General features: G+C 54.4%; 58 protein-coding genes and 1 tRNA gene (2 of these 59 cut by a window edge). 38 read left to right on the top strand and 21 right to left on the bottom strand.

Annotation, left to right across the window (positions count from 1 at the left end):
• Positions 1-558, bottom strand: the beginning of a protein-coding gene (gene nupC / locus LZP96_RS14655; protein ID WP_064326903.1) for a nucleoside permease NupC. The gene continues 630 nt to the left of window position 1, outside the view; the window shows 558 of its 1,188 coding nt (coding positions 1-558); the start codon lies at positions 556-558; the stop codon falls past the left edge of the window.
• 347 nt (positions 559-905) lie between these two features.
• Between nupC and LZP96_RS14650 the strand changes: the two genes are divergently transcribed.
• Positions 906-2,144 carry an Nramp family divalent metal transporter gene (locus LZP96_RS14650; RefSeq protein WP_064326902.1) on the top strand — a complete coding sequence of 413 codons (1,239 nt, stop codon included), beginning with the start codon at positions 906-908 and terminating at the stop codon, positions 2,142-2,144.
• Between the two features lie 47 nt (positions 2,145-2,191).
• Here the strand turns inward: LZP96_RS14650 and LZP96_RS14645 are convergent, their stop codons facing one another.
• Positions 2,192-2,539, bottom strand: coding sequence for a DUF2502 domain-containing protein (locus tag LZP96_RS14645; protein WP_258926130.1), 348 nt, complete (start codon positions 2,537-2,539; stop codon positions 2,192-2,194).
• 126 nt (positions 2,540-2,665) lie between these two features.
• Positions 2,666-3,664, bottom strand: a complete 999-nt coding sequence (gene mgrA, locus LZP96_RS14640; protein WP_064326900.1) for an L-glyceraldehyde 3-phosphate reductase — start codon at positions 3,662-3,664, stop codon at positions 2,666-2,668.
• 184 nt (positions 3,665-3,848) lie between these two features.
• On the opposite strand from mgrA, the gene ipdC reads away from it, so the two are divergent.
• Positions 3,849-5,504 (top strand): indolepyruvate decarboxylase, encoded by a 1,656-nt coding sequence (ipdC, locus tag LZP96_RS14635; RefSeq protein ID WP_064326899.1) that lies wholly within the window; start codon positions 3,849-3,851, stop codon positions 5,502-5,504.
• On the opposite strand, the gene LZP96_RS14630 is transcribed toward ipdC, so the two are convergent.
• A complete protein-coding gene (locus tag LZP96_RS14630) occupies positions 5,505-6,740 on the bottom strand; it encodes an ion channel protein (RefSeq protein WP_064326898.1) in 1,236 nt (411 codons plus the stop codon).
• A 204-nt stretch (positions 6,741-6,944) separates the two neighbouring features.
• Here LZP96_RS14630 and glk point away from each other — a divergent pair, with 204 nt between their 5' ends.
• Positions 6,945-7,910 (top strand): glucokinase, encoded by a 966-nt coding sequence (glk, locus tag LZP96_RS14625; RefSeq protein WP_064326897.1) that lies wholly within the window; start codon positions 6,945-6,947, stop codon positions 7,908-7,910.
• A 26-nt stretch (positions 7,911-7,936) separates the two neighbouring features.
• Here the strand turns inward: glk and LZP96_RS14620 are convergent, their stop codons facing one another.
• Together LZP96_RS14620 and LZP96_RS14615 are read right to left on the bottom strand one after the other, a co-directional pair.
• A complete protein-coding gene (locus tag LZP96_RS14620) occupies positions 7,937-8,674 on the bottom strand; it encodes a LytR/AlgR family response regulator transcription factor (protein WP_064326896.1) in 738 nt (245 codons plus the stop codon).
• Positions 8,675-8,688: 14 nt separating this feature from the next.
• Entirely contained in the window at positions 8,689-10,386 is a 1,698-nt protein-coding gene (locus LZP96_RS14615; protein ID WP_258926129.1) for a sensor histidine kinase, read from the bottom strand.
• 373 nt (positions 10,387-10,759) lie between these two features.
• Here LZP96_RS14615 and alaC point away from each other — a divergent pair, with 373 nt between their 5' ends.
• A complete protein-coding gene (gene alaC, locus LZP96_RS14610; protein ID WP_064326894.1) occupies positions 10,760-11,995 on the top strand; it encodes an alanine transaminase in 1,236 nt (411 codons plus the stop codon).
• A gap of 47 nt (positions 11,996-12,042) precedes the next feature.
• Here the strand turns inward: alaC and ypdK are convergent, their stop codons facing one another.
• The 6 genes from ypdK to LZP96_RS14585 all read right to left on the bottom strand — a co-directional run bounded on the left by ypdK (position 12,043) and on the right by LZP96_RS14585 (position 16,034).
• Entirely contained in the window at positions 12,043-12,114 is a 72-nt protein-coding gene (ypdK, locus tag LZP96_RS24225; protein ID WP_157685374.1) for a membrane protein YpdK, read from the bottom strand.
• Between the two features lie 355 nt (positions 12,115-12,469).
• Complete coding sequence (gene lpxP / locus LZP96_RS14605; protein ID WP_064326893.1) at positions 12,470-13,387, bottom strand: kdo(2)-lipid IV(A) palmitoleoyltransferase; 918 nt, start codon at positions 13,385-13,387, stop codon at positions 12,470-12,472.
• 340 nt (positions 13,388-13,727) lie between these two features.
• Positions 13,728-14,105, bottom strand: a complete 378-nt coding sequence (locus LZP96_RS14600; protein WP_232462948.1) for a hypothetical protein — start codon at positions 14,103-14,105, stop codon at positions 13,728-13,730.
• A gap of 134 nt (positions 14,106-14,239) precedes the next feature.
• Positions 14,240-14,779, bottom strand: coding sequence for a DUF2058 domain-containing protein (locus LZP96_RS14595; RefSeq protein ID WP_064326891.1), 540 nt, complete (start codon positions 14,777-14,779; stop codon positions 14,240-14,242).
• A 163-nt stretch (positions 14,780-14,942) separates the two neighbouring features.
• Positions 14,943-15,017: transfer RNA gene (locus tag LZP96_RS14590), tRNA-Arg, on the bottom strand.
• A gap of 75 nt (positions 15,018-15,092) precedes the next feature.
• Positions 15,093-16,034: a formate/nitrite transporter family protein gene (locus LZP96_RS14585; protein ID WP_064326890.1), complete on the bottom strand. Its 942-nt coding sequence runs from the start codon at positions 16,032-16,034 to the stop codon at positions 15,093-15,095.
• 315 nt (positions 16,035-16,349) lie between these two features.
• On the opposite strand from LZP96_RS14585, the gene mlaA reads away from it, so the two are divergent.
• Positions 16,350-17,102, top strand: coding sequence for a phospholipid-binding lipoprotein MlaA (gene mlaA, locus LZP96_RS14580; RefSeq protein ID WP_258926128.1), 753 nt, complete (start codon positions 16,350-16,352; stop codon positions 17,100-17,102).
• A gap of 45 nt (positions 17,103-17,147) precedes the next feature.
• Here mlaA and fadL read toward each other — a convergent pair whose 3' ends face one another.
• Positions 17,148-18,476 carry a long-chain fatty acid transporter FadL gene (gene fadL / locus LZP96_RS14575; RefSeq protein WP_064326888.1) on the bottom strand — a complete coding sequence of 443 codons (1,329 nt, stop codon included), beginning with the start codon at positions 18,474-18,476 and terminating at the stop codon, positions 17,148-17,150.
• Positions 18,477-18,842: 366 nt separating this feature from the next.
• Here fadL and LZP96_RS14570 point away from each other — a divergent pair, with 366 nt between their 5' ends.
• From LZP96_RS14570 to sixA, 4 genes are all read left to right on the top strand, one after another.
• Positions 18,843-19,127, top strand: coding sequence for a YfcZ/YiiS family protein (locus LZP96_RS14570; protein ID WP_064326887.1), 285 nt, complete (start codon positions 18,843-18,845; stop codon positions 19,125-19,127).
• A gap of 161 nt (positions 19,128-19,288) precedes the next feature.
• The gene (gene fadI, locus LZP96_RS14565) at positions 19,289-20,599 is read left to right on the top strand and encodes an acetyl-CoA C-acyltransferase FadI (RefSeq protein ID WP_064326886.1); all 1,311 of its coding nucleotides are present in this window, start codon (positions 19,289-19,291) and stop codon (positions 20,597-20,599) included.
• Positions 20,599-22,746, top strand: coding sequence for a fatty acid oxidation complex subunit alpha FadJ (gene fadJ / locus LZP96_RS14560; RefSeq protein ID WP_064326885.1), 2,148 nt, complete (start codon positions 20,599-20,601; stop codon positions 22,744-22,746). Before fadI ends, fadJ begins: the two co-directional genes overlap by 1 nt.
• Positions 22,747-22,952: 206 nt before the next feature.
• Positions 22,953-23,438 (top strand): phosphohistidine phosphatase SixA, encoded by a 486-nt coding sequence (sixA, locus tag LZP96_RS14555; RefSeq protein WP_064326884.1) that lies wholly within the window; start codon positions 22,953-22,955, stop codon positions 23,436-23,438.
• Positions 23,439-23,481: 43 nt separating this feature from the next.
• Here sixA and smrB read toward each other — a convergent pair whose 3' ends face one another.
• Positions 23,482-24,033, bottom strand: coding sequence for an endonuclease SmrB (gene smrB / locus LZP96_RS14550; protein ID WP_064326883.1), 552 nt, complete (start codon positions 24,031-24,033; stop codon positions 23,482-23,484).
• Between the two features lie 145 nt (positions 24,034-24,178).
• Here smrB and prmB point away from each other — a divergent pair, with 145 nt between their 5' ends.
• The 6 genes from prmB to LZP96_RS14520 are packed head-to-tail and all read left to right on the top strand — an operon-like array spanning position 24,179 to position 28,730.
• Complete coding sequence (gene prmB / locus LZP96_RS14545; RefSeq protein ID WP_064326882.1) at positions 24,179-25,111, top strand: 50S ribosomal protein L3 N(5)-glutamine methyltransferase; 933 nt, start codon at positions 24,179-24,181, stop codon at positions 25,109-25,111.
• 60 nt (positions 25,112-25,171) lie between these two features.
• A complete protein-coding gene (gene aroC / locus LZP96_RS14540; protein WP_064326881.1) occupies positions 25,172-26,257 on the top strand; it encodes a chorismate synthase in 1,086 nt (361 codons plus the stop codon).
• 2 nt (positions 26,258-26,259) lie between these two features.
• Entirely contained in the window at positions 26,260-27,084 is an 825-nt protein-coding gene (gene mepA, locus LZP96_RS14535; RefSeq protein WP_064326880.1) for a penicillin-insensitive murein endopeptidase, read from the top strand.
• Entirely contained in the window at positions 27,084-27,893 is an 810-nt protein-coding gene (locus LZP96_RS14530) for a sulfite exporter TauE/SafE family protein (RefSeq protein ID WP_064326879.1), read from the top strand. The genes mepA and LZP96_RS14530 overlap by 1 nt, the downstream gene beginning before the upstream one ends.
• Entirely contained in the window at positions 27,893-28,438 is a 546-nt protein-coding gene (locus tag LZP96_RS14525; RefSeq protein WP_064326878.1) for an elongation factor P hydroxylase, read from the top strand. The genes LZP96_RS14530 and LZP96_RS14525 overlap by 1 nt, the downstream gene beginning before the upstream one ends.
• Before the next feature lie 13 nt (positions 28,439-28,451).
• Entirely contained in the window at positions 28,452-28,730 is a 279-nt protein-coding gene (locus LZP96_RS14520; protein WP_064326877.1) for a YfcL family protein, read from the top strand.
• A 43-nt stretch (positions 28,731-28,773) separates the two neighbouring features.
• On the opposite strand, the gene mnmC is transcribed toward LZP96_RS14520, so the two are convergent.
• Entirely contained in the window at positions 28,774-30,774 is a 2,001-nt protein-coding gene (gene mnmC / locus LZP96_RS14515) for a bifunctional tRNA (5-methylaminomethyl-2-thiouridine)(34)-methyltransferase MnmC2/FAD-dependent 5-carboxymethylaminomethyl-2-thiouridine(34) oxidoreductase MnmC1 (RefSeq protein ID WP_064326876.1), read from the bottom strand.
• A 158-nt stretch (positions 30,775-30,932) separates the two neighbouring features.
• Here mnmC and fabB point away from each other — a divergent pair, with 158 nt between their 5' ends.
• Positions 30,933-32,150, top strand: coding sequence for a beta-ketoacyl-ACP synthase I (fabB, locus tag LZP96_RS14510; protein WP_064326875.1), 1,218 nt, complete (start codon positions 30,933-30,935; stop codon positions 32,148-32,150).
• A gap of 204 nt (positions 32,151-32,354) precedes the next feature.
• Complete coding sequence (locus LZP96_RS14505) at positions 32,355-33,533, top strand: MFS transporter (protein ID WP_064326874.1); 1,179 nt, start codon at positions 32,355-32,357, stop codon at positions 33,531-33,533.
• A gap of 77 nt (positions 33,534-33,610) precedes the next feature.
• On the opposite strand, the gene flk is transcribed toward LZP96_RS14505, so the two are convergent.
• Positions 33,611-34,615 carry a flagella biosynthesis regulator Flk gene (flk, locus tag LZP96_RS14500; protein WP_064326873.1) on the bottom strand — a complete coding sequence of 335 codons (1,005 nt, stop codon included), beginning with the start codon at positions 34,613-34,615 and terminating at the stop codon, positions 33,611-33,613.
• Between the two features lie 113 nt (positions 34,616-34,728).
• Here flk and pdxB point away from each other — a divergent pair, with 113 nt between their 5' ends.
• From pdxB to hisP, 15 genes are all read left to right on the top strand, one after another.
• A complete protein-coding gene (gene pdxB, locus LZP96_RS14495) occupies positions 34,729-35,865 on the top strand; it encodes a 4-phosphoerythronate dehydrogenase PdxB (RefSeq protein ID WP_064326872.1) in 1,137 nt (378 codons plus the stop codon).
• Positions 35,866-35,933: 68 nt separating this feature from the next.
• Entirely contained in the window at positions 35,934-36,947 is a 1,014-nt protein-coding gene (locus LZP96_RS14490; protein WP_064326871.1) for an aspartate-semialdehyde dehydrogenase, read from the top strand.
• A complete protein-coding gene (gene truA / locus LZP96_RS14485) occupies positions 36,947-37,759 on the top strand; it encodes a tRNA pseudouridine(38-40) synthase TruA (RefSeq protein ID WP_064326870.1) in 813 nt (270 codons plus the stop codon). The genes LZP96_RS14490 and truA overlap by 1 nt, the downstream gene beginning before the upstream one ends.
• A gap of 27 nt (positions 37,760-37,786) precedes the next feature.
• The gene (locus LZP96_RS14480; RefSeq protein WP_064326869.1) at positions 37,787-38,446 is read left to right on the top strand and encodes a DedA family protein; all 660 of its coding nucleotides are present in this window, start codon (positions 37,787-37,789) and stop codon (positions 38,444-38,446) included.
• 154 nt (positions 38,447-38,600) lie between these two features.
• Positions 38,601-39,506: an acetyl-CoA carboxylase, carboxyltransferase subunit beta gene (accD, locus tag LZP96_RS14475; RefSeq protein WP_064326868.1), complete on the top strand. Its 906-nt coding sequence runs from the start codon at positions 38,601-38,603 to the stop codon at positions 39,504-39,506.
• A 69-nt stretch (positions 39,507-39,575) separates the two neighbouring features.
• Positions 39,576-40,844: a bifunctional tetrahydrofolate synthase/dihydrofolate synthase gene (folC, locus tag LZP96_RS14470; RefSeq protein ID WP_064326867.1), complete on the top strand. Its 1,269-nt coding sequence runs from the start codon at positions 39,576-39,578 to the stop codon at positions 40,842-40,844.
• Positions 40,834-41,532: a cell division protein DedD gene (gene dedD / locus LZP96_RS14465; RefSeq protein ID WP_064326866.1), complete on the top strand. Its 699-nt coding sequence runs from the start codon at positions 40,834-40,836 to the stop codon at positions 41,530-41,532. The genes folC and dedD overlap by 11 nt, the downstream gene beginning before the upstream one ends.
• A 252-nt stretch (positions 41,533-41,784) precedes the next feature.
• A complete protein-coding gene (gene cvpA, locus LZP96_RS14460; RefSeq protein WP_039030950.1) occupies positions 41,785-42,273 on the top strand; it encodes a colicin V production protein in 489 nt (162 codons plus the stop codon).
• 36 nt (positions 42,274-42,309) lie between these two features.
• On the top strand, positions 42,310-43,827 hold the full coding sequence (purF, locus tag LZP96_RS14455; protein WP_064326865.1) for an amidophosphoribosyltransferase: 1,518 nt from the start codon (positions 42,310-42,312) through the stop codon (positions 43,825-43,827).
• An 88-nt stretch (positions 43,828-43,915) separates the two neighbouring features.
• Complete coding sequence (locus tag LZP96_RS14450) at positions 43,916-44,485, top strand: UbiX family flavin prenyltransferase (protein ID WP_064326864.1); 570 nt, start codon at positions 43,916-43,918, stop codon at positions 44,483-44,485.
• Between the two features lie 290 nt (positions 44,486-44,775).
• Entirely contained in the window at positions 44,776-45,558 is a 783-nt protein-coding gene (gene argT / locus LZP96_RS14445; protein ID WP_064326863.1) for a lysine/arginine/ornithine ABC transporter substrate-binding protein ArgT, read from the top strand.
• A gap of 238 nt (positions 45,559-45,796) precedes the next feature.
• Positions 45,797-46,579 carry a histidine ABC transporter substrate-binding protein HisJ gene (gene hisJ, locus LZP96_RS14440; protein WP_258926127.1) on the top strand — a complete coding sequence of 261 codons (783 nt, stop codon included), beginning with the start codon at positions 45,797-45,799 and terminating at the stop codon, positions 46,577-46,579.
• Between the two features lie 88 nt (positions 46,580-46,667).
• On the top strand, positions 46,668-47,354 hold the full coding sequence (locus LZP96_RS14435; protein ID WP_064326861.1) for a histidine ABC transporter permease HisQ: 687 nt from the start codon (positions 46,668-46,670) through the stop codon (positions 47,352-47,354).
• On the top strand, positions 47,351-48,067 hold the full coding sequence (locus tag LZP96_RS14430; RefSeq protein WP_064326860.1) for an ABC transporter permease: 717 nt from the start codon (positions 47,351-47,353) through the stop codon (positions 48,065-48,067). Before LZP96_RS14435 ends, LZP96_RS14430 begins: the two co-directional genes overlap by 4 nt.
• Positions 48,068-48,075: 8 nt before the next feature.
• A complete protein-coding gene (hisP, locus tag LZP96_RS14425; protein ID WP_064326859.1) occupies positions 48,076-48,849 on the top strand; it encodes a histidine ABC transporter ATP-binding protein HisP in 774 nt (257 codons plus the stop codon).
• Between the two features lie 316 nt (positions 48,850-49,165).
• Here hisP and LZP96_RS14420 read toward each other — a convergent pair whose 3' ends face one another.
• The 4 genes from LZP96_RS14420 to yfcG all read right to left on the bottom strand — a co-directional run bounded on the left by LZP96_RS14420 (position 49,166) and on the right by yfcG (position 51,710).
• Positions 49,166-49,675 (bottom strand): GNAT family N-acetyltransferase, encoded by a 510-nt coding sequence (locus LZP96_RS14420; protein ID WP_064326858.1) that lies wholly within the window; start codon positions 49,673-49,675, stop codon positions 49,166-49,168.
• A gap of 57 nt (positions 49,676-49,732) precedes the next feature.
• Positions 49,733-50,626: a TIGR01777 family oxidoreductase gene (locus tag LZP96_RS14415; protein ID WP_258926126.1), complete on the bottom strand. Its 894-nt coding sequence runs from the start codon at positions 50,624-50,626 to the stop codon at positions 49,733-49,735.
• A gap of 13 nt (positions 50,627-50,639) precedes the next feature.
• Positions 50,640-51,008 carry a dihydroneopterin triphosphate 2'-epimerase gene (gene folX, locus LZP96_RS14410; RefSeq protein WP_064326856.1) on the bottom strand — a complete coding sequence of 123 codons (369 nt, stop codon included), beginning with the start codon at positions 51,006-51,008 and terminating at the stop codon, positions 50,640-50,642.
• Between the two features lie 72 nt (positions 51,009-51,080).
• Positions 51,081-51,710, bottom strand: a complete 630-nt coding sequence (yfcG, locus tag LZP96_RS14405) for a GSH-dependent disulfide bond oxidoreductase (protein ID WP_064326855.1) — start codon at positions 51,708-51,710, stop codon at positions 51,081-51,083.
• A gap of 137 nt (positions 51,711-51,847) precedes the next feature.
• On the opposite strand from yfcG, the gene yfcF reads away from it, so the two are divergent.
• The 3 genes from yfcF to yfcD are packed head-to-tail and all read left to right on the top strand — an operon-like array spanning position 51,848 to position 53,709.
• Positions 51,848-52,492: a glutathione transferase gene (gene yfcF, locus LZP96_RS14400; RefSeq protein WP_064328171.1), complete on the top strand. Its 645-nt coding sequence runs from the start codon at positions 51,848-51,850 to the stop codon at positions 52,490-52,492.
• Between the two features lie 54 nt (positions 52,493-52,546).
• Complete coding sequence (yfcE, locus tag LZP96_RS14395) at positions 52,547-53,098, top strand: phosphodiesterase (RefSeq protein ID WP_064326854.1); 552 nt, start codon at positions 52,547-52,549, stop codon at positions 53,096-53,098.
• Positions 53,099-53,154: 56 nt separating this feature from the next.
• Positions 53,155-53,709: an NUDIX hydrolase YfcD gene (gene yfcD, locus LZP96_RS14390; protein WP_064326853.1), complete on the top strand. Its 555-nt coding sequence runs from the start codon at positions 53,155-53,157 to the stop codon at positions 53,707-53,709.
• A gap of 3 nt (positions 53,710-53,712) precedes the next feature.
• Here yfcD and LZP96_RS14385 read toward each other — a convergent pair whose 3' ends face one another.
• Entirely contained in the window at positions 53,713-54,732 is a 1,020-nt protein-coding gene (locus LZP96_RS14385) for a LacI family DNA-binding transcriptional regulator (protein ID WP_064326852.1), read from the bottom strand.
• 229 nt (positions 54,733-54,961) lie between these two features.
• On the opposite strand from LZP96_RS14385, the gene LZP96_RS14380 reads away from it, so the two are divergent.
• The 3 genes from LZP96_RS14380 to LZP96_RS14370 form a co-directional block, all read left to right on the top strand.
• Positions 54,962-55,405: a PTS sugar transporter subunit IIA gene (locus LZP96_RS14380; protein ID WP_064326851.1), complete on the top strand. Its 444-nt coding sequence runs from the start codon at positions 54,962-54,964 to the stop codon at positions 55,403-55,405.
• An 81-nt stretch (positions 55,406-55,486) separates the two neighbouring features.
• Positions 55,487-55,759, top strand: a complete 273-nt coding sequence (locus tag LZP96_RS14375; RefSeq protein ID WP_064326850.1) for a PTS sugar transporter subunit IIB — start codon at positions 55,487-55,489, stop codon at positions 55,757-55,759.
• Between the two features lie 16 nt (positions 55,760-55,775).
• Positions 55,776-57,120, top strand: the 5' portion of a protein-coding gene (locus LZP96_RS14370) for a PTS ascorbate transporter subunit IIC (protein WP_064326849.1). 47 nt of this gene lie beyond the right edge of the window; 1,345 of the gene's 1,392 nt are visible here — the first part of the coding sequence; its start codon is at positions 55,776-55,778; its stop codon lies off the right edge, out of view.

The following is a 57,120-nucleotide window of genomic DNA, read 5'->3' as shown; positions in this document are numbered from 1 at the left end:
CATGTACGCACCCACGATAGACATGGAAACGGTAGACATCGCCGTAGCTGCCATGGTGTACATACGATTGCGGGACATTTTGCCAAGAATATCTTTATAGGCGATAAAGTTCTCAGACTGACCCAGAATCAGGGAGCTGACTGCGTTGAATGATTCCAGTTTACCCATGCCGTTGACCTTGGATAACAGGAAACCAATCGCACGAATCACTACCGGCAGAACGCGGATGTGTTGCAGAATACCGATCAGCGCAGAGATAAAGACGATAGGGCACAGCACTTTCAGGAAGAAGAATGCCAGACCTTGATCGTTCATGCTGCCAAAGACGAAGTTCGTCCCTTCGTTAGCAAATCCGAGCAGTTTTTCGAACATTTCGGAGAAGCCTTTCACGAAACCCAGGCCTACGTTGGAGTTCAGGAAGAACCACGCAAGTAATACTTCAATAACGAGCAGTTGAACAACATAACGAATACGAATATTTTTGCGGTCAGTGCTGACCAGCAATGCAAGTGCAGTAACGACTACAAGTGCCAGGACAAAATGAAGGACGCGGTCCATATTTGCTCCAAATATGAGGCAGGTTTAATTTCCGTGCACATTCTATGTAACGTCGACAAAGAAAACGAGATCAAGACCACACTATAGTTACATCCTGTGACGAGTCTCAAAAATAGTGATCAACAATACATTTTTGTTATGTTAGGTAAATGAGTGAAAAGTTAAGTTTGTGTGCTACGCTTCACAAATGTGTATGATTTCACCGCCGTGACGTCATTCAGCATTCCCGCCCGATCTATTGTTCCAGGCTATCAGAGAAATCAACAACAACCATTTAAATGATCTTGATAATCATTCTCATTTTGATAGCATGAAACATAGCAAAGGCTATATTTACAGAGGCAGAAATGACAAACAGTCGCGTAGAGGGTAGCAGTGGCAGAGCCGCGCGCAAGTTGCGCTTTGCATTAATGGGACCTGCATTCATTGCGGCTATTGGCTATATCGATCCAGGTAACTTTGCGACGAATATTCAGGCAGGAGCCAGCTTCGGCTATAAATTGCTGTGGGTGGTCGTCTGGGCAAACCTGATGGCGATGCTGATCCAGGTACTCTCTGCCAAGCTGGGTATTGCGACGGGCCGAAACCTGGCAGAGCAAATTCGGGAACATTATCCACGCCCCGTCGTCTGGTTTTATTGGGTGCAGGCCGAAATCATCGCCATGGCAACCGATCTGGCCGAATTTATTGGGGCGGCGATTGGTTTCAAGTTGATCCTGGGCGTTTCCCTGCTCCAGGGGGCTGTACTGACCGGTATCGCCACCTTCCTGATATTAATGCTCCAGCGTCGCGGGCAAAAACCCCTTGAGCTGGTTATTGGCGGCCTGCTGCTTTTTGTGGCGGCTGCGTATATCGTCGAGCTGGTCTTTTCGCAACCCAATCTGGTGCAGCTGGGTAAAGGAATGGTCATCCCAGCCTTGCCGACAACCGAAGCGGTATTTCTTGCCGCCGGGGTGTTAGGGGCGACAATCATGCCGCATGTGATCTATCTGCACTCTTCGCTGACGCAGAATCAGCATGACGGATCCCGACAGGAGCGCTATTCAGCGACGAAATGGGATGTGGCTATCGCGATGACCATCGCCGGTTTTGTTAACCTGGCGATGATGGCGACCGCTGCCGCTGCGTTCCATTTCAATGGGCATACGGGTGTTGCCGACCTGGATCAGGCTTATCTGACGCTTGAACCGCTGCTGAGCCATGCGGCGGCGACGATTTTTGGGCTTAGCCTGGTTGCTGCGGGCCTCTCTTCCACGGTGGTAGGGACGCTGGCGGGGCAGGTTGTGATGCAGGGTTTTGTGCGATTCCACATTCCGCTGTGGGTACGTCGTTCGGTCACCATGCTGCCGTCGTTCATCGTGATTCTGATGGGGCTGGATCCGACCCGGATTCTGGTGATGAGCCAGGTCTTACTGAGTTTTGGTATTGCGCTGGCGCTGGTGCCGCTGCTGATTTTTACCAGCAACCCAACGCTGATGGGGGATCTGGTTAACTCAACCCGCGTAAGACGCCTTGGTTGGTTAATTGTGGTCCTGGTGGTGGCACTCAACCTCTGGCTGCTGGTCGGCACTCTCCTGGGGTTATAAATGAAAAAGGAGCCCTGGGGCTCCTTTTTGAATAGCGTTTATTAAATTTAGCGATGATGCCCGCCGTGACCATGTCCGTGTCCGTGACCACGATGCCCACGGCGATCGTCCCGGTCGCTCCAGCCTTCACGATAACCGCGTTCATAGGCCTTGCGGTTGTCCCAGCCACGGTGGCGACCATTGTCATGTCTCCACCAGCGGTCATTACGCCATTCGTAATGACGACGCCAGTAATCGCGGTCGCGCCAGCCGCCGCCGTCCCAGTAGTTACCATAATTATCACGATCGCCAATCTGTAATTTGATGGATGGCAACAGGGTGATCTCGCCAGCATTAGTGACCAGCGGTGCTGCTGTAGCCAGTAATACCGCTGTCAGAATCAGTGACCTGAACATTTTTATTCTCCTTCACGATCGGGGCCGTAAAAGGCCTGTTAACGCAATATTACGGGGCGGTAAAGCCCCGTATAATCGCCTCAACTCCTAATTCATGGAGGGGAGCACTTTTTGCTAAAAACGCGCTTAATTTGAGCTATTGAGAATCGTGTCGATTCTCTTCAGTTCATCCGCCGTGAACTCACTGTTTTTCAACATGGCAACGGCATCGTCAATCTGCGCCGTTTTACTGGCCCCGATCAGAACGGACGCCACGGTGTTGTGACGCAGGACCCACGCCAGCGCCATTTGAGAGAGCTTTTGTCCCCGGTTTTCTGCCAGGGCATTCAGCTGTCGAACCTTCGCCAGTTTCGCATCCGTAATCTGGTCCGGATTAAGGAACTTGCTGCCGCTCGCCGCTCGGGAATCCGCCGGGATGCCATTCAGATAACGGTCGGTCAGCTGGCCGCCTGCTAGCGGGGAGAAGGGAATACAGCCCACGCCTTTTTCATCCAGAACAGACAGTAATCCCTCTTCCGGACCCCGTTCAAACATCGAGTACTTCGGCTGATGAATCAGGCAAGGCGTGCCCAGATCCTCCAGAATTGCCGTCGCCTCGCGTGTTTGCGTTGCGGAGTAGTTAGATAAGCCGACGTACAGGGCTTTCCCCTGACGCACTATCTGATCGAGGGCTTTCATGGTCTCTTTCAGCGGCGTGTCCGGATCGGGACGATGATGATAGAAGATGTCGACATACTCCAGACCCATGCGCTTAAGGCTTTGGTCGAGGCTGGCAATCAGGTATTTGCGCGATCCCCAGTCGCCATAGGGGCCATCCCACATTGTATAGCCCGCTTTGGTCGAGATAATTAACTCGTCTCGGTACGAGGCAAAGTCCTCTTTAAAAATGCGACCGAAGTTGGATTCTGCCGATCCCGGCGGTGGGCCATAGTTGTTCGCAAGGTCAAAATGGGTGATGCCCAGTTCAAAAGCACGTTGTAAAAGTTGACGACTGTTGTCAATGAGGGTGGTGTCACCAAAGTTATGCCACAGACCCAGAGAAACGGCAGGGAGCTTAAGCCCGCTCTGACCACAACGACGATATTGCATTGTCTCGTAACGATTTTTGTCCGCCTTGAAAACCATACTGGTGACCTCTGACGTAAAAGTTAATCTGCAGTGTATACGCTTACACGCACGCTTTGGACATCAGATTAATACACACTTTCTCGTAAAGCATTCGTTCCACTCTCTACTTTTCGCCTTTTCTGGACAGGTATCACGCTTCTTTAATACTCAAGATGAGTTTAACGTCAGAAGGACACCTGTTATGCGAACCCCATATTGCGTCGCCGATTACTTACTCGAGCGTCTGTCACACTGCGGTGCCGGGCATCTGTTCGGCGTTCCGGGTGATTATAATTTACAGTTTCTCGACCACGTCATTGAGAGTAAAACGATCGGATGGGTGGGCTGCGCCAATGAGCTGAATGCGGCCTATGCCGCAGACGGATATGCCCGTTGCAACGGGTTTGCCGCCTTGCTGACGACCTTTGGCGTGGGTGAACTGAGCGCTATGAACGGTATCGCCGGGAGCTTTGCTGAGTATGTTCCCGTCCTGCATATCGTGGGCGCGCCGGGTACCGCTGCGCAGCAAAAAGGGGAGTTGCTGCACCACACTCTGGGAGACGGCGAGTTTCGACACTTTTACCATATGAGCGAGCCCATCACCGCAGCGCAGGCCATTCTCACCGAACAAAATGCCTGCTATGAAATTGACCGGGTTCTCTCCGTTATGCTGCGCGAGCGGCGTCCCGGTTACCTTATGCTGCCCGCGGATGTGGCAAAAAAACCTGCCACTCCCCCTGTAAGCGCTCTCACGTATCATGCCGCGTCCGACGATACGGCCTGTCTGAACGCCTTCCGCGAGGCGGCGGAAAAACGTCTGACGCAAAGCGGACGTGTCGCTCTGCTCGCCGATTTTCTCGCGTTGCGCTATGGTCTTAAAGCGCAACTTCAGGAGTGGGTCACTGAGACGCCCATGGCGCACGCCACGATGCTGATGGGGAAAGGTCTCTTTGACGAGCGGCTGCCGGGCTTTAACGGAACCTACAGCGGTTCGGCCAGTAACGACGCCGTAAAAGAGGCCATCGAACAGGCTGATACCGTTGTCTGTGTCGGCACACGATTTACCGATACCCTGACCGCAGGCTTTACCCACAAGCTTACGGCCAGGCAGACCATTGAAGTCCAGCCCCATGCGGCCCGTGTCGGCGACAGATGGTTTACCGGCATCCCGATGACGCAGGCGGTGGCAATCTTGTCTGAGCTGTGCAAAGTGCACGTTAAGGATAAAAACGTAGCGCGGCCCGGTGAGGTGGCGTTTGATTATCACCAGGGGCGCCTGACGCAGGATAATTTCTGGAAAACGTTGCAAACCTTTATACGCCCCGGCGATATCATTCTGGCGGATCAAGGCACGTCGGCGTTTGGCGCGGCAGCGCTGCGTCTGCCTGCGGACGTCAACTTTATCGTTCAGCCGCTTTGGGGATCGATTGGTTATACGCTGGCGGCGGCCTATGGCGCCCAGACGGCCTGCCCACAGCGGCGGGTGATTGTCCTGACGGGGGACGGAGCTGCGCAGCTGACTATTCAGGAGATGGGGTCCATGCTGCGCGACGGCCAGCGCCCGGTTATTCTGGTCTTGAACAACGAAGGTTACACCGTCGAGCGTGCGATCCATGGGGCAACGCAGCGCTATAACGATATCGCGCTATGGAACTGGACGCAGGTACCGAACGCGTTGAGCCAGGACTGTCAGGCGCAATGCTGGCGGGTCAGCGAGACGGTACAGCTGGCAGAGGTGCTGGAGAAAGTCGCCCATCATGACCGACTTTCTCTGATTGAAGTCATGCTGCCGAAAGATGACATTCCGCCGCTTTTAAGCGCCATTACCACGGCGCTGGAAGCGCGTAACAGCGCCTGATTATTTATCGTTTCGCCAGGCCATTAACATCGGCTTGCCCGCCAGCAGGAGCCAGGCGGGCAGCATCACAATGCAGAGCAGGGGGAGCAGCGTGGTATCTGGCACCACGGCGGCTGCCATAAACAGGCTCAGCCACGCATCCCGGGTCACCACCAGCACCAGCCCCAGAATCGAACAGGAGACGGTAATCGCGGCGGGAACCGCATCAACGTGCTCATGCAACATCAGGCCTAACGCCACGCCGATAAATACTGCCGGGAATATTCGCCCGCCGCGAAAACCGCACGCTGCCGCTACCACGACGGCAGCCAGTTTGACGATGGCAAACAAGAGGTAATCGGACACGCTGAAGATCTGGCTAAAAGCCATCTGCTGCATCTCGTCCAGCCCTTTAAACAGGGTGATAGGCCCCCCGATGGCACCGAGAATACCCAGCAGGAACCCTCCCACGCCAAGGATCAGCACCGGATGTTTCAGCTTATGGACCAGACGATGCAGACGGGGCAAACACCATACCGCAACCATGCCCAGCGCAATCGCAATCGCCACCACGATGGCTCCGCTGAAAATATCGGCAATCTGCATCTGGCCGTAGTGCGGAATCGGCAGCGAAAAGTGAGGATGGAAAAACAGGCTCGTGGTCAGCGCGCCGGCCGCCGCCGCCATCAGCGGAGCAAAAAGGCGATCCCACAGGGGAACGTCCTGGTTACCGCTCAGGGTCTGAGAAAAAATCAGCGCAGCGGCGACAGGCGTACCAAACAGCGCGCCGATGGTGCCCGCCGACGCGAGAACCGTCCAGTCCAGCATGCCCACGCGAGGAAGCAGTCGCGAGCCGATATAGACCGCAAGGGCGATATTCACCGCCATGATCGGATGTTCAGGACCCAGACTGACGCCACCGGCCAGACCGACAATCAACGCAATGATAAGCCCGGGCAGTGCCGAGGGCGCGACGGGCGCACCAATCAACGGTTCCAGTGCCGGATCGGGGCCAGCATGTCCTGGACTGAAGCGAATCACCAGCCCCACCACCACGCCGGTGAGGGTTAGCATCAGGATAATCCAGGCAGGCGAGTCAAAACGGACGCCGAGCTGTAACGGAAGGGAGGTCCAGAGCAACGTCTGCAACGTTGACGCGACTTTCATTACCACAATCAAAATCAGGCTGGAGGCGATACCAATGATCAACGCAGGGAGCGCTAACAGCAACATGGTCCTGGCGCGCGGATGGAGCATGATGATTTCCTTGTACAAAAGCAATGATGTGACTTTGCACATTCAGTTTGACGGCAATAGTGCAAAAGGTGCTGAAACGGTAAAGTGATTCTGTGACCATGATCGATAATTCTGGGGCATTCACCTTCAGGTCGTTGTTGTTATCACGCCTTGAATTTACAGTGTCCCAAAGATTTATTCTGACTTTAGCGGAGCAGTAGAAGAATGACAAAGTATGCTTTAGTAGGTGATGTCGGTGGCACCAATGCCAGGCTGGCACTCTGTGATGTGGCGAGTGGGGAAATCTCCCAGGCGAAAACCTACTCCGGGCTTGATTATCCCAGCCTGGAAGCGGTCGTGCGCGTCTATCTGGATGAGCACAACGCGAGCGTAGAGGATGGATGCATTGCCATCGCCTGCCCGATTACCGGTGACTGGGTCGCGATGACGAACCACACCTGGGCATTTTCTATTGCTGAAATGAAAAAGAACCTGGGTTTTGCCCATCTCGAAATCATCAATGACTTTACCGCCGTTTCTATGGCTATTCCCATGCTGAAACCGGAGCATTTAATCCAGTTTGGCGGCGATAAACCGGTGGATGGCAAACCCATTGCGGTCTATGGTGCCGGTACGGGCCTCGGGGTGTCGCATCTGGTGCATGTAGACAAACGCTGGATCAGCCTGCCGGGAGAAGGGGGGCACGTCGATTTCGCACCTAACAGCGAAGAAGAGGGCATCATCCTGCAGGAACTGCGCGCCGAACTGGGCCATGTCTCTGCCGAACGCGTCCTGTCGGGGCCGGGTTTAGTCTATTTGTATCGCGCGATTGTGAAGTCGGACGGGCGTCTGCCGGAAAATCTGCAGCCAAAAGATGTCACCGAGCGTGCGCTTGCCGATAGCTGTATCGACTGCCGTCGCGCGCTGTCGCTCTTCTGCGTCATCATGGGCCGCTTTGGCGGTAACCTGGCGTTGAACCTGGGCACCTTTGGTGGGGTGTATATTGCCGGGGGCATCGTCCCTCGCTTCCTCGAATTCTTTAAAGCGTCGGGCTTCCGCGGGGGCTTCGAAGACAAAGGGCGCTTTAAGGCCTACGTACAGGATATTCCTGTCTACCTGATCGTGCATGATAATCCGGGCCTTCTGGGCTCTGGCGCGCACCTGCGCCAGACGCTGGGACAGGTGCTCTGATTTGCTGTAACCCTCGCCATCGGGGGTTACAGATGCATCAACTGCCTGAATTCCTTGACCCGACTGCGACTCACCGGCACCTGAAAATCCAGATCCTTCAGGCGTAAAATGTAGGTGTTGTTAAACCACGGCTCGATTTCGCGGATCTTGTTGAGATTGACGCAAAATGAACGGTGACAGCGGAAAAAGTGTGAGGCGGGCAGTTTGCTGCAAAATTCGGTGATATTCATCGGCATCACATAGGATTCACGACGCGTATAGACGAAGGTCATTTTCTCGTGCGCTTCGGCATAGTAAATATCGTCCATGGGCGTCACGATAATACGTTCGTCCTTCACCAGGTTCAGGGTGTCATTTTCCCGGGTGGTGGCATGAGTGGCGCTTTGCTGCGGACTATTTTGTTGCTGCCACGCCAGCTCCAGCTTTTGCAGCATGGTGACGATACGCGACTCCTGATATGGCTTCAGAATATAGTCGAAAGCCTCGAGTTCAAAGGCTTCAACGGCATGCTCCTTCCAGGCGGTAACAAACACGATAAAAGGCTTATGGGCAAACTGATTGATGTTTTGCGCCAGCAGTACCCCGTCAAGAGACGGGATATTGATGTCCAGAAAAATGGCGTCAACCCGGTTGTGCTGCAAAAACTTCAACACATCCAGCCCGTCTTCAAACGTGCCTACAATCTCCATCTGGCTGTGGGTTTTTATCAGCCAGCTCAGCTCCTGTTGGGCGAGGAATTCATCTTCCACAATGATGACTTTCATGCGTCACTCCGTACTTATGGCAACAACAGCGTCTGCGCAGGAACGGGAGACCGTTCATTTGGGACATAAAACGTGATTTCCGTTCCCGGCTCGAGACGGCGAATATGCAGCCCCTCGCCGTAGAGCAGCTTCACGCGATGATGGACATTGAGCAGGCCAATTTTATTCCCCGGCATTTCATTGGACTCCACGCGGGCAATGACCGCGGGATCGATACCGTGTCCGGTATCACGCACTGAAACACGCACGCGATTACCGCTCTCTGCAATACTGATGGTGACCACGCCTTTGCCCTTACAGGGCTGGATACCATGAACGATTGCGTTCTCGACCAGCGGCTGAATCAGCAGGCTTGGGATCACGCAGTTTACCTCTTCATCAATATCGTAGATCACCGTCAGCTTGTCGCCGAAGCGCGCCTGTTCAATGGCGATGTAATCTTTTATCTGATACAGCTCTTTTTTGATGTCGATCTGCTCGTCATCTTTCAGTTCAATGTTATAGCGCAGGTAACGCGACAAATTATAAATAAGCTGGCGGGCAGTATCCGGATTCATGCGAATGGATGACGAAATTGCATTGAGGGCGTTAAATAGAAAATGAGGATTAATTTTACTTTGCAGGGCGCGCAACTCAGCCTTATTTGCCATTTCCCGCAGTTGCTCGGCGCGGGAGACCTCAAGCTGCGTCGAGATAATCTGCGACAATCCTACCGCCATCTCCTGAAGAGAGGAGGTGATCTGGTGCGCGTGGCAGTAATAGATTTTTAGCGTGCCGGTAACGACCCCTTTCTCCCAAAGCGGGATCACCAGCATCGAGTGGATCTCCGGTGTGCGGTGCGCTTCATCATTGTTTTTAATGATTATTTTACCGTAGCGAAGCGCCTGGCGGGTGGTGGGGCTGACGGTGTCATCGTTGTCCCGATAGTTATGTTCGCCCACGCCGACATAGGCCAACACATGATCAATGTTAGTGATGGCCACTGCGTCCGCATGGATATCGCGGCGGATAATGTTGCAGACCTGGCGCAGGGATTCAGCATTCACGTGGCGAAACAGCGGCAATGTTTTGTTGGCAATATCGAGCGCCAGCTTTGCCTGACGCGCAGCGATGGCCTCTTTTTCCCCTTCCACGCTTTGCACCAGCAAGACGATAAAACCGATGCAGACGCTCCCCACGATCATCGGAATGCCAATTTTGGAGACGATATCCAGCCCCAGCGCGGTGGTGGGTGCCCAGGCCACGACGAGGATCATGGTGAGCGTCTCACACAGCATCCCCGCCGCAATGCCCACTTTCCAGTGCTGTTTTTTCGGTATTTTACGGTTAATCCAGCCGGAGAGAATGCCCGCGATGATGCTGGTGATAAAACACGGAACGGCAGTCACGCCCCCGATATCGATTAAATAGCGATGCGTACCCGCAATGAGGCCGGTGATGATCCCCACCCAGGGGCCAAACAAAATCCCGCCCGACATCACCGCGATAATGCGTACGTTAACCAGCGATCCTTCTACCGGTACGCCGGACCAGGTACTGAACAGCGCAAACAGTGAAAAGATGGCGGTTACGGCCAGCAGTTCGCGCGGAGAGTGCGCCGATTTATGCAGAAGCTCACGAAAGAGCCGGATACGGATCAGAAAGAACAGGCAAATGAGCATTAATGCTGCACGATCAAAAACAGCCAGCAGCATATCGAATATTTCGTGCACGGGGAGACCTGAAGCGACGGGAAAAACCTATGATAAAAAACCTGGCGCCAGATGACCAGACATCATAGTTTTTTATGAAACGGGGAAAAACCATAATTTGCAAAGGGGATTGACCAGTTTAACCGTCCTGTCGGGCCAGGGGAGGGAGAAAGGTTACCGCTGTAACTGCATTGATATCATGATGTTAAAATATTACCGCATTCCCTTTTTCGCTTCCGCTTTTTCACGCTGGCGGGTTCCGGTTTTATTCAGCCCACAATTTTTAATTTTTCCTCTCGACAGCACGATTTTGTTCAGGTTATTTTCTAAACACGCCACACACGTGGCAGCGTCGCTCGGACGGTCCGGGCGCTAACGTCTCACAGAGGAATGTATGGCTGAATCCAGTCCTGAACGCCGTTTTACGCGTATCGATCGTCTTCCCCCTTATGTTTTCAATATCACGGCTGAACTCAAAATGGCTGCGCGTCGGCGCGGCGAAGACATTATTGATTTCAGCATGGGTAATCCCGATGGTCCTACGCCACCGCATATTGTTGAAAAACTCTGCACGGTGGCCCAGCGACCGGATACGCACGGTTATTCGACGTCACGCGGAATACCGCGTCTGCGTCGCGCTATCTCCCGCTGGTATCAGGATCGTTATCAGGTGGATATCGACCCCGAAACGGAAGCCATTGTCACCATTGGTTCCAAAGAGGGGCTGGCGCACCTGATGCTGGCAACCTTGGACCACGGCGATACGGTGCTGGTGCCCAATCCAAGCTACCCCATTCATATCTACGGTGCCGTGATTGCGGGCGCCCAGGTCCGTTCTGTTCCGCTGGTGCAGGGCGTTGACTTCTTCAACGAGCTGGAACGCGCTATCCGCGAAAGCTATCCAAAACCGAAGATGATGATCCTGGGCTTCCCGTCGAACCCCACGGCGCAGTGCGTTGAGCTGGAGTTCTTCGAGAAGGTGGTCGCGCTGGCGAAGCGCTATGATGTGCTGGTGGTACACGATCTTGCCTATGCGGACATCGTATACGATGGCTGGAAAGCGCCGTCCATTATGCAGGTTCCCGGCGCACGTGATGTGGCCGTCGAGTTTTTTACGCTCTCTAAAAGCTACAACATGGCTGGCTGGCGTATCGGATTCATGGTGGGGAATAAAACGCTGGTGAACGCGCTGGCGCGCATCAAAAGCTATCATGACTACGGCACCTTTACGCCACTGCAGGTGGCGGCGATTGCCGCGCTGGAAGGCGATCAGCAGTGTGTTCACGATATCGCTGCACAGTATAAGCGTCGCCGTGACGTGCTGGTCAAAGGGTTACATGAAGCGGGATGGATGGTAGAGATCCCTAAGGCCTCGATGTACGTCTGGGCCAAAATTCCTGAACCCTATGCGGCGATGGGATCGCTGGAGTTTGCAAAAAAACTCCTGCAGGACGCCAAAGTCTGTGTCTCACCCGGGGTCGGTTTTGGCGAATATGGCGATACGCATGTCCGTTTTGCCTTAATCGAAAACAGCGACCGCATCCGCCAGGCGGTCAGAGGCATTAAGGGCATGTTCCGTGCCGACGGGCTGCTCCCTTCAGAAAAGAAAAATCCTGCCGAATCTGCATAAAAAAACAGGAGCCAATGGCTCCTGTTTTTAAACTGTCTTTTCTTCGCTCAGATCATCAGGGCAAAGGTACCGGCCCAAACTAAAACAATGACCGAAACGCCCATAAAGAAATATTTCACTTTTCATCGCTCCGCGCATCTCAGGACACGCATTTAAAAACAGAGTCCAACTGAGTATAGAGAGTTGAAGTCGGGCTCAAACGGAAATAAGAATTATCCCGTGATGCCGCCGACGCCCGCTCAGAATTCTGTGCATCCCATTGCCAGACGGCGCTAATGTACGCTTAATTTTATAGGGTGACAAGTGTCATTTTTTTAAATAATTTCTGATACTTACGAGTGTCGTGGAACGGCGACAGTTTTGTTTCGGTACGCAATAAATATCATTTGAGCGACGAGTCAGGAAGAGAGGCGTTGACGATATGCAGGTGTTTGATAAGGTTAGTTTCCTGGCGAAACTAACCTTAAATTAACATTACAGATAGAGGGAGGGTTCACCGGGCGGGCGCGTTTTGAAGCGACGATGCACCCACAAATACTGCTCCGGGGCACGCATGATTTCTTTCTCGATCACGTTGTTAATGTAGGCGGCTGCCGCCTGCTCTTCATCCGGATAGTTATGCATTTCCGGCGTGATATAGAGGCGATAACCCGATTTATCCGTTTTCCTCACCATGGTGACGGTGAGCATAGCCGCTTTTGACAGACGAGAAATGACAAAGGTGCCGTTGGTGGTCGCCACATTGTTGACGGCGAAGAAGGGGGCAAAGCTACTGCCTTTACGCCCGTAATCCTGATCGGGGGCGAACCAGACGGCTTCCCCTTTTTTCAAGGCGCCAACCAGTCCGCGCAGGTTATTGCGGCTGATCATCGCTTTATTCGACCGCATCCTGCCGCGTGTTTGTACCCACTCCATCAGGGCGTTGTTATGGGGGCGGTAGGTTGCCATCATGGGCTGGCATAGTCCCATCACGCGGCCACCCAGTTCCAGAGACATAAAATGGACCCCGACGACAATAACGCCGCGGTTTTTTGCCTGTGCCTGTTTCAGGTTGTCCAGCCCCTCAACATCAAACCATTTACGCACGCGTTCATCGGGCCAGAACCATGCCATGCCGGTCTCGAGTAAACCCATGCCAAGGGATTTAAAGTTTTCTGCGATCAGTTTTTCGTGTTCTTGCGGATTTTGATCGGGGAAGCAGAGTTCGAGATTTCGTCGGGCAATGGATTCACGACGTTTGAGGAACGGGCGTGATGCGGTGCCTAATTTAGAACCAAAGAAAAGCAGTGCTGGGTAGGGCATCTGGACAAGTAACCAGAGAAGGCCAACGCCAAACCATGTTAGCCAGTAACGTGGATGAAGAAAATCACGTTCAAATTTGGATTGAGACAAGTTATAGGACCTATGTAAAACCTGAACAGGTAACGCAAACGAAGCGCTACAGTATGAAGATGAAGACCGCAGTTCGGGGTCGTGGTTTCAGGCTTTACCGATCTTTACGGCGTTGCCAGACCACAGCCAACGCAGGGTGGGCTGCGTACTGTAACATCCTTACAGACTCTGTGCTACGACTACTTTTTGTAGCATATCAAGTGAGTATAGCGCTGCCAGATTGCTCTTACATCACAGGCAAATGACAATTTTTCTGCCGGGAAAACAGGCGCGGGGGCTTTATAAGTGGGTAATGACTGTTTAGCCCCCAGGTGTTTGCAGAGAGAATTAATGACGTTACTTACGATGTGGTTATTTGCGGTTTGTGATAACGCGGCAAATCGATAATATCGTAAGTAAAGGTCTCTTTCAGATAACAGCGATCGGGCGTTTCGCTGTCAGCATAAACCATAAAATATTCCTGCGACTTTTCAAACTCAATGAGGTTATCGCCATTTTTAAAGCGGGTGACCAGAAAGGGAATATTATCCTGCGTTTTAGCATGCCGAACGCCAGAGGCAATTTGAAAATGATCGCCCCATTTCATGGTGCTGAGGTGGTATTTAAAACTGGAAATGATGACGTTTTTACGCAATGAACAGGAGAGTTTTATCGCCGTAGCAGCAAAAGAAGAGGTGCTGAATAAGGTCAACAGGCTGAGGATGAATAAGGTTTTCAAGAGGGACTCCATTCGTTGGCTGACAAAGGTCAGTGTGAGGACGCGTCAAGCGCGAAAGAGGACGGCAGTGGAAGAGCCCACTGCCAGAGCGTGGCCGGTCACGAAGCAGAGGTTCGTGTCCCGGTTAACAGTCATTACCACATCAGATCGTCAGGCACGACAAAATCGGCATAAGGATCTTCTTCATCCTGCGCTTGTTCACTGAGTTCAGCGCTAACGACAATATAGCTGGCATCACGTTGGGCAATTTTATTTGCCACAACGGAAGGAATAATCGCATATTCGCTTTCACTGGCGTTATGCGTAACCAGACGCGCAATGGCGAGGCGGCCATTGATTAATTGCGACTGCGTGACTTTATCGACATAGATTTTTTTTATCAGATTATTGTCTGTGAAGTTATAACCAATGTCGCCTTTTGACACGGTGATGCGATTCATTTCGATCAGCTGTTTGATCTGGGCTTTATACTCTTTGGTTAAGGCAGCCTGTTTTTGCTGTTCACTTAACTGCTTGTCACGCTCCAGCTGAGCCTGCTTGTTGATCTCCACCGCTTCTCTTGCCTCACGCGCCTGTACGCGGGATTTTTTGGTGGTTTTCTGCACTTTTGCCAGCTTTTTACTGCTGACTAGTCCCGCTTTGAGCATCTGCTCTTGTAATGTTAGCTTTGTCATCTTCGTTTCTGGCGTCAGTCAAATGTTGTGCAAGATTATACCTGTTAAGGGCCTCTTTGTGCCAGTTCAGGGATGAGTGGATGCCGGCAGGAAGAACCGTACGCGTCTGAATAACTCGTTGACAATAATGGAATTTAAGCAAGAGGAAGGGTGAAATGCGCGATGGTGTCCCCTGCAGGAATCGAACCTGCAACTAGCCCTTAGGAGGGGCTCGTTATATCCATTTAACTAAGGGGACGAAGCGGCAAGAGTATAACGTTTTTCATCGCTTACGTTAAGCGCCTTGCCGCCCGACTGGTTAAAGAGTCGTCATTCAGGAGGATTTATTTTCTTTTATCCCGTTGGTTTGCGGGTTGTTTTCTTTCGCTTTCAGCTCCGCTTTACGCTTATTGGACATGTCGTTGCGGATTTGCGCATGGCTTAAAAGCGCAAATATGAAGGTCCCGCCGCAGATGTTGCCGGCAAGCGTTGGCAGCGCAAACGGCCAGAAAAAGTCGGTCCAGTGCAATGTACCGTTAAAGACCAGATAGAGTATTTCTACCGTGCCCACGACGATATGGGTGGTATCGGCAAGTGCTATCAGCCATGTCATTAAAATAATGACCACGATTTTGGCGGAACCCGCAGACGGGAACATCCAGACCATGGTGGCAATAATCCAGCCCGAGATAATGGCATTAGAGAACATCTCGATGGGCGTGTTTTTCATCACCTCCATACCAATCGTCACGAACGCATCGCGGGTAGCTTCATCAAATATCGGCATATATTCAAAGGCCCAGGCGGCAATGCCTGTGCCGATCAGGTTACCGAGCAACACCACGCCCCACAGGCGCATTAGCAGACCAAAATTGCCCCACGTAGGGCTTTGCATCACCGGAAGCACGGCGGTGACCGTGTTCTCTGTAAACAGCTGCTGACGGGCCATAATGACGATGATAAAACCGAAGGTATAGCCCAGGCTCTCCAGAATAAATGCCCCCGGAATCCCCTCCAGATGCACGTGAAAAATACCCTTCGCCAGCAGCGACGCGCCCATGGACAGGCCTGCGGCAATGGCTGACCACAGAAGAGCCATGGCATCGCGTTCAAGCTCCTTTTCACCGTCCTGGCGGATATGCTCGTGGATAGCCATTGCCCGCGAAGGAAGGCGCTCTTCGTCTACCTCTATCTCTTTACCACTCTCTTTTTCTTCGCTCTCTACCTCGATCTCATCAGTGTGCTGGTCGAGTTTCTCGTCTTTTAAATCGTCCATTAAGCTTCTCCACGCAAGTGTTATCCTGTTAAGCGTAGCGGGTCTGTCGAAGTTTCCAGGCGGTAAACTCTTATTTTTCTGCGCAATGGCAATAAAGGCGATACAACCTTTTTATACAAACGTTAGACTTGGGCGCGAAACGAATGAATAAAGCCAGGCTATGCTGAGAGAAGATGAAGACGCATTCCGCGCTTCATTGCGTGCGTGGACATCCGGAAACGTGCTGTTACAATCACTTGCATGTTTTCGGCGAGGCGGCTGACGCCTCGCCCCGGATGGCAATCAACGATAGCCATACTTAACAGGGAGAATACTATGAAACTTCGGCTGTCGGCGCTTGCGCTGGGGTCAACGTTGCTTGTGGGCTGCGCCAGCTCCGGCGAGCAAACGGGGCGCTCCGATCCTCTGGAAGGATTCAACCGCAGCATGTATAGCTTCAACTACAACGTGCTGGATCCGTATTTGGTCCGTCCCGTTGCCGTGGCCTGGCGTGACTACGTTCCGCAACCTGCGCGCAATGGTCTGAGCAACTTCACCAGCAACCTGGAAGAGCCGGCAGTAATGGCGAACTTCTTCCTGCAGGGCGATCCGTATCAGGGTATGGTGCATTTCACCCGTTTCTTCCTGAACACTCTGCTGGGGATGGGCGGCTTTATCGATGTTGCCGGTATGGCAAACCCTAAACTGCAGCGTGAGCAGCCGCACCGTTTCGGCAGCACGCTGGGTCATTACGGCGTGGGCTATGGCCCGTATGTGCATTTACCGTTCTACGGCAGCTTTACCGTACGTGATGATGGCGGCGACATGGTCGATACCCTCTATCCGGTGCTCTCGTGGCTCACCTGGCCGTTGTCGGTTGGTAAATGGACGGTAGAAGGGATTGAGACTCGTGCTCAGCTGCTGGATTCAGACGGCCTGCTGCGCCAGTCTTCTGACCCGTATATCCTGGTGCGTGAAGCGTACTTCCAGAACCATGACTTTATTGCCAACGGCGGTAAGCTGAAACCGGAAGATAACCCGAACGCAAAAGCAATTAAAAACGAGCTATCAGAAATAGACGCAGAATAAAGAAAAAAGGTGAGCAAATGCTCACCTTTTTTAATGCGGAGAATATTAGAACGCGTAGTTGAAGTTCATGCCGTACAGCCAGGCTTTCCCTTCTGAAGAGAATTCATACGGGCCTTCCTGGAAGGTGACTTTTTGGCCGTGCATATAAGAGACACCGGCATCAATAGAAGCATCTTTATTGAAGGCGTAGGTGGCGCCTGCGCTCAGCCAGAAACGGTCCTGATCCGGAATGGAGATGGAACGTTTGTCAGCCGGGACCGGGCTATCATCGAAGGCAATACCGGTACGGAACGTCCAGTTGTCATCCATATAATAGGTTGTACCCAGCGCGATACGGTAAGCGTCGCGGAAATTCTCATCTTTCTGAAAGAGAGTATCGCCATTGCTGTTGGTGGCCTTCAGCTCCTGGAACTGGCTCCAGCTGGTGTAGGTCAGGCTATAGTGAACGGCCCATTGTGGTGCAACGCGGTTGTAACCGGACAGCTCCCACATTTCAGGCAGGTTCAGCGTCAGAGAACCGCCCGTTGTACGACCATTGGTGCCTGAAGGTAAGCCAAAATTACCCAAAATCTGATTATAGGCGGATGGCAGGCCGCTCTTATAGTCGCCGTCGAAGTCGATTTTAACTTCTGAACGGTAGGTAAAGCCGTAGCGGTTATTCTTATCAATTTCATACAGGATACCGGCGTTCCAGCCGAAGCCCCACTCGTCACCCTTCAGATAGGCAATTTGCGTGTCGCCTGGAATCTGGGCAACTTGTCCTGCCAGTGCAGGCGGCAGAGCACCAGAGCCCGCAACGATCTTGCCCAGGTCACCGGCATAGCGCTCAATTTTCGCTCTTGCGTAAACCGCATCGAAGCCCACACCGAAGCTCCAGTGGCTGTCAAGACGATACGCACCGCTCAGGTTAAGGTTCAGCGTTTCCAGGTCGGTCGTGCCGCCGTAAGCGCCCGCGGCATAGTTGTTATTGAATTCGGTCGCCAGACCATAGTTGGAGGTCACGGATGCGCCCCAACCAAACTGATCGTTAATTGGCGCGACAAAGTGCATGTTAGGGACCCACGCAGTCGGGGCAATATTTTTTGCGCCCAGGCTTGCGCCGGTAGGTGAACGTCCAGAGATATCTACATCGGGATCGACAAAAATAGCGCCGGCGGAGAATGTCGGACGATCAAACATGGTAATCAATGCCGGGTTACGGCTGACATTGCCTGCGTCGTCGGCAATAGCACCTTCACCGGAATAAGCACGGCCAAGGCCAGAAGAGGAGAACTCATTAAGCTGGAAGCCCGCTGACCAGGCGGACGTTGATACGAGTGCCACTGCGACTGCCAGCGCAGTCTTGTTAAACAGGGTTTTCTGGCTCATGACCATAACCTCATTGAGTTATTTTTATTCAATAATTGTTACACGTAGTAACAGGAGCGCGAAGTGTAGGGTCTGTGGTAACACTTAGAAATCAGACCAGTGGCGAGAGTATAGGTCGGACCAGATGTGATGTTGCAAGTTTGTTTCTTAAGTTTTTCAAACATGTTTTACGAAACGGGATCTGCGTGGCAAAAATGCGACCACTGCCGCTCATCAAAAAGGGTGATTTTTGTTCTGGATCATTTTTTAGTGTGATATTGGTCACTTATCTCCTTCTGCCTCATTAACGACTGGAGAGGCTCTGAGCAGGAGCGTAAAATAGCCCTATCGTGTCTATCTCGCGTTGAACGCGAATACAGAGGAAATTGAGCTATGAGTAAATGCAGTGCTGATGAAACCCCGGTTTGCTGCTGTATGGATGTTGGCACCATTATGGACAACACCGATTGCACCGCGTCTTACAGCCGCGTTTTTACCAATCGTGCAGAAGCCGAAGAGACCCTGGCCGCACTGACTAAACGTGCGCGTGATGTCGAATCTGAACCCTGTGACATCAAATCGACCTTTACTGACGTAGAGGGCGGCGTTCAGCTTGATATTGACTTCGTCTTTGCCTGTGAAGCCGAAACGCTGATTTTCCAGCTCGGTCTGCGTTAATCCTGCCTGCAACGCCTCCGTCCTCCGGAGGCGTTTTCTTTTTGTTCTCTGTGTTTTAGCTCGCAATTTTTCGCTTCCCTCATTGGCTGAATGTAAAAAAATGGTTAAGACTATTATCAGGTCAGACCACTTTGCATATTTGCTATACACAGGGGAGCGTTATGAGTCAGGCACTACCGCTTGTCACCCGTCAGGGCGACCGCATTGCCATTGTCAGTGGATTGCGTACGCCGTTTGCGCGTCAGGCAACGGCGTTCCACGGAATACCGGCCATTGATCTGGGGAAAATGGTCGTCGGGGAGATGCTGGCTCGCAGCGAAATACCTCCCGAAGTTATCGAACAATTAGTTTTTGGGCAGGTGGTGCAGATGCCTGCTGCGCCCAATATTGCCCGTGAAATTGTGCTGGGTACCGGTATGAATGTGCATACCGATGCCTACAGCGTCAGTCGCGCCTGTGCGACCAGTTTCCAGGCTGTGGCCAATGTCGCCGAAAGTCTGATGGCAGGGACCATCCGTGCAGGCATTGCCGGCGGCGCAGACTCCTCTTCCGTGCTGCCTATTGGCGTCAGTAAAAAGCTGGCGCGCGTGCTGGTGGACGTGAATAAGGCCCGGACCCTGGGACAAAAAATCAAACTCTTCTCCCGGCTTCGCCTGCAGGATCTTGCTCCCGTGCCACCCGCTGTGGCGGAATATTCCACCGGGCTGCGGATGGGCGACACCGCCGAGCAGATGGCGAAAACCTACGGCATTACGCGTGAACAACAGGATGCACTGGCACATCGCTCGCACCAGCGTGCCGCTCAGGCCTGGTCGGAAGGGAAACTCGCTGACGAAGTGATGACCGCCTATATCCCCCCGTATCGCGAGCCCTTCGCGGAAGATAACAACATTCGTGGCACTTCTACGCTGGCCGACTACGCCAGGCTGCGTCCCGCTTTTGATCGTCAACACGGTACCGTGACCGCCGCGAACAGTACGCCTCTGACAGATGGTGCGGCTGCGGTGATCCTGATGACCGAATCCCGCGCGCGCGAACTGGGGCTGAAACCGCTGGGTTATCTGCGCAGCTACGCCTTCACCGCCATTGATGTCTGGCAGGACATGCTGCTGGGGCCTGCCTGGTCTACGCCGCTGGCGCTTGAGCGCGCCGGGCTCACGCTTGCTGATTTAACCTTGATTGATATGCATGAAGCCTTTGCCGCACAAACGCTGGCAAACCTGCAGCTGCTGGCAAGTGAACGCTTTGCCCGCGACGTACTTGGTCGCCAACACGCCACCGGTGAAGTGGATGACAGCAAATTTAACGTGCTGGGCGGATCAATTGCCTACGGGCATCCTTTCGCCGCCACGGGCGCGCGTATGATCACCCAAACGCTGCATGAACTTCGCCGTCGCGGCGGCGGTTTTGGCCTGGTCACGGCGTGTGCTGCCGGCGGCCTGGGCGCGGCAATGGTCCTGGAGGCTGAATAATGGAACTGAATTCTGCATTTACTTTACATGTCCGCCTCGACAACGTGGCCGTTGTGACCGTCGATGTCCCTGACGAAAAAATGAACACGCTGAAGGCCGAATTTGGTTCTCAGGTCCGCGCGATTGTGAAACAAATTCGCGAGAATAAATCGATTCGGGGAGTGGTCTTTATTTCGGGAAAACCGGATAACTTTATCGCCGGGGCTGATATCAACATGATCGCCCGCGCGAAAAATGCGCAAGAGGCCGAAGATCTCGCCCGCCAGGGGCAGCAGATTATGGCGGAGATCCACAGCCTGCCGATCCCGGTGATCGCTGCGATCCATGGCGCCTGTCTGGGGGGCGGTCTGGAGCTGGCGCTGGCGTGCCATAGCCGAATCTGCACGGACGATGCAAAAACGGTCCTGGGCTTGCCGGAAGTGCAGTTAGGCCTGCTTCCCGGTTCGGGCGGCACGCAGCGACTGCCCCGTCTGGTAGGGGTGAGCACTGCGCTGGAGATGATCCTCTCGGGTAAACAGTTGCGGCCGCGTCAGGCTTTAAAAGCAGGCCTGGTGGATGAGGTTGTTCCTCACGCCATACTTCTTGAGGCCGCCGTTGAGCAGGCGTTGAAAGATCGCGTGACAAGCCGACACTTACCGGTTCGCGAGCGTATTCTGGCCGGTCCACTTGGGCGCTCGTTACTTTTCAACTGGGTGGGTAAGAAAACCGAGCAGAAGACCAAAGGAAATTATCCTGCGACGCGACGTATTCTTGACGTCATTGAAACGGGGCTGTCTCAGGGCATCAGCAGCGGATATGCCGCTGAAGCAAAAGCCTTCGGTGAGCTGGCGATGACGCCAGAGTCGCGTGCGTTGCGCAGCATTTTCTTTGCCAGCACCGAGGTCAAAAAAGATCCCGGAAGCGAGGCAGCACCAGCACCGCTTCACTCTGTCGGCGTGCTGGGGGGAGGATTAATGGGCGGTGGCATCGCCTGGGTAACCGCCAGTAAAGCCGCCTTGCCGGTTCGTATCAAAGACATTAACCCTAAAGGCATCAATCACGCGTTGCAATATAGCTGGCAACTGCTTGATCAAAAGGTCAAGCGCCGCCATATAAAGAGTGGCGAACGCGATCGCACGATGGCGCTCATCTCTGGCACGACAGATTACCGTGGTTTCCAGCACCGGGATGTGGTGATTGAAGCCGTATTTGAATCGCTGGAACTCAAACAGCAAATGGTGGCTGAGGTTGAGCAATTCTGTGCCCCGCACACGATTTTTGCGTCGAATACCTCCTCGTTGCCGATAGGGGATATCGCGGCCAACGCAGCACGCCCTGAGCAGGTGATAGGTCTGCACTTCTTCAGCCCGGTGGAAAAAATGCCGCTGGTAGAGGTTATCCCCCATGCCGGAACCAGTGCGCAAACCGTGGCGACGGTGGTCAAACTGGCTAAAAAGCAGGGGAAAACACCGGTGGTAGTGGCAGATAAAGCCGGTTTTTACGTTAACCGCGTTCTTGCCCCCTATATCAATGAAGCGATGCGGCTGTTGACCGAAGGCGAGAAGATTGAACACGTCGATAACGCCTTAGTTAAGTTTGGTTTCCCCGTTGGTCCAATCCAACTTTTGGATGAGGTGGGAATTGATACCGGCACTAAAATTATTCCTGTGCTCGAAGCAGCTTACGGAGAACGTTTTAGCCCGCCTGCAAACATTGTTTCGGCAATTTTGAATGACGATCGCAAAGGCAGAAAAAATGGTCGTGGTTTCTATCTTTACGCCGCCAAAGGGCGTAAAAGCAAGAAACAGGTTGACCCTTCGGTTTATGGGCTCATTCATGCCAGCGGACAGGGCAAATTGTCGGCGCAGCAGTGCGCTGAACGGTGCGTCATGATGATGCTCAATGAGGCGGCACGCTGCTTTGATGAGCAGGTCATTAAGAGTGCGCGAGACGGGGATATCGGTGCCGTGTTTGGTATTGGTTTCCCGCCGTTCCTGGGCGGTCCATTCCGGTATATGGACACGCTGGGCACGAGCGAAGTGGTGGCGATTTTACAGCGCCTGGCAACGCAATACGGTCCACGGTTTACCCCTTGTGACGCATTATTGCGAATGGCGGAGCGGAGCCAGACCTTTTGGCCCGCAAAGGAATCTGATCTTGTAAGTTAAGGTCAAAGAAGCGTAAATCCTGAGTTGAATGACCCTTTGATGGCGATTTTGTAAACAGTTATTGACTATACTTACGCCACTGAGGTAAAAAACAGCGTTTCATTCACCGAATGGATCAGGCACAATGCCCGGCCATCAGGTTTTCTACCTCGAACGGTTTGCGGGTAGTCAGCGCTGATGCTCCTGGTTAACAAAAGCGGTGCAATATGCAAGTTTTTATCATGCGTCACGGTGACGCGGCACTCGATGCCGCCAGTGACTCTGTTCGTCCTTTAACAACCTGCGGCTGTGACGAATCCCGTCAAATGGCCACCTGGTTAGAAGGTCAAAAAGTGGACATTGAACGTGTTCTGGTGAGTCCGTTCCTGCGTGCTGAACAGACACTGGATGTGGTGGGGGAATGTATGCACCTGCCAGAAGGCGTGGATGTCCTTCCTGAACTCACCCCCTGTGGTGACGTCGGCCTGGTCAGCGCCTATCTTCAGACGCTGTGCAATGAAGGGGTCGCTTCTGCACTGGTGATTTCCCACCTGCCGCTGGTCGGCTACCTGGTCGCAGAACTGTGCCCTGGCGAAACGCCGCCGATGTTCTCGACCTCTGCCATTGCCAATGTCTCTCTTGACGAGACAGGCAAAGGGATATTCAACTGGCAGATGAGTCCGTGTAATTTGAAGATGGCAAAAGCTATCTGACGTGACGCACGACAGGCGGGGATCTCTTTGCCCCGCCAGCCTGTCAGGGCAGCTCAGGTGGCTGCCACTCTTCTACCTCAATCAACACCAGCAGCGCGGCATCTCCGCCGTACTCTTTGGGTGCCTGATGGAAAGCCATCACGTGAGGATGCTGAGCCAGCCATAACGGCGTTTGCTGTTTAAGAATGTGTTTACCGTGCCCGTGCATCACGCAGGTGCAAAAAACATGCTCCCGACGGCAGGCGGCAATGAGCGCGCCCAGTTCCTGTTTCGCCTGCATTTGCGTCAGGCCGTGCAAATCGAGAAACAGCTCCGGGGAGTAATCACCACGGCGCAACTTCTTCAGTTCAAAATGACTCACATCTTCCCGAACATATTTCACTGCGCCCTGTGTGTTCAGCAGAGGCTGAAATTCGTCTGAAAAATAGTGGCTGTTATCGGCCTGTTCCTGAATCAAACGCTTTACCGGTACGTCGGTCACTTTTTTGCGGGCCGGGCGATGGACAATGGTGTCCTGCTTCATTTGCCGCGTCCCGCTCATGAGCTGGCGAAACAGCGTTTGATCCTCCTCGGTAAGCGGCATTTTCTTCTTCATGGGTCAGTCTCATCTCTTATTTCCGACAGTGTACCGCACTAAACGCATTTTTTAACCTCAAGCGGCACGCGTCATTGCTGATTTATCCCCGTCTTCATGGCAAACTAGCCGCCGAAAATTAAGCGAGCATGCCCTGGAGGGAAAAGTGGATAAAATATTTGTCGATGAAGCAGTAAACGAGCTGCATACCATACAGGACATGTTGCGTTGGTCGGTCAGCCGCTTTAGCGCCGCCAATATCTGGTACGGTCACGGAACCGATAATCCCTGGGACGAGGCCGTTCAACTGGTCCTGCCGTCGCTTTATCTGCCGCTCGATATACCGGAAGATATGCGCACGGCGCGCCTGACCTCCAGTGAAAAGCACCGCATCGTGGAGCGCGTCATCCGCCGTGTGAACGAGCGCATTCCGGTGGCCTATCTCACCAACAAAGCCTGGTTCTGTGGTCACGAATTCTATGTTGATGAACGCGTGCTGGTGCCGCGCTCGCCGATTGGCGAACTGATCAACAACCACTTTGAAGGGCTGATTCATCATCAGCCAGAGCATATTCTGGATATGTGTACCGGCAGCGGCTGTATTGCCATTGCCTGTGCGTATGCCTACCCGGAAGCGGAAGTGGACGCCGTGGACATCTCCACCGATGCGCTGGCCGTGACCGAGCACAATATCGAAGAGCACGGCCTGATTCATCATGTCACGCCAATCCGCTCCGATCTGTTCCGCGAACTGCCAAAAGTGCAGTACGACCTGATCGTCACGAATCCACCGTACGTTGACGCAGAGGATATGTCCGACCTGCCGAATGAGTACCGTCACGAGCCGGAACTGGGCCTGGCATCAGGTACCGATGGCCTGAAGCTGACGCGTCGTATTCTGGCCTGTGCGCCGGATTACCTGACGGATAACGGTATTCTGATTTGTGAAGTCGGTAACAGCATGGTACATCTGATGGAGCAGTACCCGGATGTGCCTTTCACCTGGCTTGAGTTTGATAACGGCGGGGAAGGCGTCTTTATGCTGACCAAAGCGCAGCTCATTGCGGCACGTGAATACTTCAGCATCTATAAAGATTAATCCAGCGGGCTTCGGCCCGTTTCACAACGCTCAAACACAAATAACGACATCGGAGCCGTGATGGCAGGAAACAGTATTGGACAATTATTCCGCGTGACCACCTTCGGGGAGTCGCACGGTCTGGCGCTCGGCTGTATCGTTGACGGCGTGCCGCCGGGAATCGAACTGACCGAAGCAGATTTACAGCACGACCTCGACCGTCGTCGTCCGGGGACCTCTCGCTACACCACGCAGCGTCGCGAGCCGGATCAGGTCAAAATTCTCTCCGGCGTCTTTGAAGGGCGCACAACCGGCACCAGCATCGGCCTGCTGATTGAAAATACCGACCAGCGATCTCAGGATTACGGCAGCATCAAAGATGTGTTCCGTCCGGGGCATGCCGACTATACCTACGAGCAAAAATACGGTTTCCGCGACTATCGCGGCGGCGGGCGTTCCTCCGCCCGTGAAACCGCGATGCGCGTTGCGGCAGGGGCGATTGCCAAAAAATATCTGGCGCAGAAATTTGGCATCGTTATTCGCGGTTGCCTGACGCAGATGGGCGACATCCCGCTGGCTATCAAAGACTGGGATCTGGTCGAACAGAACCCGTTCTTCTGCGCCGATGCAGACAAGCTCGACGCGCTGGACGAACTGATGCGCGGCCTGAAAAAAGAGGGCGATTCTATCGGTGCGAAAGTCACGGTTGTCGCCGATGGCGTTCCGCCGGGCTTAGGTGAGCCGGTATTTGACCGTCTCGACGCCGATATTGCCCACGCTATGATGAGCATTAACGCGGTCAAAGGCGTGGAAATTGGCGACGGTTTTGACGTGGTTCAGCTTCGCGGCAGCCAGAACCGCGACGAAATCACCCATGAGGGCTTCCAGAGTAACCATGCGGGCGGCATTCTTGGTGGGATCAGCAGTGGTCAACAGATTGTGGCCAATATCGCGCTGAAGCCCACCTCCAGTATTACGGTGCCAGGGCGTACGCTGAACCGCGCTGGTGAAGAAGTTGAGATGATCACCAAAGGTCGTCACGATCCCTGTGTGGGGATCCGTGCGGTGCCAATTGCCGAAGCGATGCTGGCGATTGTGCTGATGGATCACTTCCTGCGCCAGCGTGCGCAGAATGCCGATGTGACGACGACACTTCCACGCTGGTAAACATGAAAAAAACCGCAATCGCCCTGCTGGCTCTGCTGGCCAGCGCGGGCAGTCTGGCCGCCACGCCGTGGCAAAAAATCACCCATCCGGTGGCGGGCAGCGCGCAGTCCATTGGGGCATTCTCCAATGGCTGTATCGTCGGTGCTGAGGCGCTTCCGTTACAGTCGGAGACGTATCAGGTGATGCGTACTGACCAGCGACGCTACTTCGGCCACCCGGATCTGGTGCTGTTTATCCAGCGGCTGGGCAATCAGGTGCATAACCTGGGGCTGGGGACGATGCTGATTGGGGATATGGGCATGCCTGCGGGCGGACGGTTCAACGGCGGGCATGCCAGCCATCAGTCCGGTCTGGATGTGGATATTTTCCTGCAGTTACCGCAAACGCGCTGGAGTTCCGCGCAGTTGCTTAAGCCGCAGGCGCTGGACCTGGTCGCGCGTGACGGTAAAAATGTCGTGCCGTCTCTGTGGTCAAAAGAGGTTTCCAGCATGATTAAGCTGGCGGCGAACGATAACGACGTGACGCGTATCTTCGTGAACCCGGCCATTAAGCAACAGCTGTGTCTGGATGCCGGAACCGACCGGGACTGGCTGCGCAAAGTGCGCCCGTGGTTCCAGCACCGTGCGCATATGCATGTGCGTCTGCGCTGCCCGGCGAACAGCCTGGAATGTGAAGATCAGCCGTTACCGCCGCCAGGCGATGGTTGTGGCGCGGAACTGCAAAGCTGGTTTGAACCGGCTAAACCTGGAACCTCTAAGCCTGAGAAGAAGACACCGCCTCCGTTGCCGCCTTCCTGCCAGGCGCTACTGGATGAGCATGTACTTTAATGGATAATTTCGTCGATCTGTTTATGGTGTCACCGGCACTGCTGGTGGTGCTGTTTTTTGTTGCCATGCTCGCAGGATTTATTGATGCACTGGCCGGCGGCGGCGGATTGCTGACGGTCCCTGCGTTACTGGCTGCGGGAATGAGTCCCGCCCAGGCGCTGGCGACCAATAAATTGCAGGCGTGCGGCGGTTCGCTATCCGCGTCGCTCTATTTTATTCGTCGTAAAGTGGTCAATTTAGCCGATCAGAAGCTCAACATTCTGATGACGTTTATCGGTTCCACCACCGGCGCGCTGCTGGTGCAGCACGTTCAGTCAGATATTCTGCGCCAAATCCTGCCCATCCTGGTAATTTGCATCGGACTCTATTTTTTACTGATGCCAAAACTGGGAGAAGAGGACCGCCAGCGTCGCCTGCACGGCCTGCCTTTTGCCCTGATTGCGGGCGGGTGCGTCGGCTTCTACGACGGTTTCTTCGGCCCGGGTGCGGGTTCCTTTTATGCGCTGGCCTTTGTGACCCTGGCGGGATTTAATCTTGCGAAATCCACCGCCCACGCCAAAGTGCTGAATGCCACCTCCAACGTCGGCGGACTGCTGCTGTTTATCATTGGCGGCAAAGTTATCTGGGCGACGGGATTTGTCATGATGGTGGGGCAGTTTTTAGGCGCACGCGTCGGCTCGCGTCTGGTTTTAAGCAAAGGGCAAAAACTCATTCGACCCATGATTGTCATTGTATCGGCGGTGATGAGTGCCAAACTTCTTTATGACAGCCACGGACAGGAGATCCTCCACTGGTTGGGGATGAACTAATGAACAGTACGCATAATTACGCACAGCTGATTGAGATTTTTAACGGCTGCTTTGCGGATGATTTTAATACCCGTCTGATTAAAGGTGACGACGAACCGATCTATCTTCCTGCAGATGCCGAAGTGCCTTACAACCGCGTTGTGTTTGCCCATGGCTTTTACGCCAGCGCGCTGCACGAAATATCGCACTGGTGCATTGCCGGTAAAGCGCGCCGTGAACAGGTGGACTTTGGTTACTGGTACTGCCCGGACGGGCGCGATGCCGTGACGCAAGGGCAGTTTGAAGATGTTGAGGTCAAACCCCAGGCTTTAGAGTGGTTGTTCTGCGTGTCGGCAGGTTATCCGTTCAACGTCAGCTGCGATAATCTGGAAGGTGACGTTGAGCCCGATCGCATTGTTTTCCAGCGCCGCGTGCACGCGCAGGTGATGGCGTATCTTGAGAACGGCATTCCGGAACGTCCGGCGCGCTTTATCAGGGCATTACAGAATTATTATCACACGCCGGCATTCACGGCGGAACTCTTCCCGTGGCCGGAAGATCTTTAACTGAGGAAAGAAGATGATCGCAGAATTTGAATCACGCATTCTGGCGTTAATTGATGACATGGTAGAGCACGCCAGCGACGATGAACTGTTTGCCAGCGGTTATCTGCGTGGTCACCTGACGCTTGCGGTAGCGGAACTGGAAGCGGGCGAAGACCATTCGCCAGAAGCGGTTCACGCTGAGGTTGGGCGCGGTCTTGAAAAAGCCATTCAGGCGGGTGAGCTCTCCCCGCGCGATCAATCTTTAGTGCTGGGTATGTGGGACAACCTGTTCCAGCAGGCTCAGCAGAAGTAAGCCTGTGTCAGGTCCTCACCCGCGTGGTGAGGACCTTAATCCGTTACCCTACCTGTTTCCCTTTCAGTAATTTCCGCACCCACAGCCGGTTAGGATTCAGCGCGGCCAGCGTAACGCTATCTAACGGCAAGGGCTCATCGCTCATTTGCGACGCCAGAATTTCCGCGACCAGCGGCGCAGAACATAATCCGCGTGACCCCAGTCCGCCCAGGACATATAAATGGCGATATACAGGCGCCGTCACGGCAGCGTCGCGGTGCCCGGCGAGCGTTTCATAGGCGCTTAAGGTCGCCGCATAGTCCGGCACGTTTCCTGCCATCGGGAGATGATCGCGCGTCGCACATCGCACACCGCAACGGGCCTCTCCCGCACTGACGTCGACCTCTTGCGCCCACTTCGCCTGCGGGAAGCAATCCAGTAAACGTTGACGATTATGCCGCTGATCCTCCTCGCTGTACTGCGCGTCGGTCTGCCCGCGATGGTAGCTCGCGCCAATGCAATGCTGCCCGTTGCCCGGATTCTGCGGCGTCAGATAGCCGTCATAGCACAGAACCTGGCGTAACGTGCCAAGCGCCGGCGTGGTGGGAATATGGCTGACCTGGCCTGCTACCGGATAGACCGGCAGTTTTTCGGTCTGAACAAAATCGGCAATGCGATGACCGTTTGCCAGCACCAGGCTCGCATGCTCCGCACGCTCACCGTTTCGGAAATCTAACCGCCATCCGGCGGCGGTTTCGTCCAGCGAGGCCACTTCATAGCCATACTTTACTTTTAACCCGCGTGACCGGGCGAGATCGATAACGCCTGCCGTCAGCTGTGCCGGGCAGAGCCAGCCGCCCAGCGGATAATGGATGCCGCCGCACGCGGTTTCCAGGCCGGTTTCAGCGAGCACCTCTTCGGCACTGACCGCAGAGGCGATGGCCGCCGGAAGTTCCAGCGCAAGCATATGGTCAATCTTCTGCTGGCTTTTCTCATTCCAGCCGAGCTGCCTGACGCCACACCAGTCGTGATCGAAGGCGACCGGCAGGCTATCGTAAAAGCGCCGGGCAAACGTGAAGGCCGCCGGGAAGAACTGGCTGAGCGCCGGATCGTGGGCGCTCAGGAGAGGATACAAGGCGCCCTGGCGATTGCCGGAGGCTCCCTGCGCAGGGGCATCATCGGCGCTGTAGAGCGTCACTTGCCAGCCGCGCTGAATAAGCGCCAGGGCGAGCAGGGCGCTGGCTATGCCGCCGCCGACTATGGCCGCTTCGCGATTATCGCTGGCGCGGCGAATGTACCAGGGCGTTGATAAAGGCTGTGGGGTATCCGTCTCCATCGTTCCGGTCAGCATTTCACGCTTGCGGCCAAACCCTTTGCTCTTACGCACCGTAAAACCAGCCTCCTGCAGCCCGCGGCGAACAAAGCCTGCCGAGGTAAATGTGGCAAGCGTGGCTCCCGGGCGCGCCAGACGCGCCATTGCGCGAAACAGATGCGCGTTCCACATATCCGGGTTTTTAGAGGGGGCAAAACCATCTAAAAACCAGGCATCGACCTTTTGATTGTGGGTATCGTCGAGTTTATCGGTTAACGCGTTGATATCACCCAGCCAGAGATCCAGCGTTACGTTCGCGTCGCCCAGCAGCAGGCGATGGCACCCCCCAATGGGCAGAGGCCACTGCGCCTGAAGCTGGCTGGCCCAGGGGGCAAGCTCAGGCCAGTGCTGATGTGCGAGGGTTAAATCTTCGGCCGTCAGCGGAAATTTTTCAAAACTGATGAAATGTAATCTTTTCAGGGTAGCGTCAGGGTGTGCGGCGCGAAACTGGTCAAACGCCTGCCAGAGGGTCAGAAAATTCAGACCGGTCCCAAAACCGCTTTCGGCGACAACGAAACACGCGCGAGAGTGGGCAGGGAAGCGCTCGCTAAGGTGATTTCCCTCAAGGAAAACATAACGGGTTTCTTCCAGTCCGTTATCATTAGAGAAGTAGACATCGTCGAAATCTCGGGAAACAGGTGTACCCTCAGCGTTGAACTCAAGGTTGGCAGGTTGTATGGCGTTTTGTTTCACGTAAGTTACTCGTCTGACAGGCAGTGACAGGATCTTAACGATGTGGGTCCGCTGGTGCAAATTTCCGCAGAAATTGGCTGATCGGACTTGTTCGGCGTACAAGTGTACGCTATTGTGCGACTCGAAACTTAAAATAGTATGACTTACAGAGGTATTGAATGAAACGTGCAGTGATTACTGGCCTGGGCATCGTTTCCAGCATCGGTAACAACCAGCAGGAAGTCCTGGAATCTCTGCGTGAAGGACGCTCGGGGATCACTTTCTCTCAAGAATTCAAAGATTCTGGTATGCGCAGCCACGTATGGGGTAATGTCAAACTGGACACCACCGGTCTGATCGATCGCAAAGTGGTCCGTTTCATGAACGATGCCTCTATCTACGCATTCCTTTCTATGCAGCAAGCCGTTGAAGATGCGGGCCTGAAAGCAGAAGAGTATCAAAACAACCCTCGCGTGGGCCTGATCGCCGGTTCCGGTGGTTCTTCTAAAGCACAGGTATTTGGTGCTGACGCAATGCGTAGCCCACGTGGTCTGAAAGCTGTCGGTCCTTACGTTGTGACGAAAGCGATGGGCTCTGCGGTTTCCGCCTGCCTTGCGACACCTTTTAAAATTCACGGCGTGAACTATTCCATCAGCTCTGCCTGTGCGACGTCCGCTCACTGTATCGGTAACGCGGTTGAGCAGATCCAACTGGGCAAACAGGACATCGTGTTTGCTGGCGGCGGCGAAGAGCTGGGCTGGGAAATGGCCTGCGAGTTCGACGCAATGGGCGCACTTTCTACCAAATATAACGAAACGCCTGAAAAAGCGTCTCGTACGTATGACGCACAGCGTGATGGTTTCATCATCGCGGGCGGCGGCGGCATGGTTGTCGTTGAAGAGCTGGAGCATGCTCTGGCGCGTGGCGCACACATTTATGCCGAAATCGTCGGTTACGGCGCAACCTCCGATGGCGCAGACATGGTCGCCCCTTCTGGTGAAGGCGCTGTGCGCTGCATGAAGCTGGCTATGCAGGGCGTTGATACCCCTATCGATTACCTGAACTCCCACGGTACGTCTACGCCAGTGGGCGACGTGAAAGAGCTTGGCGCTATCCGTGAAGTGTTCGGTGACAACAGCCCGGCTATTTCCGCGACCAAAGCGATGACCGGTCACTCTCTGGGTGCGGCAGGCGTTCAGGAAGCAATCTACTCCTTGCTGATGCTGGAACACGGCTTTATCGCCCCAAGCATCAACGTAGAGGAGCTGGATGAGCAGGCTGCTGGTCTGAACATCGTGACCAAAACCACTGAGCAGACGCTGAACACCGTAATGTCTAACAGCTTCGGTTTTGGTGGCACTAACGCCACGCTGGTAATGCGTAAGCTGAAAGCGTAATTCGCGCAATGCGTGTGAAAAGGGAGCCTCAGGGCTCCCTTTTTTGCGTTGACAACCGGCTGAAAGGACAGGCAAAATCCAGCCTCAACATTATCCCTTTGATAATGCGTAAGCGTTTAACGTCAACCAACGCACCTTAATCCTGATCCTCAGGTAGAGGGGGCGTGGTAATTTCCCGCCTTACTCTTCATTTCGGAGTAATGCATGACAGCAGTCAGCCAAACAGAAAACACCTCCTCAGCGAATCTCTCGCTGTTTCGCATCGCTTTCGCGGTGTTCCTCACCTATATGACCGTCGGTCTCCCGTTGCCGGTTATTCCGCTCTTTGTGCATCAGGAGTTGGGCTATGGCAATACGCTGGTCGGCGTTGCCGTTGGTATTCAGTTTTTAGCGACCGTTTTAACCCGCGGTTATGCGGGCCGTCTGGCCGACCAGCACGGGGCTAAACGCTCTGCTCTGCAGGGAATGCTGGCCTGCGGTCTGGCGGGTGGGGCATGGCTCCTGGCCGCGCTGCTGCCCGTCGAGCCCGGTTATAAATTTGCGCTGTTAGTGGTAGGGCGCTTGATACTGGGCTTTGGTGAAAGCCAGCTATTGACCGGCACACTGACCTGGGGGATGGGGCTGGTCGGCCCGTCGCGTTCGGGAAAAGTGATGTCCTGGAACGGAATGGCGATTTACGGCGCACTCGCGGCGGGGGCACCGCTGGGGCTGCTCATCCACAGCCACTTCGGTTTTGCCGCATTGGCCGGAACAACCATGGTTTTGCCTCTGCTGGCGTGGGCCTTTAACGGCTCCGTGCGTAAAGTGCCCGCACACAAAGGCGAACGCCCTTCCTTGTGGAGCGTGGTGGGGCAGATCTGGAAACCGGGTCTCGGCCTGGCTTTGCAGGGCGTGGGTTTTGCCGTCATTGGCACCTTTGTCTCGCTGTACTTTATGGATCGCGGCTGGGCGATGGCGGGCTTTACGCTGACGGCGTTTGGCGGAGCGTTCGTGCTGATGCGTGTGCTGTTCGGCTGGATGCCGGATCGATTTGGCGGTGTGAAAGTGGCCGTCGTCTCGCTGGTGATAGAGACCATCGGGCTGGTACTGCTGTGGCAGGCTCCGGGCGCCTCCGTTGCGCTGCTTGGCGCGGCGCTGACCGGCTGCGGCTGCTCGTTGATCTTCCCGGCGCTGGGCGTTGAGGTGGTGAAGCGTGTTGCACCGCAGGTGCGCGGTACGGCGCTGGGCGGCTATGCAGCATTTCAGGATATCTCGTACGGCGTCACCGGGCCGCTGGCCGGGCTATTAGCGACTTCGTTTGGTTATCCATCGGTATTTCTCGCCGGTGCGGTGTCGGCCGTGGTGGGGATTGTAGTGACGCTGGTGGCGTTTCGCCGATCTTAACCCGGTGTTGCATATCCCACTCGGGCCGGTATTTGTGCGTTTATTGGCCCGATAGCGAAAAGCTATCGGGCACAATGTCAGGCCACCAGCCAGAAAATGGCCAGCGCGATAACCAGTGCAACGAACATCAGGCCGGGGCGGGCCGACATCGATTTAAACGTCTCGACGATCGGCGCAAACAGCGGGCTATAAATCGGCTGGATATTACGTGCTTCCGGCACGCCGACTTCACGGTCGGCACGGCGAATAAAGACCTGATTTAACAAATCCTGCACCTGGGCGGTGGTCAACACCGTTTGCGGCGTAACCTGCCAGAGTTGTTGGGCGTAATCGCGGATCGCTGAAAATTCCTGCGGTTCAAGCGGCTGCTTCAGCGCGGCCTGCAAGGTATTTAGCGTTGGCGCGTGCTGGGTACTCAGCGTTTGACGGGCCTGAAGCCATGTCGTCAGATGGGTGAAATGTTTTGCCGGGATCATTTCGCCCACTTTCACCCCGGACAGCTCCAGCATGGACTGCCAGATAAGCTTAGTCGGCTCGCCGGTGGCGGCCGCCAGTCGGGTGACCATCTGTTTAAGCGTATTATGCTCGGCAGGCAGTAATGGACGTTCCGTCGCAGGGCGCTGCTGTGGCTGCGGGATGGAAAGCTGGTTACTTTGCAGCAGCGTCAGCACCGTTTTTAACTGATCCGGCGTGAGCTGGCTTAATGCTGTCTGACCAAACTGCTGGCGAATAAAATCACTGACCGCCTGGCGATTGTTCCCCTGACCGAGTAGCTCGGTCAGCTGGGACACCATCTGGCGAGTCGTGTGGTTCTGCAGCGCAGTAGCGACGCGCTGATTCAGGTTCTGCTCGGCGGCAGGGAAGTGACGCGACAGCAGCGGGGTGTCGTTTTTCAATCCCAAATCATGTTTTACCCCCGCCCAGACTTCCGCATTCTGCTGGGACGTAAGCGAGATCAAACGCGTAATTAAACGCTCCAGCACGGTACGCTGTTGCGTGGAAAGCGGTTGTTCGCCAGCGGCGTTGGGCACTACGGGCCCTTCACCCGGAGGGCGGGGCGGCGTACCTGAAATGGGCTGCATCGTCAAAAATCCTTAAAGTCAAAACTCTGCGTTAACCCGGCATACATATATGCCTGGCGGCGAGATTATGGCACACTTGGCAGGTTTTCTTCCTCTCAAACAGGTACTCTGACGTGAAAATCCTCGTTGATGAAAATATGCCTTACGCCCGTGAGCTTTTTAGCCGCCTGGGCGAGGTTAAGGCTGTCCCTGGTCGCCCCATTCCCGTTAACGAACTGGATGATGCAGATGCGCTGATGGTTCGCTCGGTGACCAAAGTCAATGAAGCGTTGCTTTCCGGTAAAGGCATTAGGTTTGTGGGCACGGCAACGGCAGGGACCGATCATGTGGACGAGCACTGGCTGGCGCAGGCGGGTATTGGCTTTTCAGCCGCGCCGGGCTGCAATGCTATCGCCGTTGTTGAATACGTTTTCTCCTCCCTGTTAATGCTGGGTGAACGCGACGGGTTTGCGCTAAAAGACCGCACGGTCGGGATCGTCGGCGTAGGGAACGTGGGCGGACGTCTGCAAAAGCGCCTTGAAGCCTTAGGGATTCGCACGCTGTTATGCGATCCGCCGCGCAAAGATAAGGGCGATGCAGAGGATTTCCGCACGCTGGACGAGCTGGTCGAGCAGTGCGATGTGTTGACCTTTCACACGCCGCTGTTTAAAGACGGGCCGTACAAGACGCTGCATCTTGCCGACGAGGCGCTGATTCGCCGACTTAAGCCTGGCACTATTCTGATAAACGCCTGCCGTGGCCCGGTCGTCGACAATGCGGCCTTGCTGGCGTGTCTGGAAGAGGGGCAAAATCTCAGCGTGGTGCTGGATGTCTGGGAGCCTGAGCCGGATCTGAACGTGGCGCTGCTTAACAAGGTTGATGTCGCTACCGCGCACATTGCGGGCTACACCCTTGAAGGCAAAGCCCGCGGCACGACGCAGGTATTTGAAGCGTTCAGCCAGTTTATCGGTCAACCGCAACAGGTTGCGCTTGATACGCTGCTGCCCGCACCGGAGTTTGGCCGCATCACGCTGCACGGTCCGCTGGATCAGCCAACGCTGAAAAGACTGGCGCACTTAGTGTATGATGTGCGCCGCGATGACGCGCTGCTGCGTAAAGTCGCCAGCATTCCGGGTGAGTTTGACAGGCTGCGCAAACATTATGTTGAGCGTCGCGAGTGGTCTTCCCTGTATGTGATGTGTGACGATGCCGAAGCGGCAACGCTATTGAAACAGCTGGGTTTTAACGCTGTACATCACCCGGCGCGTTAATATCTTCTTCACGCTCCCCGGCCAGATACGCCGCCGGGGACGCTTATTTATTTCTGGAGTAAACCACCATGTCTGAAGGCTGGAATATTGCCGTACTGGGTGCCACTGGCGCTGTGGGCGAAGCCCTGCTCGAAACACTTGCTGAGCGTCAGTTCCCGGTGGGTGAAATCTTTGCGCTGGCGCGTGCTGACAGCGCAGGCGTAGCGTTACGTTACGAAGGAAAAACGGTTAGCACTCAGGATGTTGCTCAGTTTGACTGGACGCAGGCGCAGCTGGCCTTTTTCGCCGCGGGTGCGGAAGCCTCGGCCGCGTATGCGGATGAGGCGGCAAACGCGGGGTGCCTGGTCATCGATCTGAGCGGTCTGTTTGCGCTGGAGCCAGACGTGCCGCTGGTCGTTCCGGACGTTAACCCGTCAGTATTAGCAGACTACCGCAACCGTAATATCATCGCCGTTCCGGATAGCCTGACCAGCCAGCTGCTTACCGCACTGAAACCGTTAATCGACCAGGGCGGCTTGTCGCGTATCAACGTCACCAGTCTGCTCTCCGTCTCGGCTCGCGGCAAAAAGGCGGTGGATGCCCTGGCCGGACAGAGTGCGAAGTTACTGAACGGTATTCCGGTGGATGAAGACGACTTCTTTGGTCGTCAACTGGCCTTTAACATGATGCCGCTTCTGCCCGATCGCGATGGCAGCGTGCGTCAGGAGCGTCGTCTCGTCGATGAAGCCCGCAAAATTATGCAGGATGAAGGGCTGGTCATTTCAGCAAGCTGCGTGCAATCCCCGGTGTTCTACGGCCACGCGCAAGTTGTGGGCTATGAAGGATTACGTCCGCTGGCCGCTGAAGAGGCGCGTGAAGCCTTTGAACGCATGGAAGACATCTCGCTCAGCGAAGAAACCGATTTCCCGACGCAGGTGGGTGATGCCAGCGGCAGCGCACATTTGTCGATTGGCTGCGTGCGTAACGATTACGGTACGCCGGAGCTGGTACAGTTCTGGTCTGTGGCAGACAACGTCCGCTTTGGCGGCGCGCTGATGGCCGTAAAAATTGCTGAAAAGCTGGTGCAGGAGTATCTGTACTGATGTCAGAAGTGGAACAAAAGCCGGTCCATAAAATTGCCCTCGGCATTGAGTACGATGGCAGTAAATATTATGGCTGGCAGCGTCAGAATGAAGTGCGCAGTGTCCAGGAAAAACTGGAAAAAGCGCTCTCTCAGGTGGCGAATGAACCTGTCAGCGTGTATTGCGCGGGTCGCACGGATTCCGGCGTACACGGTACGGGGCAGGTGGTCCATTTTGAGACGACCGCCGTGCGCAAAGATGCCGCCTGGACGCTGGGCGTAAATGCGAATTTACCTGGTGACATTGCGGTGCGCTGGGTGAAAACTGTGCCGGATGATTTTCACGCGCGATTTAGCGCCACCGCGCGTCGTTACCGTTACATCATCTACAATCAGCGTCTGCGCCCCGCGGTGCTGGGGCAGGGCGTCACCCATTATTACGAGCCGCTGGACGCGGAGCGCATGCAGCGTGCCGCGCAGAGCCTGATTGGGGAAAATGACTTTACCTCCTTCCGCGCTGTGCAGTGCCAGTCACGCACGCCGTGGCGAAACGTTATGCATATTAACGTCAGCCGTCATGGTGCGTATGTGGTGGTCGATATCAAAGCGAATGCCTTTGTACATCATATGGTCAGGAATATCGTTGGCAGCCTGATGGAAGTGGGCGCCGGACACCAGCCGGAGAGCTGGATTGCAGAACTGCTGGCAGCGAAGGACAGAACGCTTGCGGCAGCAACGGCGAAAGCGGAAGGCTTGTATCTGGTATCGGTTGATTACCCGGCACGCTTTGACCTTCCAAAACCGCCAATGGGCCCGCTGTTTTTAGCGGACTAACGACGTTGCAATTAAGGCTGAGCAAATATGGACGTAGTACGTTTTCTCATTGATTTCATCTTGCATATCGATGTTCATCTGGCAGAGCTGGTGGCGCAGTATGGTGTCTGGGTGTACGCCATTCTGTTCCTGATACTGTTCTGTGAAACCGGGCTGGTCGTGACGCCATTCCTGCCTGGCGATTCGCTGCTGTTTGTCGCCGGTGCCTTGTCTGCGCTGCCCACCAACGATCTCAACGTGCATCTGATGGTGGCGCTGATGATTGTGGCGGCGATAGTGGGCGATGCGGTCAACTACACGATTGGGCGGCTGTTTGGCGAAAAGCTGTTCAGTAACCCTGACTCGAAGATTTTCCGCCGCAGCTATTTAGATAAAACGCACGCGTTTTATAACCGTCACGGCGGCAAAACCATTATCCTGGCGCGCTTTGTGCCGATCGTTCGCACGTTTGCTCCGTTTGTGGCGGGAATGGGACATATGTCCTATCGTCACTTTGCAGCCTATAACGTGATTGGCGCCCTGCTGTGGGTTCTGCTGTTTACCTATGCAGGCTACCTGTTTGGCGATCTGCCGATCGTTCAGGAAAATCTTAAGTTATTGATTGTTTCTATTATTGTGCTTTCAATCCTGCCGGGTGTGGTTGAAATTATTCGCCATAAGCGCGCAGCAGCAAAACACGCCAAGTAAAAACGCATCTGCGGTTCGACCACTTTTTTATCCAAAGTTTCGGGCTGTTATGTTTTAATGTGCAACATTCATGGTCTGTTTGCGGCAAAAATGGCATTATGCGCCGCTTACAGCAAAACTGGCATACGACCAGGTTCAGGCAGAAAGGTTATCAATGAGCTGGATTGAACGAATTAAAAGCAACATCGCACCTACCCGTAAGGCGAGTATTCCTGAAGGTGTATGGACCAAATGTGACAGCTGTGGGCAGGTTCTGTACCGCGCCGAGCTGGAGCGCAATCTGGAGGTCTGCCCGAAGTGCGACCACCACATGCGTATGACGGCGCGTAACCGCCTGCATAGCTTGCTGGACGAAGGTTCTCTTGTAGAACTGGGTAGCGAACTTGAGCCAAAAGATGTGCTGAAGTTCCGCGACTCTAAAAAATACAAAGATCGTCTTGCCGCCGCTCAAAAAGAGACGGGCGAGAAAGACGCGCTGGTGGTAATGAAAGGCACTCTGCATGAGATGCCTGTCGTTGCCGTGGCCTTTGAGTTTGCTTTTATGGGCGGCTCAATGGGCTCTGTTGTCGGTGCGCGTTTTATCCGTGCTGTTGAACAGGCGCTGGAAGATAACTGTCCGCTGATCTGCTTCTCCGCCTCTGGTGGCGCGCGTATGCAGGAAGCGCTGATGTCTCTGATGCAGATGGCGAAAACCTCTGCGGCACTGGCAAAAATGCAGGAACGCGGTCTGCCGTACATCTCTGTACTGACCGACCCGACCATGGGTGGCGTCTCCGCAAGCTTTGCTATGCTGGGCGATCTGAACGTGGCCGAACCTAAAGCCCTAATCGGCTTTGCGGGTCCTCGCGTTATTGAACAGACCGTTCGCGAAAAACTGCCGCCGGGCTTCCAGCGCAGTGAGTTCCTGATCGAAAAAGGCGCTATCGACATGATCGTCCGCCGTCCGGAAATGCGCCTGAAACTGGCCAGCATTCTGGCGAAGCTGATGAATCTGCCCGCGCCGAACCCGGATGAACCACGCGAAGGCGTAGTCGTCCCGGATCAGGAACCCGAGGCCTGATCACTCAAAAGGGCAGGGCCGGTTGGCGCTGCCCTTTTGCTTTCTCTTCGTAACTGAAAAGTGCGTATCATGGAAAATAACAGTATTCCCCAAGCCACGTCACCCCTGGTCACGTGGCTTTCTTATCTGGAAAACCTGCACAGTAAAACCATCGATATGGGGCTTGAGCGCATAAGCCAGGTTGCGGCGCGTCTGGGCGTCCTGAAACCGGCTCCCTTTGTGTTTACCGTGGCGGGCACGAACGGCAAAGGGACAACCTGCCGGACGCTGGAAATGGTGCTGATGGCCGCAGGTTACAAGGTCGGCGTGTACAGCTCGCCGCACCTCGTCCGCTATACGGAGCGTGTCCGCGTGCAGAACACCGAACTGCCCGAGTCCGCGCACACCGCCTCATTCGCCGAGATTGAAGCGGCGCGCGGTGACACCTCTTTGACCTATTTCGAATACGGGACGCTCTCGGCGCTGTGGCTGTTTAAACAGGCGCAGCTCGATGTGGTGATTCTGGAGGTCGGACTGGGCGGTCGCCTGGATGCCACGAACATGGTTGATGCCGATGTCTCCGTGGTAACCAGCATCGCGCTGGATCATATTGACTGGCTCGGCCCCGATCGCGAAAGCATTGGCCGTGAGAAGGCTGGCATTTTCCGCGCCAATAAACCGGCGGTTGTCGGTGAGCCCGATATGCCGCACACCATCGCGGACGTTGCAAAAGAGAAAGGCGCGATTCTGCTGCGTCGTGATGCGGACTGGCATGATGAGGTGATGGAAAATAGCTGGCGCTTTAGCGACGCGCAGGGGACGCTGGATAATCTGCCATTGCCGCAGGTGCCTCAACCTAACGCCGCGACCGCGCTGGCGGCGCTGCGGGCAAGCGGATTGCCGGTAAGTGAGCAGGCCATCCGCGACGGCATTGAGCATGCGCTTTTACCGGGGCGCTTTCAGATTGTCAGTGAAGCACCGCGTCTGATTCTGGATGTGGCGCATAATCCGCATGCGGCAGCCTACCTGGCCGGACGCCTGAAATCGTTACCAAAAACCGGGCGCGTTCTTGCGGTTATCGGTATGCTTCATGATAAAGATATTGGCGGCACGCTGGCCTGCATGGAGAGTGTTGTCGATTGCTGGTATTGTGCTCCTCTGGAAGGGCCGCGTGGCGCGACTGCCGAACAGCTCATGGAACATCTTGGCAAGGGCAGCATTTTTCAGAGCGTGGCGCAGGCCTGGCGCGCGGCGATGGCCGATGCCAGACCAGAAGATACCGTGCTGGTGTGTGGATCATTCCATACGGTGGCACATGTCATGGATGTGATGGACGCGGGGAGAACCGGTGGCGAGTAAGTTTCAGAACCGTTTAGCGGGCACAATTGTGCTGGTTGCACTGGGAGTGATCATTCTTCCGGGCCTGCTCGACGGGCAGAAAAAACATTATCAGGACGAGTTCGCAGCGATTCCGCTGGTGCCTAAACCTGGCGATCGTGATGAGCCCGATATGCTTCCTGCGGCAACGCAGGCCCTGCCTGCACAGCCGCCTGAAGGGGCTGCAGAAGAAGTGCGTGCCGGAGACGCGGCGGCGCCGTCGCTGGACGCTTCACGGCTGGCGGCAAACAACGCCGATCTGGATCCGATTCCTGAACCTGCCGTACAACCTAAGCCCGTCGAAAAAGTAAAACCGGCCGAAAAGCCTCAGCCTAAACCTCCGCGTGACAAAGCCGCTGAGCAACTGGCTGCAGCAGCGGAAACGCCGCCGGAAAAACCGGTCCAGGAAGAGAAACCCGCCCCGACCGGCAAAGCGTACGTGGTGCAGTTGGGGGCGCTTAAAAACGCGGACAAAGTTAACGAGGTGGTCAGCAAACTGCGTAGCGCAGGGTACCGTGCTTATACTTCACCAACGACCCCTGTACAGGGTAAAATCACCCGTATCCTGGTGGGTCCGGACGCGTCTAAAGATAAGCTTAAAGGCTCGCTTGGCGAACTGAAGCAGATCTCCGGGTTAAGCGGCGTGGTGATGAACTACAGCGCGAACTGACGCGTAATTTTTCCTTATCCTGTCCTTTTCCCGCCAGGGTAGCGCAGCGATTCAGGCGTGCTACCCGAAGGGAAAGCAGCAGTATGAAGGGGAAGGCATCCGCCCAAAGAGGCGCATAAGCCATCGGCGTTGATCATTTTTTCAGCGCCTTTTTTATTTACGCGAGGGAAGGAAATCCCTACGCAAACGTTTTCTTTTTCTGTTAGAATTCGCCCCGAACTGGATGACAGGGCGTTAAATCGTGGGACATATATGGTCTGGATTGATTACGCCATCATTGCGGTGATAGGTTTTTCCTGTCTGGTTAGCCTGATCCGTGGCTTTGTACGTGAAGCGTTATCGCTGGTGACATGGGGTTGTGCTTTCTTTGTCGCCAGTCATTACTACACTTACCTGTCTGTCTGGTTCACGGGCTTTGAAGATGAACTGGTCCGAAATGGAATCGCCATCGCGGTGCTGTTTATCGCGACGCTGATTGTCGGCGCTATCGTCAACTATGTGATAGGTCAGCTGGTCGAGAAAACCGGTCTGTCAGGAACGGACAGGGTGCTCGGGATCTGTTTCGGGGCGTTGCGAGGGGCGCTGATTGTGGCCGCCATACTGTTCTTCCTGGATACCTTTACCGGGTTCTCCAAAAGTGAAGACTGGCAGAAATCGCAGCTGATTCCACAGTTCAGCTTTATCATCAGATGGTTCTTTGACTATCTGCAAAGCTCGTCGAGTTTCTTGCCCAGGGCGTAATGCGCTCTGAGATGTGGCTTAACGAGGAAAAGACGAATGTGCGGTATTGTCGGGATCGCCGGTTTCATGCCGGTAAACCAGTCTATTTATGACGCGTTATCGGTGCTTCAGCACCGTGGCCAGGATGCTGCGGGTATCATTACCATTGATGCAAACAACTGCTTCCGTTTACGTAAGGCGAACGGCCTGGTAAACGACGTGTTTGAAGCCCGCCATATGCAGCGCCTGCAAGGTAACATGGGTATTGGTCACGTTCGTTATCCTACCGCTGGCAGTTCCAGCGCCTCCGAAGCTCAGCCGTTTTACGTTAACTCTCCGTATGGCATCACGCTTGCCCACAATGGCAATCTGACCAACGCGCATGAGTTGCGTAAAAAACTGTTCGAAGAGAAACGTCGTCACATTAACACCACCTCTGATTCAGAAATCCTGCTCAATATCTTCGCCAGCGAGCTGGATAATTTCCGTCATTATCCGCTGGAAGCGGATAACATCTTTGCTGCGGTCGCGGCCACGAACCGCCAGATCCGCGGGGCGTACGCTTGTGTTGCAATGATTATCGGGCACGGTATGGTTGCCTTCCGCGATCCTAACGGTATTCGCCCGCTGGTTCTGGGTAAACGCGATCTCGGCGATGGCCGCACCGAATATATGGTGGCCTCTGAGAGCGTTGCGCTGGATACGCTGGGCTTTGAATTCCTGCGCGACGTGGCGCCTGGTGAAGCGGTCTACATCGCTGAAAAAGGCCAGTTATTTACCCGTCAGTGTGCGGATAATCCGGTCTCCAACCCGTGCCTGTTTGAATACGTTTACTTCGCACGTCCGGACTCTTTCATCGATAAAATTTCCGTGTACAGCGCTCGCGTCACTATGGGGACCAAACTCGGTGAGAAGATCGCTCGCGAGTGGGATGACCTGGATATCGACGTGGTGATCCCTATTCCGGAAACGTCCTGCGATATTGCACTGGAAATTGCGCGTATTCTGGATAAGCCATACCGCCAGGGCTTCGTGAAAAACCGCTACGTGGGCCGCACCTTTATCATGCCGGGGCAGCAGCTGCGTCGTAAATCGGTACGCCGTAAACTGAACGCGAACCGCGCTGAATTCCGTGATAAGAACGTGTTGCTGGTAGATGACTCTATCGTGCGCGGCACCACCTCTGAGCAGATTATCGAGATGGCACGCGAAGCAGGGGCGAAGAAAGTCTATCTGGCGTCCGCCGCGCCTGAAATTCGTTTCCCTAACGTCTATGGTATCGACATGCCTACCGCCAACGAGCTGATTGCGCATGGTCGTGAAGTGGATGAGATCCGCCAGATTATCGGCGCCGATGGTCTGATTTTCCAGGATCTCGACGATCTGATTGAAGCGGTACGCGCTGAAAATCCGGATATTCAGCAGTTTGAATGTTCCGTCTTTAACGGGATCTACGTGACCAAAGATGTTGATCAACAATATCTGGACTATCTCGACTCGCTGCGCAATGACGATGTAAAAGCGATTCAGATGCAAAACGATCTTGAAAGCCTCGAAATGCATAACGAAGGCTGATTGTCTGGCAGGTGAGGGCGCTGGCCCTCACTTGCAACTCCCCGTAAAATCCTGCACAGTCTGCCCTGAAACACGAAAGGGCGAATTCATGAAACGACTCATAGTAGGCATCAGCGGTGCCAGCGGCGCAATTTATGGCGTGCGCCTGTTGCAGGTGCTGCGCGACGTAGCAGAAGTGGAAACGCATCTGGTGATGAGCCAGGCCGCACGGCAGACCCTCTCCCTCGAAACCGATTTTTCCCTGCGTGATGTCCAGTCACTGGCCGATGTGGTTCACGACGCCCGGGATATCGCTGCCAGCATCTCTTCTGGCTCGTTTAAGACGGCCGGCATGGTTATCCTGCCTTGCTCGATAAAAACGCTCTCTGGCATCGTCAACAGCTATACCGACACGCTGGTGACCCGCGCGGCGGATGTGGTGTTAAAAGAACGGCGTCCGCTGGTGCTGTGCGTGCGTGAAACGCCGCTGCACCTTGGTCATCTGCGCCTGATGACGCAGGCTTCAGAGCTGGGCGCTGTCATCATGCCGCCGGTGCCGGCCTTCTATCACCGTCCACAAACGCTGGACGATGTGATTAACCAGACGGTGAACCGCGTGCTCGATCAGTTTGATATCACCCTGCCGGACGATCTCTTTACTCGCTGGCAGGGTGCCTGAAACGTGCTCAATCTGAGTGCATGAAATGCCAGGTTGCCCTGTTTCAGGGCAAATCTGCAACAGCGATCATATCCTCGACATTTAATTCGTATTTTCCCTTTTTCCCGCTGCGGTTCGTCCGTCAGACCTGCTATCTTTCACCATTAAGGCAATATCGCAACGTTTTATTAACATATTTAACGTCAAATTTATTCATGGACGGTAAAGTGGCATAAGACCTGCAAGAGAAGCCCTGCTATACAACACACAACACAATACATAATAAAATCACGGTACTTGAGGGTAAATGTATGAAGAAGACGGTTCTTGCTCTGTCTTTGCTGGTGGGGTTAAGTGCGGCGGCGAGCAGCTATGCAGCACTGCCTCAGACAGTACGTATCGGAACTGACGCTACTTACGCGCCATTCTCTTCCAAAGATGCGAAAGGCGATTTTGTTGGGTTTGATATCGATCTGGGCAATGAGATGTGCAAACGTATGTCGGTGAAATGCACCTGGGTGGGCAGCGATTTTGACGCGCTTATTCCCTCGCTGAAAGCCAAGAAGATCGACGCGATTATTTCCTCCCTCTCTATTACCGAAAAACGTCAGCAGGAGATTGCCTTCTCTGAGAAGCTCTATGCTGCCGACTCCCGCCTGATTGCCGCGAAAGGCTCTCCGATTCAGCCCACCATCGACTCGCTGAAAGGCAAGCATGTGGGCGTGCTTCAGGGGTCAACCCAGGAAGGCTATGCCAACGCAAACTGGCGTGAGAAGGGCGTGGACGTGGTCGCTTATCAGAATCAGGATTTAATCTATTCGGATCTCTCGGCTGGTCGCCTTGACGCCGCGTTCCAGGATGAAGTTGCCGCGAGCGAAGGCTTCCTGAAACAACCTGCGGGTAAAGAGTACGCGTTTGCTGGCCCGTCCGTGAAAGATAAAAAGTACTTTGGCGACGGTACCGGTATTGGTCTGCGTAAAGATGATACCGAGCTGAAAGCGGCATTTGATAAAGCTTTTACCGAACTGCGTAAAGACGGGACCTACGACAAACTGGCGAAAAAATACTTCGACTTTAACGTCTACGGTGATTAATCCACGCTGGCTTGCAGGGAATCGTTGCGATTTCGCAGGCCACCGCCTGGAGCTCTTTGACCCAAAAGGGTGCAGACGCTGCACTCTTTTGGATCGCTCAGTGCATACTTAAGCATTTGTAATGCAAAATATTGCGCTCAACAGGCATAAAACTTTGCCTTGCTGAGGGAATTAATGGCACATTAATGGCACTCCGTCGTCGTAAAATCCCGTTAAAGACAGTCTGTTGAGGATAAATATGAAAAAACTGGTGTTGTCCCTTTCTCTGGTACTGGCCTTTTCCAGTGCTACCGCAGCTTTCGCCGCCCTTCCGCAAAAAGTCCGCATTGGTACCGATCCGACTTATGCCCCCTTTGAATCGAAGAATGCGAAGGGTGAACTGGTCGGTTTTGATATCGATTTAGCGAATGAGCTCTGCAAGCGTATCAAAACGCAATGTACCTACGTTGAGAACCCGCTGGATGCGCTGATCCCCTCGCTGAAAGCCAAAAAGATCGACGTGATCATGTCTTCACTCTCGATCACTGAAAAGCGTCAGCAGGAGATCGCGTTTACCGACAAACTCTACGCCGCCGATTCTCGTCTGGTGGTGGCGAACTCTTCTGATATTCAGCCAACGATCGCGTCTCTGAAAGGCAAGCGTGTCGGCGTGCTGCAAGGCACGACACAGGAAACTTACGGTAACGAACACTGGGCGCCAAAAGGGATTGAAATTGTCTCCTACCAGGGTCAGGAAAATATCTATGCGGACCTGACGGCAGGGCGTATCGACGCCGCTTTCCAGGATGAAGTTGCAGCCAGCGAAGGCTTCCTGAAACAGCCTGTGGGGAAAGATTACAAATTTGGCGGCCCGTCAATTAAAGACGAGAAGCTCTTCGGCGTGGGTACCGGCATGGGCCTGCGTAAAGAAGATAACGAACTGCGTGAAGCGCTGAATAAAGCCTTTGCTGAAATGCGTGCTGACGGCACCTACGAAAAACTGGCGAAGAAATACTTCGACTTTGATGTTTATGGCGGCTAAGCGCTCCGCTCAATAACGTGCGGCCCCTCCTGAATAAGGAGGGGAAAAGACACGGAATCACGACTCACGACACGACAGGGCAGGCGGTATGCTGTACGGATTTTCTGGCGTTATTTTACAGGGCGCGTTGGTCACCCTTGAGCTGGCTCTCAGCTCCGTGGTGCTGGCGGTGCTGATAGGCCTGGCGGGGGCGGGGGCCAAACTCTCAAGCAACCGCATTCTGGCGCTGGTGTTTGAAGCTTACACGACGTTGATTCGCGGCGTGCCCGATCTGGTTTTGATGTTGCTGATCTTCTATGGCCTGCAAATCGCGCTGAATGGCGTGACGGATGCCATCGGCATGTCGCAAATCGACATCGACCCTATGGTCGCGGGTATCATTACGCTGGGCTTTATTTACGGTGCCTATTTTACGGAAACCTTCCGTGGCGCGTATATGGCTGTCCCCCGCGGGCACATTGAAGCCGCCACCGCCTTTGGTTTTACCGCGTCGCAAACCTTCCGTCGCATTATGTTCCCGGCGATGATGCGCTATGCGCTTCCCGGCATTGGCAACAACTGGCAGGTTATCCTGAAAGCCACCGCGCTGGTTTCGTTGCTGGGCCTGGAAGACGTGGTGAAAGCCACGCAGCTGGCGGGTAAAAGCACCTGGGAACCCTTCTATTTTGCCGTAGTGTGCGGCGTTATCTATCTGGTCTTTACGACAGTCTCCAATGGTGTGCTGCTTCTGCTCGAACGTCGCTACTCCGTGGGTGTGAAGAGGGCTGACCTGTGATTGAGATTATTCAGGAATACTGGAAATCGCTGCTCTGGACCGATGGCTATCGCTTTACCGGCGTTGCCATTACGCTGTGGCTGCTGATCTCATCCGTTGTGATGGGGGGCGTGCTGGCGATTTTCCTCGCCATCGGACGCGTGTCGAATAACAAATTTATCCGCTTCCCGATTTGGCTGTTTACGTATGTGTTTCGCGGAACACCGCTCTACGTGCAGCTCCTGGTATTTTATTCCGGGATGTATACGCTGGAGATTGTGAAAGGCACCGAGATGCTCAATGCCTTCTTCCGCAGCGGTCTGAACTGTACCGTGCTGGCACTGACCCTGAACACCTGTGCCTATACGACGGAGATCTTTGCCGGGGCGATTCGCTCTGTGCCCTATGGTGAAATAGAAGCGGCGCGCGCGTATGGCTTTTCATCGGTGAAACTCTATCGCTGCATTATTTTACCGTCGGCGCTGCGCATTGCGCTGCCCGCCTACAGTAACGAAGTCATTTTGATGCTGCACTCCACCGCGCTGGCGTTCACCGCCACGGTGCCGGATTTACTGAAGATTGCGCGAGATATCAACTCGGCAACCTACCAGCCCTTTACCGCATTCGGTCTGGCGGCGGTGCTTTATTTACTTATTTCGTATGTCCTGATTAGCCTGTTCCGTAAAGCGGAAAAACGCTGGCTGCAGCATATCAAACCTTCTTCGACGCACTGAGAATTAAGATGGCTGAGAACAAACTAAACGTTATTGATCTGCACAAACGCTACGGCGAACATGAAGTGCTGAAAGGGGTATCGCTACAGGCTAACGCAGGCGATGTCATCAGCATTATCGGCTCATCCGGCTCGGGGAAAAGTACCTTTCTGCGCTGCATCAATTTCCTCGAAAAACCCAGCGAAGGGTCGATTATTGTCAGCGGGCAAAATATTACGCTGCTGCGCGATAAAGACGGTCAGCTCAAGGTGGGGGACAAAAATCAGCTGCGCCTGTTGCGTACGCGCCTGACCATGGTCTTCCAGCACTTCAACCTCTGGAGCCATATGACGGTGATTGAGAACGTCATGGAAGCACCCATTCAGGTGTTGGGATTAAGCAAGCAAGAGGCCCGGGCGCGTGCAGAGAAGTATCTGGCGAAGGTGGGGATCGACGAGCGGCAGCAGATAAAGTACCCGGTGCATTTATCGGGCGGCCAACAGCAGCGTGTCTCCATTGCACGGGCGCTGGCAATGGAGCCTGAGGTCTTACTGTTCGATGAACCCACTTCCGCGCTGGATCCTGAACTGGTCGGTGAAGTGCTGCGCATTATGCAAAAACTGGCCGAAGAGGGGAAAACGATGGTCGTCGTCACGCATGAAATGAGTTTTGCGCGCAACGTTTCCAACCACGTTATTTTCCTTCATCAGGGTAAAATCGAAGAGCAGGGCCACCCCGACGACGTGCTCGGTAACCCGCAAAGCCCGCGCTTGCAGCAATTCCTGAAAGGCTCCCAGAACTAGTCAGCCCCTGCTTTTCTCCCGTTCCCGGCAGGAACGTGTTGAGCGAGGCAGTGTAATTTCCCCCTCTCCCCGTGGGAGCGTGTGTAGCGAGGCAGTGTAATTTCCCCCTCTCCCCGTGGAAGTGTGTGGAGCGAGGCAGTGTAATTTCCCCCTCTCCCCGTGGGAGCGTGTGGAGCGAGGCAGTGCAATTTCTCCCTCTCCCCGTGGGAGCTTGTGGAGCGAGACAGAGTAATTTCTCCCTCTTCCCGTGGAAGCGTATGGAGCGAAGCAGTGTAATTTCCCCCTCTCCCCGTGGGAGAGGGCCGGGGTGAGGGCATCAGGCCGCACCACACTCCAGTCGATACGCCCAGTCGTCATACCTCACGCCGTCAATCTCGTACGCCTTCTCAAGCACCTGCGTGCGCACAAACCCGGCTTTCTCAAGCACCCTTACCGACCCGGCGTTATCCGCCAGCACCCAGGCGTTAATCGCCTTCACGCCCGTCTGGTTGAAGGCGTACTCGCACACCGCACGTAACGCTTCGCTGGCGATCCCTTTTCCCTGTGCCGCAGGCACAACCGTATAACCAATGTCCGCTTCGTCGCGATGCTCAGCACTGATTTGCAAACCAATATCCCCCAGCGGCAGAGGGTTATCATGCAAACGGATCACGAAAACATGCGGCGCCGTCAGGCGCGCGGCAAACAGACGTCGGGTCTCTTTTTCGGGCGCAATCGACGCCATATAGCGCATGATGGACCGATCTTCGCGTAAGGAACGGAAGAAGGGCCAGTCGGAATGCTCAAACGGGGTCAGGTGAAGACGGGGAGTGGTGATGGTTGCCATAGTTACGCCATTTCTGAAAGACTGGCCTGTAACCATAACATAACCCTTATGGGAGGTTTACCCCACAACGTCCCCCAGTGCCTCTTCTAAGTCATACCAGCGAAAGGCAAATCCTGCCGCCTCCAGGCGTTTTGGCAGCGCTCGCTGTCCGCCTAACACCAGCACTGACGATTCGCCCATCATCAGACGAATAGCCGTGGCAGGCGCACGGATCACGGCGGGGCGATGCAGGGCATGGCCGAGCGCATGGGCAAATTGTTCATTACGCACAGGATAGGGCGACACCATGTTGAAGGGGCCGCGCAGGTCATTATCGAGCAGCCAGAGAATACCATTCACCATATCGTCGATATGGATCCAGGCCAGGTATTGTCGGCCACTCCCCATCGGCCCGCCGAGGCCCAGCTTAAACACCGGCAACATTTTCGCCAGGATGCCGCCTTTCGGGGCCAGCACGACTCCGGTGCGCAGCAGGCAGACGCGGGTGTTATCGCTCTGCGCTCCGCACGCAATTTGCTCCCAGCGCGCGCACAGCTTGTGGGTAAATTCGTTGTGCGGCGGCTCCTCTTCGGTCACCACGACCTCACCGAGATCGCCATAATATCCGGCCGCCGAACCTGAAATCAGGACCTGCGGCGGATGCTGGCTCGCCTGAAACAGGTCAACCAGTTTCTGGGTGATGTTCCAGCGGCTGTTACAGAGCCGCTGTTTCTGCTCTTCTGTCCAGCGTTTATCGGCAATGGGTTCGCCAGCAAGATTAATGACCGCGTCAAAGTCGTCCAGATTTTGCCGTTCCGTCAGCCCCTTCCACACGTCGATGCCGGAACCCAGCACCTGACGGGCTTTTTCGGGGCTTCGGGTCACCACGGTGACATCGTGATGCAACGCCTGTAAACGCGGCACAAGATGGCGGCCAATCAGGCCGGTCCCACCGGTCAGCAAAATCTTCATACAACCTCCAGGGTTACGCCTGGCGTTTCCAACTTAACGTCATGGAGACCGAGTCGGCGTAACGCAGGGCGTGAAGTTTATCGATCTCAACCTCAGCATATGTGACCCAGTGGTGCTCGCGTGCGATATCGAGCACATCCTGAGTTAATTTTTCCAGTAAAGAGAAACGATTATTTTCAACATAGTTAATGATGCTTTTAGTGATGGTGCGGTAATTCAGGGCATCATTAATATCTTCACTGGTGCGTGATTTCTCTGCGGGATAATGGATAACGACATTGATCACGATATCCTGTCGGTTCTCGATCTCTTCGTCTTTAATCCCAATAAAAGTACGTAAACGTAAGTTTTTTATACGAATAATAGCGTCATGCTGAGACATTGCAGGCTTCCTCTGTGGCGTTATGGCACCATCATACATGAGGAGATCAGGCGCGCCCAAGAGGGCAACGACTTAAATAGCGTGCACTTTTTGCATCGCCCGCTCTGTGGCTGGCCGGGTACGGATACGCTCGAACCAGTTATTCACCGCAGGGTAGGACGCAAGATCGATACGCTGGCGAATATGGGCGTTAATCCAGGGCCAGCAGGCGATATCGGCAATGCTGTAATGATCCCCGCCAAGCCACGGTGTTTTCTCCAGCCGTTTGTTCAGCACACCGTACAGGCGCTGCGTTTCCACCTGATAGCGCTCAATCGCATAGGGAATGGGTTGCGGGGCGAAATGGTTAAAATGGTGGTTTTGCCCAAGCATCGGTCCAAGCCCACTCGTTTGCCAGAACAGCCACTGTAAGGTGTGATGGCGCTCGCGCAGTTCGCCGCTCAGCAACTGCCCCGTTTTTTCAGCCAGGTAGAGTAAAATTTCACCCGACTCGAACAGGCTGAGTGGCCTGCCGCCGTCTACAGGCGCGGTATCGACAATAGCCGGAATTTTATTATTGGGTGAAATGGCCAGAAAATCGGGGCGGAACTGATCCCCTTTACTGATATCGACCTTAATAATGCGGTAGTCCAGCTGCGCTTCTTCCAGAAAGAGGGTGATCTTATGGCCGTTCGGCGTGGGGGCATAATAGAGGTCTATCATTTCAGCTCCTGTCGTTGCATTTTTCACGTCGTCAAAACGAGTATAGGTGGTGGTGGTAAATTGTGAGTTTTCATCAAGTGACAGGAGTGCAAAGAGATTATATGTTGAATATCAAACCGTCTGCCTGTGAGGATGCCATGAATCAGCCCGCCATAACGCTTTGGTCCGATGCTCAATATTATTCGCCCTACGTGATGAGCGTGTACGTCGCGCTTGCGGAAAAAGGGCTCTCTTTTTCGCTGAAAACCGTTGACCTGGACCGGGGGGAGCATCTCACGCCCCAGTGGCAAGGGTACGGATTAACGCGCCGCGTGCCGGTGCTGGCGATGGACGACTTTGAGCTTAGTGAGTCTTCGGCAATCACAGAGTACCTTGAGGAGCGTTTCGCCCCGCCTGAATGGGAGCGAATCTATCCCCATGAGCCGCAAAAACGGGCCAGGGCGCGTCAAATTCAGGCCTGGTTGCGCAGCGATTTAGGCCCTGTTCGCGAAGAGCGCTCCACGGATGTGGTGTTTGGCGGCGTGAAAAAGCCTGCCTTAACGCCAGCGGGGGCCGCCTGCGCGCAAAAGCTTTACGACACGGCTTTATCGCTACTGGCGCACGGTAACCCCAATCTGTTCGGTGAATGGTGTATTGCCGATGCGGATCTGGCGCTGATGTTAAACCGTCTGGTGCTGAATGGGGATACCGTTCCGCCTGCGCTGGTGGATTATGCAACGTTCCAGTGGCAACGCGCCTCCGTCCAGCGTTACGTGGCGCTATCAGCGAAACGTAGCGGCTGAAACGCATCGGCGATTAGGCTAAAATAGGGCGGTATCTTTAGTAAGGAGTGCCGGATGAAACTGATGTTTGCGTCAGATATTCATGGATCCCTGCCCGCTACAGAGCGCGTGCTTTCGCTCTTTGCCGAAAGCGGCGCGCAATGGTTAGTGATTTTAGGTGATGTGCTGAACCATGGTCCACGCAACGCCCTGCCGGAAGGCTATGCGCCGGCGCAGGTGGCAGAAAAACTCAACGCCTGTGCTGAACGCATCATTGCCGTTCGTGGAAACTGCGACAGCGAGGTCGATCAAATGTTGCTTCGCTTTCCGATAACCGCGCCCTGGCAGCAGGTGATACTGGAAAAGTGCCGTCTGTTTTTGACTCACGGGCATCTGTTTAGCCCGACCCATTTGCCGCCCCTGGCGGCTGGCGATGTGCTGGTTTACGGCCATACTCATATTCCGGTGGCGGAAAAACAGGGCGAAATTTTCCATTTTAATCCCGGTTCGGTCAGTATCCCTAAAGGCGGGTATGCGCCCAGTTACGGTATGCTGGAAGATAATCATCTGCAGGTCATCGCACTTAATGATCAGCAAGTTATTGCGCAGGTCCGGATTAATCCGTAAGTTACACCTCACAAGTCAAACGCGTCGACAGAGCGCTTAAACGAGAAGGGTTCCCGATGGTGGAGCAGAGTCATTTGGCAAGTACAGAGTGGGTTGATATTGTCAGTGAAGACAATGAGGTGATTGCACAGGCGAGCCGCGAACAGATGCGTGCAGAACGTCTGCGTCATCGCGCAACTTACATCGTTGTTCATGACGGAATGGGTAAGATCCTGGTACAGCGACGTACTGAAACGAAAGATTTTCTCCCGGGCATGCTGGATGCCACAGCGGGTGGTGTCGTTCAGGCTGATGAAATTTTACTGGACTCCGCGCGACGCGAGGCAGAAGAAGAGTTAGGCATAGCCGGCGTCCCCTTTGCTGAACACGGCCAGTTCTATTTTGAAGATGAACATTGCCGTGTCTGGGGCGGGCTATTCAGCTGTGTGTCTCACGGACCTTTTGCCCTCCAGGAAGAAGAGGTGAGCGAAGTACGCTGGATGACGCCAGAAGAGATCACCGCCCGTTGCGATGAGTTTACGCCCGACTCGCTGAAAGCGCTGGCGCTGTGGATGAGCCGCAACGCCAAAAACGAATCCGCAAAACCTGAAAAGCAGGAACAGGCTGAATAAGCCCTAGCAGCTTTCCCGCAAACAAAGACTGGAGGCGATCGGCTTTTGATCGCGCCAGTCTCCGCCATTCAAACGGTCCAGCAATGCCCGACCAGCCTCAATACCAATCTTCCGATGCGGCACCGCCATCGTGGTCAGCGGTGGCTGACAGACCCGGCTGACGTCACTGTCCCCAAACCCGACAACGGCCAGATCGTCCGGCACTTTGATGCGTCTGCGCTGGCATTCGTACAGAGCGCCACAGGCCAGCTCGTCAGAGACGCATACCAGTGCATCAAGCTCCGGCCAGGCGAGTAAAAATTCCGGAAGCTGAGACGCGCCGGTCGAGAAGTTCGGCGGCAGCGCGGCGTTGATCACTCTGTTTGGCGACAGATGATGGCGTAACATGGCCTTATACCAGCCCTGCAAATGCTGCTGAAAAATCCACTGCTCCTGATTTGCGCACAGCAAGCCAATATTCTGATAACCGCGCTGGATGACAAGCTCGGTCAGTTCGTACATCGCGGCAACGTTATCGATCCCGATATTCATATCCAGCGGATCGGCACGCATCGCCCCCATTTCCATCACCGGAATCGAGGCGTTTTTGAGCCAGTGGCGGACGGTGTCAGTATGTTCAACGCTCAGGAGGATAGCGGCGGCGATATTCGAGGCGAGAAGCGTTTCGAGAAGCTTCTCTTCCTGCTCAAGACGATGCTGCGATTCCGCGAGCATAATCTGGTATCCGGCGGGTTGCAGCACCTGCTGAAGCCCGGCAAACATCTCGGAACAGCCATCTTCAGCCAGATTGGGCACGACCATGGCGATCGTCCATGACGAGGCGGACGCCAGCGCACTGGCGGCAAGATTAGGCATATATCCCAGCTCATGCACGGCCGCTTCGATCTTTTCACGCAGCTTATCGGAAACCTGTTCAGGCGTGCGCAATGCCCGGGAGACGGTCATGGTCCCCACGCCGGCAAGTTGCGCGACTTCAGCGAGCGTCACTTTGCCGGTACTACGTCGTTTACGGGTTAAAGACATACAAATTCCTGGTCACCACGCGTTCTCTTCCTTCGCTTCACGTGAACTTGAGTATACCCCTTAAATCCCTTTTTTTACTGTGATTTCCGTGGAGGATTATAATTTGATAGCGCTATCACAATTTTGCACACGCGATTTTGGTAGCGCTATCTTTGTGAGATTGATCGCAGATATCCCCCAGAGCCTTGCTTAAAGTTTGTTCATCACGGGTCTGGATGGGAGAGGAAAAGTGCTCAAAAACTGGCTGAACGAGGCAACCATTACGCTGCAAGACCGTGTCGAAAGCTGGCCTGAGGCACTGGCGCTGTGTGCCAGACCCTTGCTTGAGATGAACGTCATCACGCCCGACTACGTAACGGCAATTGTGCAGCAGCACCATGCGCTGGGGCCTTACTATGTGCTGGCACCGGGTCTGGCGATGCCGCATGCCCGGCCGGAAGAGGGGGCGAAGGCACTGGGTCTCTCATTATTAAAACTCAAACAAGGCGTTTCGTTTGAGGCAGGCGAATTTGATCCGGTGAATGTGATTATTATGCTGGCAGCCCCGGATAAACAAAGCCATATCGAAATGATCTCCGCGCTGGCGGAGTTATTTTCCAGTGACGATGATTTGGCACAATTACATAGCGTCAACACGCTGGAGGAAATAAAAACCATCATAGAACGCTTCTAGATTTATTTTATCTGTTCCGGTATTTGGAAACATCACGATAATCGTGATGCGGGCGTACTCTACTCTAAAAAAGGCATACCAATGAAAATCATGGCGATTTGCGGCTCCGGCCTGGGCAGTAGTTTTATGGTCGAAATGAATATTAAAAAGGTGCTGAAAAAATTAAATATAGACGCAGAGGTTGAACACTCCGACCTGTCCTCCGCGACCCCGGGCGCGGCCGATCTGTTTGTGATGGCGAAAGATATCGCGGCCAGTGCCAGCGTACCGGAAAGCCAGCTGGTGGTGATCACGAACATCATCGATATCAATGAACTCGAAGCGCAGCTGAGCGCCTGGTTCGTCAAACAATAACTTTAGTGAGGTGGATATGTTTATCCTCGAAACGCTGAACTTCGTTGTTGATATTTTAAAGGTACCCTCAGTGTTAGTCGGTCTGATTGCGCTGATAGGGCTGGTGGCACAAAAGAAACCGTTTTCTGATGTCGTGAAAGGCACCATAAAAACCATTCTGGGATTTATTGTACTGGGGGGCGGCGCAACTGTGCTGGTGGGATCGCTCAATCCACTGGGGGGCATGTTTGAACACGCGTTTAATATTCAGGGGATTATTCCAAATAACGAGGCGGTGGTGTCAATTGCGCTGGAAAAATATGGCGCATCGACGGCCTTAATTATGGCCTTTGGGATGGTGGCGAATATTATTGTTGCCCGCTTTACGCGCCTGAAATACATCTTCCTCACCGGCCATCACACCTTTTATATGGCGTGCATGATTGGCGTGATCCTGACGGTCGCGGGTTTTGAAGGGGTGGCGCTGGTCTTTACCGGTTCGCTGATACTGGGTCTGGTGATGGCTTTCTTCCCGGCCCTGGCGCAGCGTTATATGAAGCGTATCACGGGCACCGACGATATTGCGTTCGGCCACTTCGGTACCCTGGGCTATGTGCTCTCTGGCTGGATCGGCAGCAAATGTGGAAAAGGATCGCGCTCGACGGAAGAGATGAACCTGCCGAAAAACCTCAGCTTCCTGCGAGACAGCTCAATCTCCATTTCGCTGACCATGATGATCATCTATTTGATCATGGCGGTGAGCGCGGGGCGTGAGTATGTCGAAGCGACCTTCAGCGGCGGGCAGAACTACCTGGTGTACGCCATCATCATGGCCATCACCTTCGCCGCCGGGGTATTTATCATCCTGCAGGGCGTGCGTCTGATTCTGGCCGAAATCGTCCCGGCCTTTACCGGCTTTTCTGAAAAACTGGTCCCCAACGCACGCCCGGCGCTGGACTGTCCGGTCGTTTATCCGTATGCACCCAATGCCGTGCTGATTGGCTTCCTGTTTAGCTTCCTGGGAGGGCTGGTTGGGCTGTTCATCTGTGGACAGTTCAGTTGGGTACTGATACTGCCAGGCGTAGTCCCGCACTTCTTCACCGGCGCCACCGCGGGCGTATTTGGTAACGCCACCGGGGGACGTCGTGGCGCGATGATAGGTGCGTTTGCCAACGGCCTGCTGATTACCTTCCTGCCGGTTCTGCTGTTGCCGGTGCTGGGGGCCATTGGTTTTGCTAACACCACCTTCTCGGATGCCGATTTTGGCGCGGTGGGTATCGTGCTGGGTAACCTGGCCCGCTTCCTGTCGCCGCTTGCCATAACGGGCCTTGTGGTGGCGCTGTTTGCCCTGCTGGTGGCCTATAACGTCTTCGCAAAAAATA

This window comes from Huaxiibacter chinensis (assembly GCF_022171985.1).
GTDB classification, from domain to species: Bacteria; Pseudomonadota; Gammaproteobacteria; order Enterobacterales; family Enterobacteriaceae; genus Enterobacter; species Enterobacter chinensis_A.
Note: the sequence above shows the minus strand (reverse complement) of the source record. Positions and strands in the feature narration are given on the sequence as shown.

Coding starts and splice junctions, on each gene's coding strand:
- LZP96_RS14650 (WP_064326902.1), top strand. CDS start 906: ATGACAAACAGTCGCGTAGAGGGTAGCAGTGGCAGAGCCGCGCGCAAG.
- LZP96_RS14645 (WP_258926130.1), bottom strand. CDS start 2,539: ATGTTCAGGTCACTGATTCTGACAGCGGTATTACTGGCTACAGCAGCA.
- mgrA (WP_064326900.1), bottom strand. CDS start 3,664: ATGGTTTTCAAGGCGGACAAAAATCGTTACGAGACAATGCAATATCGT.
- ipdC (WP_064326899.1), top strand. CDS start 3,849: ATGCGAACCCCATATTGCGTCGCCGATTACTTACTCGAGCGTCTGTCA.
- LZP96_RS14630 (WP_064326898.1), bottom strand. CDS start 6,740: ATGCTCCATCCGCGCGCCAGGACCATGTTGCTGTTAGCGCTCCCTGCG.
- glk (WP_064326897.1), top strand. CDS start 6,945: ATGACAAAGTATGCTTTAGTAGGTGATGTCGGTGGCACCAATGCCAGG.
- LZP96_RS14620 (WP_064326896.1), bottom strand. CDS start 8,674: ATGAAAGTCATCATTGTGGAAGATGAATTCCTCGCCCAACAGGAGCTG.
- alaC (WP_064326894.1), top strand. CDS start 10,760: ATGGCTGAATCCAGTCCTGAACGCCGTTTTACGCGTATCGATCGTCTT.
- LZP96_RS14595 (WP_064326891.1), bottom strand. CDS start 14,779: ATGACAAAGCTAACATTACAAGAGCAGATGCTCAAAGCGGGACTAGTC.
- LZP96_RS14585 (WP_064326890.1), bottom strand. CDS start 16,034: ATGGACGATTTAAAAGACGAGAAACTCGACCAGCACACTGATGAGATC.
- mlaA (WP_258926128.1), top strand. CDS start 16,350: ATGAAACTTCGGCTGTCGGCGCTTGCGCTGGGGTCAACGTTGCTTGTG.
- fadL (WP_064326888.1), bottom strand. CDS start 18,476: ATGGTCATGAGCCAGAAAACCCTGTTTAACAAGACTGCGCTGGCAGTC.
- LZP96_RS14570 (WP_064326887.1), top strand. CDS start 18,843: ATGAGTAAATGCAGTGCTGATGAAACCCCGGTTTGCTGCTGTATGGAT.
- fadI (WP_064326886.1), top strand. CDS start 19,289: ATGAGTCAGGCACTACCGCTTGTCACCCGTCAGGGCGACCGCATTGCC.
- fadJ (WP_064326885.1), top strand. CDS start 20,599: ATGGAACTGAATTCTGCATTTACTTTACATGTCCGCCTCGACAACGTG.
- sixA (WP_064326884.1), top strand. CDS start 22,953: ATGCAAGTTTTTATCATGCGTCACGGTGACGCGGCACTCGATGCCGCC.
- smrB (WP_064326883.1), bottom strand. CDS start 24,033: ATGAAGAAGAAAATGCCGCTTACCGAGGAGGATCAAACGCTGTTTCGC.
- aroC (WP_064326881.1), top strand. CDS start 25,172: ATGGCAGGAAACAGTATTGGACAATTATTCCGCGTGACCACCTTCGGG.
- mepA (WP_064326880.1), top strand. CDS start 26,260: ATGAAAAAAACCGCAATCGCCCTGCTGGCTCTGCTGGCCAGCGCGGGC.
- LZP96_RS14530 (WP_064326879.1), top strand. CDS start 27,084: ATGGATAATTTCGTCGATCTGTTTATGGTGTCACCGGCACTGCTGGTG.
- LZP96_RS14525 (WP_064326878.1), top strand. CDS start 27,893: ATGAACAGTACGCATAATTACGCACAGCTGATTGAGATTTTTAACGGC.
- LZP96_RS14520 (WP_064326877.1), top strand. CDS start 28,452: ATGATCGCAGAATTTGAATCACGCATTCTGGCGTTAATTGATGACATG.
- fabB (WP_064326875.1), top strand. CDS start 30,933: ATGAAACGTGCAGTGATTACTGGCCTGGGCATCGTTTCCAGCATCGGT.
- LZP96_RS14505 (WP_064326874.1), top strand. CDS start 32,355: ATGACAGCAGTCAGCCAAACAGAAAACACCTCCTCAGCGAATCTCTCG.
- flk (WP_064326873.1), bottom strand. CDS start 34,615: ATGCAGCCCATTTCAGGTACGCCGCCCCGCCCTCCGGGTGAAGGGCCC.
- LZP96_RS14490 (WP_064326871.1), top strand. CDS start 35,934: ATGTCTGAAGGCTGGAATATTGCCGTACTGGGTGCCACTGGCGCTGTG.
- truA (WP_064326870.1), top strand. CDS start 36,947: ATGTCAGAAGTGGAACAAAAGCCGGTCCATAAAATTGCCCTCGGCATT.
- LZP96_RS14480 (WP_064326869.1), top strand. CDS start 37,787: ATGGACGTAGTACGTTTTCTCATTGATTTCATCTTGCATATCGATGTT.
- accD (WP_064326868.1), top strand. CDS start 38,601: ATGAGCTGGATTGAACGAATTAAAAGCAACATCGCACCTACCCGTAAG.
- folC (WP_064326867.1), top strand. CDS start 39,576: ATGGAAAATAACAGTATTCCCCAAGCCACGTCACCCCTGGTCACGTGG.
- cvpA (WP_039030950.1), top strand. CDS start 41,785: ATGGTCTGGATTGATTACGCCATCATTGCGGTGATAGGTTTTTCCTGT.
- purF (WP_064326865.1), top strand. CDS start 42,310: ATGTGCGGTATTGTCGGGATCGCCGGTTTCATGCCGGTAAACCAGTCT.
- LZP96_RS14450 (WP_064326864.1), top strand. CDS start 43,916: ATGAAACGACTCATAGTAGGCATCAGCGGTGCCAGCGGCGCAATTTAT.
- argT (WP_064326863.1), top strand. CDS start 44,776: ATGAAGAAGACGGTTCTTGCTCTGTCTTTGCTGGTGGGGTTAAGTGCG.
- hisJ (WP_258926127.1), top strand. CDS start 45,797: ATGAAAAAACTGGTGTTGTCCCTTTCTCTGGTACTGGCCTTTTCCAGT.
- LZP96_RS14435 (WP_064326861.1), top strand. CDS start 46,668: ATGCTGTACGGATTTTCTGGCGTTATTTTACAGGGCGCGTTGGTCACC.
- hisP (WP_064326859.1), top strand. CDS start 48,076: ATGGCTGAGAACAAACTAAACGTTATTGATCTGCACAAACGCTACGGC.
- LZP96_RS14420 (WP_064326858.1), bottom strand. CDS start 49,675: ATGGCAACCATCACCACTCCCCGTCTTCACCTGACCCCGTTTGAGCAT.
- LZP96_RS14415 (WP_258926126.1), bottom strand. CDS start 50,626: ATGAAGATTTTGCTGACCGGTGGGACCGGCCTGATTGGCCGCCATCTT.
- folX (WP_064326856.1), bottom strand. CDS start 51,008: ATGTCTCAGCATGACGCTATTATTCGTATAAAAAACTTACGTTTACGT.
- yfcG (WP_064326855.1), bottom strand. CDS start 51,710: ATGATAGACCTCTATTATGCCCCCACGCCGAACGGCCATAAGATCACC.
- yfcF (WP_064328171.1), top strand. CDS start 51,848: ATGAATCAGCCCGCCATAACGCTTTGGTCCGATGCTCAATATTATTCG.
- yfcE (WP_064326854.1), top strand. CDS start 52,547: ATGAAACTGATGTTTGCGTCAGATATTCATGGATCCCTGCCCGCTACA.
- yfcD (WP_064326853.1), top strand. CDS start 53,155: ATGGTGGAGCAGAGTCATTTGGCAAGTACAGAGTGGGTTGATATTGTC.
- LZP96_RS14385 (WP_064326852.1), bottom strand. CDS start 54,732: ATGTCTTTAACCCGTAAACGACGTAGTACCGGCAAAGTGACGCTCGCT.
- LZP96_RS14375 (WP_064326850.1), top strand. CDS start 55,487: ATGAAAATCATGGCGATTTGCGGCTCCGGCCTGGGCAGTAGTTTTATG.